Genomic DNA, 48,900 nt, shown 5'->3' on the forward strand with positions numbered 1-48,900 from the left:
AAGAAGTTATTGACTTTGAAAAATCAATTATAGTTGGAATAATAACCCAAAACCAAAGTGAAGATAAACTAAACGAATATCTTGACGAATTGGAGTTCTTAACCTTCACTGCTGGTGGAACGGTGGTGAAACGCTTTTCCCAAAAAATGGATAAGCCCAACCCTAAAACTTTTGTAGGAACTGGAAAACTAGAAGAAATCAAATATTTCATCAAAGACAACGATATAAAAACCGTAATTTTTGATGATGAATTAACCCCTTCACAATCTAAAAATATTACCAAAGAATTAGATTGTAAAGTGCTAGACCGAACGAATCTTATCTTAGATATTTTTGCACAGCGTGCCGAAACTTCATACGCCCGAACACAAGTAGAATTAGCGCAATGCCAATACTTATTGCCGCGTTTAACCGGAATGTGGACGCACTTGGAACGTCAAAAAGGAGGTATCGGGATGCGCGGACCGGGTGAAACCGAAATTGAAACCGACCGCCGTATTGTGCGAGATAGAATTTCGTTGCTAAAAGATAAAATCAAAGTAATCGATAAACAAATGGCTACCCAACGCAGCAACCGCGGGGCCATGGTTCGTGTGGCTTTAGTAGGATATACCAATGTGGGCAAATCAACCTTAATGAATGCCGTAGGAAAAAGCGACGTGTTTGTCGAAAATAAATTATTTGCCACGCTTGACACTACCGTAAGAAAAACCGTAATAAAGAATTTGCCGTTTCTTTTAAGCGACACCGTAGGATTTATTAGAAAATTGCCCACACAATTAGTTGAATCGTTTAAAAGTACTTTAGATGAAGTGAGGGAGGCCGATTTATTGCTTCATGTGGTAGATATTTCACATCCCGATTTTGAAGACCATATTGCTTCGGTAAACCAAATTTTGCAGGATATTAAAAGTGCCGATAAACCCACGATTATGGTGTTCAATAAAATTGACGCATTTCAATCGGTTTATTTTGATGAAAACGATTTAAGTGTGGAGAAAACTACCAAACATTACACCTTGGAAGAGTGGAAAAACACGTGGATGAGCAAATTAGGCGAAAGCAAAACCTTGTTTATTTCGGCTACTGAAAAAGCCAATTTTGAAGAATTTAGAGAAAAGATTTATGAAGCAGTGCGTGAAATTCACATTACACGCTTTCCGTACAATAAATTCTTATATCCCGATTATAAAGACGCGGTTGAGAACGAGTAAAAAAAAGACCTCAATGTTGAGGTCTTTTTTATTTTCGTTTATACAAAGGCACTGCCGAACACGCTTCACCAAACATAACGCTTTTGGCTACTTTTTGTAGTTTTTGTATGGCTACGGTATACACTTGGTTGGGTACAGCTTTTTTAGAACAGCCTTTTAAAATAACAGGTTTGTCAAAATAATCGGTGTAGTCGAGTTTGTTTAAAATGTCTTGATACCAAGCAATAACTGCCATTTCTTTTGTGCCATGAACAACTTGTAAAGCAAAAGGCGCCAAATGAACCGCCACTAACGCAAATGCCCAAGCAGGTAAAATGGCATCGGTAGCACAATATAAAGCCACATATTTGTCATCGTACTTAGACCAATCGGTATCTTTTAATTGGGCTCTAAAATCAGCTTCTTTCAGTAAAAAACCTTCCACTAACCATTGGGAAATATCAACCTCAACCACATGACCATCTGGATAGTAATCTTCTAAATCGAATACCATCAAGGAACTTTGCGCTACTTTATTTACTATTTCGTCCATTTGAGAAGTTTCAAGTTTCAAGTTGAGCAACTTGAAACATTAAACAAATTTTATAACATTCCCAATTCTAACTTAGCTTCTTCGCTCATCAAATCTTTACTCCATGGCGGATCAAATGTAATTTCTACTTCGCATGATTTTACGGTATCAATAGATTTTACTTTTTCCTCCACTTCTTGCGGCAATGTTTCTGCCACAGGACAGTTGGGTGATGTTAAAGTCATGACGATTTTTACATCATTGTCTTCGTTGATCATGACATCGTAGATTAAACCTAATTCATAAATATCTACAGGAATTTCGGGATCAAAAATTCCTTTTAATACTTTGACTACGTCTTCCCCTAAATTGATTGTATCGTTAAATTCTTCCATTTTTTTAATTTTTATTATAACCATATAAGGCATAAAAGAGAATTTAAGTTAATTCTATTTAACTTATATGGCTTATATGTTTAATTTTTTATTGCTTCGCTTGAAAGGCTAAAGCATACATTTTAATTTGTTTAATCATTGAAACCAATCCGTTTGCTCTTGTGGGCGACAAATGTTCTTTTAATCCTATTTCATCAATAAAATCAGTGTTAGCCTCTAAAATTGAACTTGGTGTTTGGTTTGAAAACGCCCGAATTAAAATAGCAATAATACCTTTGGTTAAAATAGCATCGCTATCGGCTGTAAAGACAATTTTTCCATCTTGTTCTTCGCCATGCACCCATACTTTTGATTGGCACCCTTTAATAATGTTTTCGTCTACTTTGTATTGCTCGTCAATTATAGGAAGTGTTTTTCCTAGCTCAATGATGTATTCGTAACGCTGCATCCAGTCGTCAAACATAGAAAACTCATCAACAATTTCGTGTTGTATGTCTTGTATTGTCATGTTATTTTTTTTCAACAATTGCTAGAATTGTAAGCACTAATTTTTGAATATATTTTGGAGGGTATCCCCCATCAAATTCAGGTGTCTTATAGCTTTTGTCTTTTTCTATTATTTCTAAATAAGTAATTGGTGCCGCATCATAAAATCGTTTTTCTGAAGGCGCTTCTAGCGTTGGAATTTTGACAAATTCTATTTTTTCCAATTCCATTTGAATAGTTTTCATTTCATCAGAAGACAATTGGAACTGAGAACCTTTTTCGCCTCTAATTTTGGAAGAAGTAATAGTGCCATTTTCTATGGTAATACTATGAAAAAACCCTCGAGAATTTGATTCAAATACAATTTTTGGTAGTGTAAAACTATGCTGATCTGTGTTTGTTTGTGCTATTGTATTATTTTTTTTACTTACACAACTTAAATTAAATACAAGTAAAATTAAAGTAATTGCTTTCATGCTTTTAGTTTTTAAGACAACATCATTTGTGCTTTTTTAACCGCTTCAACAAAGATATCAATTTCTTCCTTGGTATTGTAAAAAGCAAAACTAGCTCGTATGGTGCCCGGAATGTTGAAAAAATTCATAATCGGTTGTGCACAATGATGACCGGTTCTTACGGCTATTCCCAATTTATCTATAATAGTTCCAATATCATACGGATGAATTCCTTCGATATTGAACGAAATGACCGACGCTTTGTTTTCGCTCGTTCCAAAGATTTTTAACCCTTCGATTTCTTGTAATCTTTTGGTTCCGTAAAGTAATAATTCGTGTTCGTAAGCTGCAATGTTATCAAAACCAATGGCATTCATGTAATCAATAGCGGTTCCTAAAACAATTCCGCCATCGATATTTGGCGTTCCTGCTTCAAATTTATGTGGTAAATCGGCATACGTAGTTTTTTCAAACGTTACTTCAGCAATCATTTCGCCTCCGCCTTGATAGGGTGGCAATTTTCGCAACCATTCCTCTTTTCCGTATAAAATTCCCACGCCTGTTGGGCCACACACTTTATGCCCAGAAAACACATAAAAATCACAATCTAACGCTTGTACATCGGGTTGTAAATGCGGTGTAGCTTGAGCGCCGTCAATTAAAACCGCTGCTCCTACTCCATGTGCTTTTGTAATGATGTCTTCTATTGGGTTAATCGTTCCTAACGCATTTGAAATATGGTTAACTGCTACAATTTTTGTTTTCTCGGAAAGTAATTTATCAAATTCCGAAAGGATTAATTCTCCTTTTTCATTCATTGGAATAACGACCAGCTTTGCGCCCGTTTTTTCGCATAAAAATTGCCAAGGCACAATGTTACTGTGGTGTTCTAAAGCAGAAACCATCACCTCATCACCAGATTTTATTAAACTTGCAAAACCATTCGCCACCAAGTTTATTCCGAAAGTCGTTCCCGAAGTAAAAATGATTTCGTAGTTGTGTTTGGCGTTTAAGTGATTTTGAATGGTATTTCTCGACGCTTCATACGCATCGGTAGCCAATTGACTCAATGTATGTACACCGCGGTGAATATTCGCATTGATTTCGCTGTAATAGTTAGAAATAGCATCGATCACCACTTGCGGTTTTTGTGAAGTAGCCCCATTGTCAAAATACACCAAAGGTTTCCCATTTACTTTTTGCGATAAAATAGGGAAATCAGCTCTTACTTTTTGGATGTCTAACATATTTCTATGGTATATTATTACAAATCAAACCCCATATTTACGCCCAATTTATCAGCGATAATACGAGCAATTTTTGCTTTTAATTCGGGTATTTTTATGCTATTGGTCACTTCACTGGTAAACGCATACATCAACAAGGCTTTGGCTTCTTTTTTAGGAATCCCGCGTTGTTGCATGTAAAACATGGCGCTTTCATCAAGTTGTCCGATGGTACATCCGTGCGAACACTTAATATCATCGGCAAAAATTTCCAATTGTGGCTTGGCGTTGATCGTCGCTTTATCGCCAATTAAAATATTGTTATTTTGTTGGAATGCATCCGTTTTTTGGGCTTCTTTTTCAACGAAAATTTTACCGTTAAAAACACCTGTTGCACTTTCGTTTAGTATCGTTTTATAGTTCTGATGGCTTTCGCAATTGGGTGTCGCATGTTGCACCAACGTATAATGATCTACATGTTGTTTGTCGCCAATAAGAGTTACGCCTTTCAAGGTAGAATCAATACGTTCCCCTTGATGATAAAAATTCAAGTTATTTCTTGTGATGTTTCCACCAAACGAAAACGTATGTACCGCCACTCTACTCTCTTGCTTTTGAGCAATATAGGTGTTGTCGATCAAATTGGCAGTTTGAACATCGTTTTGAATTTTATAATAATCAACGATGGCGCGTTTTTGAGCAAAAATTTCGGTTACCGAATTCGTTAAAACTGGATTGCTATTCAAACTTTGATGACGTTCTACAATTTGAACATGAGCGTTCTCTCCCACAATGACTAAATTTCTAGGTTGTACCATCAAAGCCGCTTCGGTTCCTGTAGAAAAATAAATAATCTCAATAGGCTTTTCTACCACTTTACTTTTTGGAATATTGATGTAAGCCCCCTCTAACGAAAATGCCGTATTTAAAGACGTTAAACTTTCTTCTTTACTCGCAATTTGGTTAAAATAGCTGTCGATTGCCATTTTATATTTCGGTTTGGTCAATGCCGAAGACATCAAACAAACATCTAAACCGTCATGTGTTGTAGACGACAAAAACGAACTGAAAATTCCGTCTATAAAAACAACTTTATAGGTGTCGATTTCGTGTAAAAAATACTTTTTTACATCTTTAAACTCGATTGTATTTTCTTTCTTTGGAAAAACCGAAAAATCATTTTTTAAAATGGCATTTAACGACGTGTATTTCCAAGCTTCCTCTTTTTTAGTGGGGAAACCTTTGTTTTCGAAATTTTTTATGGCGTTACTTCTTACCTCATGAAGTTCTGATTGGATGTCAATCTTTTCTTCAAAAGCCATGAACGAAGCTAACATTTTTTCTTTCAACTCCATATTATGCTTCTTGTTCTTGTTTAATCCAATCGTAACCTTTTTCTTCCAATTCTAAAGCCAAATCGGCTCCACCGGTTTTTACGATTTTTCCATCCATTAACACGTGAACAAAATCGGGAACGATATAATCCAACAAACGTTGGTAGTGTGTAATCACCAACACCGCGTTGTTTTCGTTTTTTAATTTGTTTACCCCATTCGCTACAATTCGCAAGGCGTCGATATCCAAGCCTGAATCGGTTTCGTCCAAAATAGCGATTTTTGGTTCCAACATGGCCATTTGGAAAATTTCATTACGTTTCTTTTCACCACCTGAAAACCCTTCGTTTAAAGAACGCGACAAGAATTTTCTATCCATTTCTAATAATTCTGATTTTTCACGTATTAATTTCAGCATTTCATTCGCAGGCATTTCGTCTTGCTTGTTGGCTTTGCGTTTTTCGTTGATTGCCGTTTTGATAAAATTCGTCACCGAAACCCCTGGAATTTCCACTGGGTATTGAAACGACAAGAAAACCCCTTTGTGCGCTCTTTCTTCGGGTGCTAATTCTGAAATTTCTTCACCATCTAAAAAGATTTCGCCTTCAGAAACTTCGTAGTTTTCATTTCCGGCAATGATGGAAGATAATGTCGATTTTCCAGCACCATTTGGTCCCATAATCGCATGTACTTCCCCTGCTTTAATTTCAAGGTTAATTCCTTTTAATATTTCTTTGTCTTCTACCGAAGCGTGTAAGTTTTTTATCTGTAACATTTTGTAAATGTGTTATTTATTCTAATTTTTTTGATTGATTATCCTACTGAACCTTCTAACGAAATTTCCAACAATTTCTGCGCTTCCACAGCAAATTCCATGGGCAATTTGTTCAATACTTCTTTGCTGAATCCGTTTACGATTAAAGCAATAGCTTTCTCCGTTGGAATACCGCGTTGGTTGCAATAGAATACTTGATCTTCGCCAATTTTTGAGGTCGTAGCCTCATGTTCAATTTTTGCCGAAGCATTTTTACTTTCGATATAAGGAAACGTATGTGCGCCACAATTATTTCCCATTAACAACGAATCACATTGTGAAAAGTTACGGGCATTTTCGGCTCTTGCGCCTATTTGTACTAATCCTCTGTAGCTGTTTTGTGATTTACCTGCTGAAATTCCTTTAGAAATGATCGTCGATTTGGTATTTTTACCCAAGTGAATCATCTTCGTTCCCGTATCGGCTTGCTGATAATTGTTGGTAACAGCAATGGAATAAAATTCGCCAATTGAATTATCACCTTTCAACACAACCGAAGGATATTTCCACGTTACTGCCGAACCTGTTTCTACTTGGGTCCAAGAAATTTTAGCGTTTTTCTCACAGAATCCTCTTTTGGTTACGAAGTTATATACTCCTCCTTTTCCCTCCTTATTTCCAGGATACCAGTTTTGAACGGTTGAATATTTGATTTCGGCATCGTCCATGGCAATTAATTCTACAACAGCGGCGTGCAATTGATTTTCATCACGACTTGGAGCCGTACAACCTTCTAAATACGAAACGTAACTGCCTTCATCGGCAATTAACAAAGTTCTTTCAAACTGACCTGTTCCTCCTTGATTGATTCGGAAATACGTGGATAATTCCATTGGACAACGAACGCCTTTTGGAATGTAGCAGAAACTTCCGTCAGAAAAAACGGCCGAGTTTAAAGCTGCATAAAAATTATCTTTCTGCGGAACAACCGTTCCTAAATGTTTGCGCACCAATTCTGGATGTTCTTTGATGGCTTCCGAAATCGAACAAAAAATAATGCCTTTTTCGTTTAGTGTTTTCTTAAAAGTTGTTGCCACAGAAACCGAGTCTACCACGATATCAATAGCTACATTGTTCATTTTCTTTTGTTCGTCGACTGAAATCCCTAGCTTTTTGTACATCGCCAAAAGTTCAGGATCCACATCTTCTAGCTTTTTATTTGGGTCGGCTTTTTTGGGTGCCGAATAATAAGAAATCGCTTGAAAATCTGGTTTTTCATAATGAACATTAGCCCATTCGGGTTCTATCATTTCTTGCCAAGCACGAAAAGCTTCCAAACGCCAATCGGTCATCCATTCGGGTTCTTCTTTTTTCTTTGAAATGGCACGAACAATGTCTTCATTTAAACCAATTGGAAACGTTTCAGAATCCAATTCAGTATAAAATCCGTATTCGTATTCTTTATTTTCTAATTCAACTTTTAAGTCGTCTTCTGTGTATTTACTCATTTTTTTAATTTATAACGAGAAGCTTTCTCCGCAGCCACACGTTCTTTGTGCATTTGGATTGTTAAAAACAAATCCTTTGCCATTTAAACCTCCTGAAAACTCTAAAACTGTACCGGCCAAATAAAGAAAACTCTTTTTTTCAACTACAATTTTAATGGCATTGTCTTCAAATATTTTGTCGTTCTCTCCCGTTTGTTTGTCAAATTTTAATTCATAAGACAACCCCGAGCAACCACCACTTTTTACGCCTACTCTAACATAATCTTGGGCGGCATCAAAACCATCTTCTTGCATCATGGCAATGATTCTTTTACTTGCTGTGTCAGAAACTTTAATCATAACCTCATTTGTATTTGTTGTTTAATATGCATTAGGGAACGCGCACAGAAAAATTCATTAATAAAATTGCTTTTTTCTGATGCCTATTCCATAGCTTATTTTGATTTTGTCTAAATTAACTGCAAAGATATATCATAATTTACTTTTTACAAGATTTGCTAACATTTTTATAACTTATGTTAACATAGTTTTTGTTTCTGGTATTTTTTGTAATTTGGCTCAAAATAAGAAACGATGAAATTGCATGCTATTGAGGCCGGAAATTTTAAACTAGATGGGGGAGCCATGTTTGGTGTGGTGCCCAAAACAATTTGGAACAAAACCAATCCGGCAGATGAAAACAACCTCATTGATATTGCGGCTCGATGCCTCCTAATTGAAGACGGAAATCGCTTGATTTTAATTGACACCGGAATGGGAAACAAGCAGTCGGATAAGTTTTTTAGTTATTATTCGCTTTGGGGAAATCATTCCTTAGAACTATCCTTAAAATTAGCTGGTTTTCACCGTGATGATATCACAGATGTTTTCATGACCCATCTGCATTTTGATCATTGTGGCGGAAGTGTCAACTGGAACGCGGCCAAAACTGGTTTTGAAGTCGCTTTCAAAAATGCAAATTATTGGACCAATGATAACCATTGGGAGTGGGCTACAAAACCCAACTCAAGAGAAAAAGCTTCTTTTTTACATGAAAACATTATTCCAATGCAAGAAAGCGGTCAATTGCAGTTTATCAAACGTCCAGAAGATGATTTTTTAGCAGAATCTGAATTGGGTTTTGGCGTATTTTTTGCTGATGGACACACCGAAAAACAAATGATCCCACACATTCATTACAATGGAAAAACAATCGTTTTTTGTGGGGATTTGTTGGCAACAGCTGGCCATATTCCAATTCCTTATGTTATGGGCTACGACACAAGACCGCTGTTAACCCTGGATGAAAAAACTAAGTTTATGAATGCCGCCGCCGATCATAATTATTATTTGTTTTTAGAACATGATGCGCACAATCAAATCATTACGGTTGAAAAAACAGAAAAAGGGGTTCGGCTAAAAGAAGTATTGCGATACGATGATCTTTTTTAATTTTTGATAAAACTTACTTAATTGTAACAAATACAACACAAATCAGTCCAATAACTGAAATTATTTACCCCATGAAAAAAATATTTAACCCATTTTATTTGAGCTTAGTTTTTATAGCCATTTTTACAAGTTGTAGATCCCAAAAACCGATTGCTACAGCAGATCTTGATAAATTATCCTTAAAAACAACCTCTGTTGCCGAAAAGGATTTAATGCGTTGGAGTCATTTAGACTTACTCAGAGATACGGTGCCCGGTATGAGTGTTGACAGGGTTTACAATGAAATAATCAAGAATAAAAAAGGGCAAAAAGTAATTGTTGGCATCGTAGATTCTGGAGTGGATATAAACCATGAGGATTTAAAAGCCGCCATTTGGACCAACCCAAACGAAATCGCCGGAAACGGAATTGACGATGACAACAACGGCTATATCGACGATGTGCATGGCTGGAATTTTTTAGGCAATGTCGTTAACGAACAGCTTGAAATGACGCGCATTGTTAAAAAAGGGCCTGGAACACCAGACTATGAAAAAGCAAAAGCAAAGTTGGACGAAGAACTAAAAAACATTAAATTAGAAAAACAACAACTTGATTTTATATTAAATGCCGAAAAATCAATTAAAACACATCTAAATAAAGATGTTTTTACACTAGAAGATGTCAAAGGAATTGTTTCTAATGAAACGAGTGTAAATCAGGCAAAAGCTATATTAATTCAAATTTTAAGCGTTACAACAAAAGAGAAATTTGATGCCGAAATTGAAGAATACAAAGACTATGTCTATGGCAATCTCAATTACAGATTAAATGTAGAATTCGATGGCCGTTCAATTGTTGGGGACAATCCTAACGACCTCAAAGATATTAAATACGGTAACAACAACGTAATTGGACCCGATCCAAAAGCAGCAAAACACGGAACTCATGTCGCTGGAATTGTAGCTCAAATGCGAGGAAACAACAAAGGAGGAGACGGTGTTGCCCAAACGGCAGAAATAATGGTTGTTCGAGCGGTTCCAAACGGCGATGAATACGATAAAGATATTGCGCTTGGGATTCGTTATGCTGCAGACAATGGCGCTAAAGTGATCAATGGTTCTTTTGGAAAATATTTTTCACAAAATAAAGAATGGGTAATCGATGCTATTAAGTATGCGGCCTCAAAAGATGTTTTAGTAGTTATTGCTGCTGGAAACGAATCGTATGATTTGGATGTAACCAATAAATATCCAAACGACACCTATGATGGTAGCTCTGAATATGCAAACAACGTATTAATTGTTGGAGCGCTTTCGCCAAGTTACGATACTAAAATGGTAGCTGATTTTTCAAATTATGGAAAAAATAATGTAGACATATTTGCACCTGGTGCTCAAATTTATGCAACAACACCTTTAAATTCATACGAGTATCTAGAAGGGACTTCAATGGCATCACCAAATGTTGCTGGAGTAGCAGCTTTACTTCGTTCCTACTATCCAACTTTAACTGCGGTGCAAGTAAAACAAATTATTATGGAAAGTGGAATCCCACTGAAAAATACTGTTATGTTAGGAGAAGAAAAGCGCAAAACAAATTTTTCCGAAGCTTCAAAATCGGGTCGCATCATCAATGCTTATAACGCAATGCTTTTAGCGAAAAAAATGGCGAAAAAATAGCACTAAAGCTGTATTAATACATAATATTCTCAAGGTTTCTATACTTTATAGGATTTCTTTTAAATTCAAATATGAAAAAATTTCTTTTTTTAAGCTGTTTCCCCCTCTTTTTGTGGGCACAAAACAATCCAAATCCAGGCTATTGGCAACAACATGTTGACTATAAAATGGATGTGAAAATGGATGTGAAAAAATTTCAATACACCGGCAAACAAGAAATCGTATACACCAACAATTCGGCTGACACGTTGCACAAAGTGTATTATCATTTATTCAACAATGCGTTTCAACCGGGAAGCGAAATGGACGCCAGACTTCAAAGCATTTTAGACCCCGATAAACGCATGGTGAGAACCTTTAAAAAAGAAGGTAAAGAGCAAAAAGAAAGTAAAATCAGCACCTTAAAACCGGATGAAATTGGCTATTTAAATATTGCAAATTTCAAACAAGATGGTGCGGTGGCAATCACTAAAGTTGTAGGCACCGTTTTAGAAGTAACATTAGCCAATCCTATTTTACCCAAACAAAAAACAACCTTTTCATTAGATTTTGAAGGACAAGTGCCGTTGCAAATTCGTCGTTCGGGCAGATTATCTGAAGAAGGCGTGGCCCTTTCCATGACACAGTGGTATCCTAAATTATGTGAATATGATTTCGAAGGCTGGCATGCCAATCCATACATTGCCCGCGAATTTCATGGTGTTTGGGGCAATTTTGATGTTAAAATTACCATTGACAAAGACTACACCATTGGTGGTACTGGTTATTTACAAAACCCAAATGAAATTGGACACGGTTATCAAGATGCCGGCGTTACTGTAATATATCCGAAGAAAACCAAAACCCTTACCTGGCATTTTTATGCACCTAACGTGCATGATTTCGCTTGGGGTGCCGATAATGAATTTGTCCATGATGTACTCGTGGGACCCAATAATATTGCCTTACATTTCTTATACAAAAACAAAAAAGACAATATTGAAAATTGGAAAAAGATGCAGCCTAAAACGGCCGAATTATTAGCGTTTTTTAACGAAAACGTAGGGCTTTATCCCTATAAACAATATTCGGTAATTCAAGGAGGCGATGGCGGAATGGAATATGGCATGTGTACGCTAATCACTGGAAATCGTTCCTTTGGAAGTTTGGTTGGTGTTACAGCACACGAAATGGCCCATTCTTGGTTTCAATTTGTCTTAGCAACGAATGAAAGCAAACACGAATGGATGGACGAAGGCTTTACTTCTTACATTTCCAATAGCGCTATGAATAAAGTATTGCCTCCCAAAAAACCAGAAATTCCGTATGAGGATGCTTATAATAATTACATTTATTTAGCAAAATCCGGAAAAGAACAACCGCTTTCCACACACGCGGATCGGTATGACGTCAATATGGGTTATGGCATTTCTGCCTACAGCAAAGGAGAAGTGTTTTTAGTGCAATTGGGTTATATTATTGGTGAGGAAAACCTCAACAAAACGATCAAAAGATACTACAACGACTATAAGTTTACCCATCCAACTCCTAACGACATCAAACGGGTAGCTGAAAAAATTTCGGGGGCTAATTTGGATTGGTATTTGTTGGATTGGACCTTAACTACAAATACGATTGACTATAGCATTACAGCTGTTTCTGAAATAAATACTTCTACTACAAAAGTAGCTTTAGAAAGAAAAGGAAGAATGCCAATGCCTCTAGATATTATGGTGGAATTTACAGATGGAACGAAAGAGTTTTTCTACATTCCGAATACTTTAATGCGTTGGGAAAAACCAAATCCGTACCCCGAAATCAAAGGAACGGTATTAAAAGGATGGGATTGGGCCTACCCCACTTACTCTTTTGATATCTCAAAAACAAACATCAAATCCATTACTATTGATCCCGAAAATAAAATGGCCGATATCAACAAAGAAGACAATGCTTTTATAAAAAAATAATCCCTAAGAAGCCGACAAACACACGTCGGCTTTTTTTATACCTTTGCATCATGTCATTCACGTATCCCAAAAAAGAAAAATTAAAAAGTAAAACAACTATTGATTTGCTATTTTCGGAAGGAAATTCGGTTTCGAAATTTCCTTTGCGTTTGGTATATATTGAAAATAAAGAAGAAAATGCCGTGCTCTTAAAAATGGGCGTATCGGTTTCAAAAAAATATTTTAAAAAAGCAGTAGACCGCAATTATTTCAAACGTGTTTTGCGCGAAACCTATCGATTAAACAAACATATTTTGCTTGATACTTTGGAAAAACCCTATGCTATAATGTTTTTCTATCAAACAAAAGAACGCCTTTCATTTCAAGAAATTGAAGAAAAAACCATCCAACTTTTTCAAAAATTCAACGAAACCATAAAGTAAATCGAGTATAGCGTGCGCGTTTTGGTGAATATTCGTTACTTTCGTATACTAAATTAATACATTGCCTTGTTCATGAAACATTTTTTCAAGAGAAAAATAATGATTCCCGTTATCGCCTTAATCTTTCTTTGGGTAGGGGTGAGTTTTAAAAATGATTTTTTTGAAATTGCGAAACAAATCGAAATCTTTACCGGCGTTTTTAAAACGGTAAACCAAAATTATGTCGACGAAACCAATGCAGGGGAAATGATGGATATTGCCATCAAAAACATGCTAAAAGAACTGGATCCGTACACTGTTTTTTTTAACGAACAAGATGTCTTAAAGTATAAAATCAACAATACGGGGGAATACACTGGTATTGGGGCCATGGTACAACGAAAAGACGGAAAGGTTTACTTAAAAGAAATATACAAAGGATTTCCGGCCGATAAAGCAGGATTAAAAGCAGGGGATGAATTACTGCAAATTGGTGACGTTACTTTAAAAGAATACCAAGATGATGCTTCTCAGTTGTTGAAAGGGGCCAAAAACACCTCGGTAAACATTATTTACTTAAGACAAGGAACAACGCGCAAGGCGAGCATCGTTTTAAACGAAGTCGAAATAAAAGCCGTACCCTATTATGCATTATTAAAAGACAAAACAGGCTATATCGTATTGTCTAAATTTAACGAAAAAGCAAGTGCCGAAACCAAAGCCGCTTTACTGGATTTAAAACAACAAGGGGCCACAAAAATTATTTTAGATCTTCGAGGAAATCCAGGAGGGTTATTGCATGAAGCAGTAAATATTTGCAATCTTTTTGTGGCTAAAAACGAACTGATAGTAACCACAAAATCAAAAAATGTTAAATACAACTTAGAATACCGCACCAAAAACGAACCCAATGATTTGGTAATTCCATTGGCCGTTATTGTAGATGGAAAAAGTGCCTCTGCTTCTGAAATTGTTGCGGGAGCAATTCAGGATTTAGACCGCGGAGTTGTTCTAGGGAGCAGAAGTTTTGGAAAAGGATTGGTGCAACGTCCATTAGATTTGTCGTATGGCACACAGGTAAAAGTAACCATCTCTAGATATTATACGCCCTCGGGAAGATGCATACAAGCACTTGATTATTCTAAAAAAGACGAGAACGGAAAAGCTACAAAAAAAGCGCAAAAAGAATACAATGCTTTTAAAACAAAAGCAGGTAGAACTGTTTATGATGGCGGTGGCGTATTGCCCGATATTGAAATTGCATCGACCAAATTAGCGCATACCACCGAAACGCTTTTAAAAAATGAAGCTATTTTCAATTTTGCGACCCAGTTGTATTATAAAACCCCAACGGTTTCAGAAGTTCCGTCAGTTACGGATGCCGATTTTTTAGACTTTAAATCATATATAAAACAAGAAAAAATTGTCCTAGACACCGAAACCAGTAAAGCCCTCAAAACTGTTATAGAAAACGCAAAAAAAGAACAAATTGAGGAACAAATTACAGTTGCCTACAAACAATTGGAAACGGCATTAGAAAAAAGTCAAGAAGCGGCGCTTGAAAAAAACAAAGAACAAATCAAAAAACAGCTTCAAGAAGAGTTAATTATTAGATATCAATATCGAGAAGGATTGTATTTATATTATACCAAAAACAATCCCGAAATAGAACAAGCCATCAATTTATTAAACAATACACCACAGTACCAATCGATATTAAAAAAGTAAAATAATAGCGTCTTTATTCCGTTTAAGATGAATCAAGAGCTGTTTTGAACAACTAATTTTCAAGCTATGAAATGGTTATTACTTATAGTGGCATTTTTTTCTCTTGAGGTGGGTTTTGCACAAGAAGAAGAAATTTATTCTATCTTTTTTGAATTTGATAAATTCAATTTAAAAGAGGAACAAACAGAAGGAGTGTTGTCATTTGTCCAAAAAATTGATACGGCCCGTATCGAATCCATCCAAATTTATGGGTATTGCGACGATCGCGGCAAAGACGAATACAACTTTGTGTTGTCTACCAACAGGGCCACAACTGTAAAAAATAAATTGATCGATCGCGGCATTAAAAGTAAAATCATCATTACACTCGAAGGAAAAGGACGCATCATGCTCGATGAAGATTTACAAACTGATATCCCAGAAGCCCGATCAAAAAACCGAAGAGTTGATGTGGTGGTAAACTACAAATCGATTACCATTGAAAATTTAAAAATCCCTGGTGTATACAGCTCCATTCGCAAAGATGCTGTTAAAGGAGACCGCATTTATTTGGAAAAAGTGTTGTTTGAACGGGGCAGCAGCCAACTTACTGTGCTGGCCAAAAAAGAACTCGATAAAATTGCCCTTCAATTGTTCAAATTTAAAAACATTCAATTTGAAATTCAAGGCCATGTCTGTTGCACACCCACCTATCATAGAGAGGCTGTTGATCGCGAAACTAAAAAAAGAGAGTTGTCGGTCAATCGAGCCAAACGAGTATACAACTATTTGTTTAAAAAAGGGATTAGCGATGCACGCATGACCTACAGGGGGTATGGCAATACCCAATCCTTAAAACAAGGCGGGGCACTCGACAGACGGGTAGAATTGTTGATTTTAAAAAATGAGGCTCCTGCGGTAAAAAAATAATTAACGCCGCTTCATCTGAATATGCGGAATATCGTCTTCCAAGTATATATCACTGGTTTGGACAAAACCGTGAGATTCATAAAATTTTTTGAGGTATTCTTGGGCCGAAATGGTAATGGCACTTTGATTGAAATTTTCTTCTATTGCAGCTATCGAAACCCGCATCAATTCATGTCCGAAATTGAATTTTCGGAATTTTTGTCTCACAATAACCCTTCCTATCGATGCTTCTTCAAAATAATTTCCTGCATCAAATAATCTTGAATAGGCCGTTAATTCGTTTTGGTAATACCCTAAAACATGGAGTGCTCTCTGGTCTTTGCCGTCAATGTCTTGATAAACGCAATTTTGCTCCACTACAAACACCTCTGAACGAAGTTGTAACACATCATGGAGTTCGGTAACAGAAAGTTCGTTAAATCGCTTTATTTTGAATGTAATTTCCATACGTTTTCATTAAGGGATGAATACCACCGATTTCATCATGGCTTCGAGTTCAAAAACCAAATCTCTTTTCGCCTTTGACGGATTATAGGTAAATCCATCCAAAATTAAATACCGATTGTTTTTGATGTCTTTGATAGCATAATTGATAAACGGTCCGGCCATAAAATCATTTTTAAGCTGCCAAGTCCCTTTGGTTTCATAGGCTAACTTATTATCAATTTGAGTTTGTAAAAAATAGGGGGAATAAGCTTTTTCAGTAACCATCCAGGTTTTTCCAACCGAGCCATGGATGAATTTTTTACCGATAGAATCCCTAATGTGTAGAATGTTGTTTACAATCGCATTGTTTTTTTCTATATGTGTTATCGGCACTTCATACAGTAACAAACTGTTGTATCCTGTAGCAAGCTCGCGTCGGATCCATAGAAATTTAGGCGCTACTAATTCATACTTATAATTTGTGCGAAGCGCCATTTTTAGCTTAAATTTTTCCTGAATAAGTTGGTCGGAAACGGGTGCTTTTAAGATTCGTTTTTGCTGTTCTACTATCTCAGCAGTTTTAATGGTGTTGCAAATTTCAGCCGATTTTTGCTCCACTAACTTTATCATTTCTTCGGTTGAAGTAGCGGTAATGTAAAACAACTGTTGGGGAGAGGCATACCGATTTCTTTGATGCTTAAACGCGGTTTTTTTTCCTTTTCTCAGGACAATAATGTTCCTGTTTTTTTTGACCATTCCTTCAAAAAGTTTTGTTGGATATTGGTTTAACGTAAAAAGAGGTTCTTCTTGTGGCAGTCCGTCAACAGGAGCTGCCCATTTTTTCCTAAGGGTATCACCTACTTCACTGTTCCATAATTGATCATCGATAACGATAGAAACCGTGTTGATTTCGCCAATTGAACTTCCGGCAGCAACTTCCTCTTTTACACCTGTTCCCACACAGGAAAAGAGAAGGAAAAGAGCTGCAAGTACGAGGCCTATTCGCATCATGTTGTTTGGTTTATCCGTTAATTTTTAACTTCATTCCAGGTTGAATGACTTCGTCACAAAGGGCATTCCATTTTTTCAAGTCTTCCACTGTAACGCCAGGATGTTTTTTAGCAATTAAAAACAACGTATCGCCTTTTTGTACGGTATACCATTCTTCAACTACGGGAGCTGTTAAGACAACAGGTGTTTCTTTTTTCTTGGCATAAATCTTTAAGCGATTACCTGCAAAAAGAGTGGTTGTTTTTAAATCATTCCATTGTTTTAATTCGGCCACCGTCACTCCAAATTTATCAGCTATCTTCTTTAAATGATCCCCTCGTTGTACGGAATAAAAACGTACATTCTCTTCGGAATTTAGTGGCGCCACCACAATATTCTGCGGATTCGAAACCAAGGAATCTTTTACTGTCGGGCGGACTTCGATTTTGATTTTTTCGGTTAAAGCGTCTAAATAATCAATATAGGTGTAAATTTTTTCTTCATTCGACACAAATAAACCCACTTTGTTCTTCGGCAAACGCAAAAAATGGGCTTTATCTTTCTCATACGGAATGACTTTTAACTTGTAAATCGGATTTAAAAATTCCAATTGGTGCACCGGAATATCCAATAACTCTGAAATTTGTTTGAACGATAACTGCTTTTTGATTTGAATGGTATCGGTTTCAAAATAAGTAATCGCCGCTTTTTTAGGTTGTATACCATGCTCTTTTCTAAACTCATAAATGTACATGGTCGCTAAAAAGGCCGGAACATAATTAGCCGTTTCTCGTGGAAGGTTTTTGCGAATGTTCCAATAGTTTTGACTGCCTCCCGATCTTCTAATCGCTTTGGAAACATTGCCCGGACCCGCATTGTAAGAGGCCAACACCAAACTCCAATCGCCAAAAATACCGTATAAATTTGACAAATATTGACAGGCGGCTTCGGTGGCTTTTAAAGGATCGTAGCGTTCGTCTACATAGGAATTGACTTCTAAGTTGTATTGCTTTCCTGTAGGATACATGAACTGCCACAAACCGGATGCACCAACCCTTGATTTTGCGGTAGGATTTAGTGCCGATTCGACTATGGCTAAATATTTCAACTCCATGGGAATGTTGTATTTTGCCAAATATTCTTCAAACATGGGAAAATAGTATTCAGAAATCGCCATTAGACGTTCAAAAGCATTTTTACGATTCTTTAAAAAGGCTTTAATGGTATTTTCTAACGCCGGATTGTATTCGATGTGAAAAGGAGAGCGGGCGTCTAATTTTGCCAAGCGTTTTTTTACAACATCGGAAGATAGGCTATAGGCTACTTCTTCATCTGTATTGATTTTAGAAATATCCGAAAACATATTTTCAGACAATTCAATATTTGCTAATTCGGCAATCCAGCGTTCATCAATACAAGTACTCGTACTGTGGTTGATAAAGGTTGCTTTCAAAGAATCTAGGTAGGAAACTTTGGAAATTTGTAGGTTTAATTCTTTCTCGGCATGCTCTTGCCCAAAACAAAAAAGGGAGAGCAATAGCGAGATATAGAGCAGTGATTTTTTCATTATTGTTTTGTTTTTTGGGGCTTATTAAAAACTAATAACTAGAGGATCAGGGTTTTTATTGTTGTTATTCTAAAATGGCCGCAATTCCGGGTAGTGTTCTGCCTTCTAACATTTCTAACATAGCGCCACCTCCGGTAGAAACATAGCTCATTTTTGGCTCGAGACCAAATTGTTTCACAGCAGCTACACTATCGCCACCACCCACTAATGAAAAGGCTCCGCTTGCGGTTGATTCTGCAATATATTCGCCCAAAGCAATGGTTCCGTTTGCAAATTTTTCCATTTCAAAAACCCCTAATGGGCCGTTCCAAAGTATCGTTTTTGAATCTAAAATAATGCGTCTAAAAATGGCTAACGATTTTGGCCCTGCATCTAGACCTTGCCATCCGTCTGGGATGTGTTTTACATCAACTACTTGCGTGTTTGCCGAATTGGAAAAAGCATCTGCTGCGACCACATCTATTGGAATATGTATTTGAACGCCTTTTTCTTTAGCTTGTTTTAATATTTCGATCGCCAAATCTAACTTGTCGTCTTCACAAATCGAATCGCCAATGTTACCGCCAAGGGCTTTCACAAACGTAAATGTCATTCCGCCACCAATTATCATGTGGTTTACTTTGTCTAATATATTTTCAATTACCGTAATTTTAGAAGAAACTTTGCTGCCTCCTAAAATGGCCACTACTGGTTTCTCTGAGTTTTTTAATACTTTTTCAATGCTTTCGATTTCTTTGGCCAATAAATACCCGAAACATTTAGCACCTTGAAAAAACTGTGCAATAATGGTAGTGGAAGCGTGTGCACGGTGCGCCGTTCCAAAAGCATCGTTGACATAAATATCTCCAAATGCGGCTAATTTTTTTGAAAACTCCACATCGCCTTTTTCTTCTTCAGGATAAAAACGAAGGTTTTCTAATAAAAGAATTTCACCCGGTTGCAAATTTTTAGCGGCTGTTTCGGCAACTTCGCCAATACAATCTGAAGCGAATTGAACCTTTCTTCCTAAAATTTCTTCGGTTGTAGCGATAATATGCTGCAACGAATATTTTGCTTCAATCCCTTTTGGTCGTCCCAAATGACTCATTAATATAACACTCCCTCCGTCGCTCAATATTTTATCAATTGTGGGTTTCGCGGCTTCAATACGGGTAGCGTCGGTTACCTTAAAGTTTTCGTCTAAAGGCACGTTAAAATCTACTCTGATGATGGCTTTTTTGGAATTGAAATTGAAGTCGTTTAGTGTTTTCATTCTGTGTGTTTTTAGTTTCGAAGTATGCAAATATAATTTATTGTATGCTAAATCTTTATACGAAAGCAGATATTTAGTAAAATTTTAAAACGTTCCTCTTTGGTTTTTTTCGCAGGATTCGTTTACAATTCAGGAAAATTTGATTAGGTTTGTTGTATGCTTTTTAAGGATATTTTAGGTCAAGTTCACATAAAAAACCACCTCACTAAAAGTGCTGAGGCCGGTAGGATTCCGCACGCTCAATTGTTTGTGGGCCCAGAAGGCTCCGGAACACTTCCCATGGCTATTGCCTATGCGCAATATTTGTTGTGTGGTAATGTGGGTGGCGAAAATGCAGGTGAAAACACCGCTTGTAACCTAAAATTTGAACATTTTTCGCATCCCGATTTGCATTTTGTGTTTCCTGTTGCCACTACTGATGGGATAAAAAGTCATCCTGTTAGTGATCATTTTATGGTCGAATGGCGCCAATTTTTATCGGAATCGCCGTATGGAAGTTTGTTTGATTGGTTGCGCAATTTGGGCATTCAAAACAAACAAGGGTTAATCAGTGTGGATGAAGCCACCGATATCAATAAAAAATTAGCCTTAAAAGCCTATGAAGGCGGATATAAAGTAATGATCATTTGGATGGCCGATAAAATGAACGGACCCTCCGCTAATAAATTATTAAAATTATTAGAAGAACCTCCTGCGAAGACCGTGTTTATACTCATTACCGAGAATATTGGAGATTTGTTACAAACCATAGTATCGCGTTGCCAAGTAATCGATTTTATGGGTTTAAGCGAAAGCGTTATTGCAGAATCATTGGTTTCACGTGAAAATTGCGACCCCATACAAGCAAAAAAAATTGCGCACCAAAGCGAAGGCAATTACAACAAAGCACTGCATATTTTTCGAAAGGAAAACGATGAATTTCCGTTTGATGAATGGTTTGTAGAGTGGGTTAGAAGTGCCTTTAGGGCCAAAGGAAATGCCGCGGCAATAAACGATTTAATTGCCTGGAGTGAAAAAATAGCTGCCACGGGAAGAGAAACGCAAAAACAATTTTTACACTATTGCATTCATTTTTTCAGGCAAGCTTTGTTGCTTAATTATCAAGCCAACGAATTAGTATTCATGGAAACAAACGTACCCAAATTTGAATTGGAAAAATTTGCTCCGTTTGTAAATGGTGCAAATATTACTGATATTTACAAAGAATTGGAAGAGGCTATTTACCACATTGAACGCAATGGAAATAGTAAAATCATCCTAACCGACTTATCTATAAAACTCACTCGTTTAATTCATAAAAACACTTAATTATGACAGAAGCAGCTCCTATCTTAGTTCTCGCCCTATTGGCAATTACTTTTTTACAATCTGGATACGATAAAATTAAAGATTGGAAAGGTAATGTGGCCTGGTTAACCGATCATTTTGTAGCAACCATATTGGCAAAACAAGTGCCTTTAGCATTGATGATTGTGCTCGTTTTGGAAATCGTTGCTGGTGTATTGTGTGTATCGGGTATTTTACAACTATTTGTACAACAACACGTTACCAATGGTTTGGGGTTTTATGGTGCAATTGTCTCATGTATTACGCTGTTGTTTTTGCTTTTTGGACAACGCTTGGCAAAAGATTACGATGGCGCTCGAACCATAGTAATTTACTTTATTCCTGCGGTTTTAGCTGTTTTCTTGTTGGGTTAACGTCCCAAACTCGCTTTATATAATCGCAATTCGTCCCAAGAGAACTTGTCTCCGTGAATTTCTTTCAATTCGCCCAAACTTTCGCCTTTAAAATCATTGAAAGCGAGTTTTAAATCAGAGATTTTGTCTTCTAGTAACAAATCGGAAAGTTGTACCCTTTCCATTTGAATCAATTTAGCAAAATGATTATAAATGGTTTGCGGTGTCAATTTTCGTTGCTTGGCAATAGCATAGAGGGATAACTTTTGGTTCCACAACAGCAGCGTTTCTTCTATAGTTGATGTCTTGGGTTCCTTCGTTTTTTTATTCTTGGGTTCAGCATAATAGCCCTCCTCTTCTTGGTCAGCCAATGCGGCAAATTGACTTCTAAATCGTTCGGCAACCACAACGAGCTTATTTATTTTATAAGTATTGCTATCGTCTTGTTTGATGCTTTTTTTTGAAATTTCTTTCCCTTCAACAAAACAATCGGTTAATGCTTTAGCTTTTTTAAGTTGCAATATGGCTTTGATTTGAAGTTCTTCCAGTGCTGATAATTCGTCGTATAAGGCCTTAACTTTTTTGAGTCGTTTTACTTCTTCTATTTTTAATAATATGGCTTCTGCGAGTTGATCCAGTGCTTTGAAAAAGTACTGGTATGCCGCGTCGCATCGTTCCTTCACAAATTGGGTGTCTAGTTCGTGTTGGTGAAATATTTTTTGCAATTGCGAAACAAACTTTTCCGAAGGCTGCAATAAAGCGGTCAGCTGTTCGTGCTGGGTTTTAGCCCAATCATAATGTTTGGCTTTAGGCGACTTAGGGGCTTCTGAATTATAACTGTACAAATGATTGCGCCATTCTTGTCCCAATGCTTTAAAATCAAACGAATATGATAATGTGGTGAGCCAATAGGTTTTGGTTTCTTTCACCAGCGCGAGTTGTAGTCCTTCAGTGGTTGCTTTAGTTGCGGCATATTGTAGCACCGTTTCATCACTTGAAATGCCATTCATTTGCAACGGAGACAACAGCACCAGTCCGTTTAACGATCGCAAACGAGATAAAGCCACATACGCTTGACCGGGCGCAAAAACCTGTGAAACATCAATTGCGGCTTTTTCAAAAGTTAATCCTTGACTTTTATGAACGGTGATGGCCCAAGCTAACTTTATGGGATATTGCACAAAAGTTCCGATGACTTCCTCTTCAATTTCTTTGGTGTTTTCGTTGACTTTATATCTAATATTTTGCCATTCATAACGCTCCACTTCAATGGTTTTGTTTTCTTCGGGGAAATGGACAAAAATCTCGTTTTCGGTTAGCGATTTTACCACGCCCATTTTTCCGTTGAAATAGTTTTTTTCAAAACTCAAATCGTTTTTAATAAACATAACTTGCGCCCCAACTTTTACTTGAAGTTTATCGTCTAATGGGAATATTTTTTCGGGAAAATCGGCTGTAATTTCAGGTAAAAAAGTGAAGGTTTTCCCTTTCAAATCTTGAAGCGATTGCGCGTTTATCGCATCAGCTTTTGCGTTGTGAGTCGTCAAAATAATAAACCCCGGATGGTGCTTTAAATCGAAATTGGGCTGTACAAATTGATTTAACGTCTTGATATCGGAAGCCTTAATGGCATTGTATCGCAAATTGTTTAATACCGCAATAAATTCAGGGTCGGATTGCCTAAAAATTTTATCCAACTCAATATACAATGGTGGGTGTTGTTGCAAGATGTGCGAATGAAAAAAAAACATGCCGCGATAATACTTTTTTAATACTTCCCATTCTTCATTTTTTACTACTGGTGGCAGTTGTAGTAAATCGCCAATAAAAAGCGCTTGAACGCCTCCAAAAGGCCTTTCATTTCTTCTTACTTTGCGCAACATAAAATCTATAGCGTCTAAAATATCGGCGCGCAGCATCGACACCTCATCAACAATGAGTAATTCCATGTTTTGAAGGACCGATCGCTTGGTGGCATTCATTTTAAAATGTCTGGCTAACGTGTCGCGATTTTCAAATTTTACAAAATTGGAGAAGTGGGAAAGGGGCAGGTCATTTGGAATAAAAGCTGCAAAAGGCAATTGAAAAAGGGAGTGAATGGTTACTCCGTTTGCATTCAAAGCGGCAATTCCAGTGGGCGCTACAACAACAGTATTCTTGTGTGTCGTAGCAATAATTTCTTTTAAGAGCGTTGTTTTTCCAGTTCCAGCTTTACCTGTAAGAAAAAGAGATCTGTTGGTCTGATTAATAAACTGAAGGGTGTATTGAGCGGCGGCTGATAGTGATTCCATATGGCGTAAAATTATAAAACAAATATAGAGAAAGCTCAAGAAATAAAAAAGTCCTGAAGGATCAGGACTTTTTTATTATTTTTTCTCAACAACTTTTTCTTCTTTTTTATCGGAAGCTTTGTATTTGTCATTCAACTCTTTTAACACTTCTTCTGTGATGTTGAAAGTGTCTTTAGAGTATAAGATAGTGGCGGCATCTCCCGTTCCGTAGATATAATCATATCCCTTCTTTTTTCCGTACTCTTTAATAAATACTTTTACTTCTTTAATAATAGAATCTCTTAACACACTACCTTCCTCTTGTAATTGTTGTAACAAAGCGTTTTGCTCAACACCAAGTTGTTGTTCTCTTTGTGAAAGTTCAGCACCTTTTTGTTGTGCCCATTGTGGCCCTTTAACTTGTGCATTTTGCTGAAAGCTTTGTGCTTCCATTTGGAAAGCTTTTACTTTAGCTTCTAATGGACGTCCCATTTCTTCAGACTTCACCTTGAACTTTTCATCTTCCGCTTTAAATTTCTCGTATTTTTCTAAAATTTCTGCGGTATCAATATATGCTGTTTTTAGACTTGCTGATTTTCCTTCATTTTTATTACAAGCAAATAAACTTGCTAAAAGGGCTACAATTAAAATGACTTTTTTCATTGGTTGTAAATGTTTTTTAAATTTTTGTAAAAGTAATAATAAGTTATCAAGTTGCAAATTTGTAGCTTTTTTATTTTTGTTTTTAAACATAAGCATTTCTTATGGCAATAAAAATGACAATAGTTTTGTGTTATAAAAAACGGTTGCTATAAATGTTTTTTAACACAAAAACTAAAACAAAACAACTCTGTCGTTGCCTTGGTGTTAAAAATCGCTTAAATCGCTTAAAAACGCGTTTTATTTGTTTTTTAAGATGTAAATGTGTGAAGAAAACTCTTTTTTAAATAATCCAACCAGATTTGAAATACATCCAATACTACATCCGCGAATAAAGTTCATTTTACCCGTTTTGTACTTTTCGGATAATAAAGAAACATAAAAGCTATCAAACCACATTGGTTTCACCTCTAACAGATTCATGTTTTGATGATCAAACAATTTTTCAATTGCTGTTTTAGAAAAATGCCACAAATGGCGAGGTACATCATATGCTGCCCAAAACGTCTTATAATAGTTGGCATCAAAAGATTTAAAATTTGGCACTGCAATGATAAGTGTGCCAGAGGGTTTGAGCAAGCGCTTCAATTCGGCTGCTTGATGAGCTACATCAGGCACGTGCTCCAATACATGCCAAAGGGTGATGACATCAAAAGAATTGCTTTCTAGCTTTTCTATGGCATCGGCAAATTCTACGCCTTTACCAACGGCAATGGCTTTGGCTTTTTCATTGGGTTCAATTCCTACAATTTCCCAATTTTGTTTTTTTGCTTCCATTAGAAAATCTCCTGTACCTGCACCAATGTCCAAAAGCTTTCCTTTTAGCGGTTGATACGATCCAATCAATCGCACTTTGTTTTTTATAGCGCTTCGTTTTATAAAATGATATGTTTTTTCAAAAAGGGTTCGTTTTCCGTCGGTGTGGGAAATATAGTCTTCAAACTCATAATACACGCCCAATCGATCTAAAGTAGGCTGGGGGTGTGTTTTTAACAATTGGTATTCTTCGTTGATTAATAATGAAAAGGATTCTCCAGAGACTGAAAAATCTTTAACGGTACTATAATAATGGTCTTCTGAAAATTTCATGTTTTTTTAATCAAATGTCAATTTTAATAGTGTTTAGCATTGTTGTTTCACGTGAAACATGTTAAGATAAAGATTTATGAAGTACCTATTAAGGTATAACGGGTATTCAAACTTACTGCCATCTTATCTTCCCATGTATATCAGCAACACTGAAATATCACTCGGCGAAACACCACTTATGCGTGACGCTTGAGCAATGGTCCTAGGACGAATTTTATTTAATTTTTGTTTGGCTTCTATAGAAATAGATTGAATCTTGTCGAAATTAAAATTATCTGGAATAATCATGTCTTCCAAACGGGTTAATTTATCCGCATTGTTTTTTTCTTTTTCGATATAACCCGAATATTTAACTTGTATTTCGGCTTGCTCCACCACTTCTTGATCCAAATTGTGTTCGTCAATATAAGCCGCAACTTTATTAAACTTTCTAAAGTCTTCCAAATCCAATTGAGGACGAGAAAACACTTTAAACATTTTGTCGGGCTGACTCATTGGAGCAGAACCTTTCGCTTCTAATATGGGATTTGCTTCTTCTGGTTTTATACTGGTCTCTTTAAAAAAATTAACCATTGCCTCCGACTGAGAAAATTTTTGTTCCATTCGAATCAAGCGGTTTTCTTTTGCCAATCCAATTTCAAATGATTTAGGTGTCAATCGATAATCTGCATTGTCTTGACGTAATAACGTGCGGTACTCGGCGCGCGAGGTAAACATTCTGTAAGGCTCTTCAGTTCCTTTTGTAATTAAATCGTCGATCAAAACACCAATATAAGCTTCGTCTCTTTTAAGAATAAAAGGTTCGCGTTGCTGTACTTTTAAAGCAGCATTTATTCCCGCCATTAATCCTTGAGAAGCCGCTTCTTCATATCCAGTAGTGCCGTTTATTTGCCCGGCAAAATACAATCCCTCAACTAATTTCGTCTCTAAGGTGTGATGCAACTGCGTAGGAGGGAAGTAATCGTATTCAATAGCATAACCTGGCCTAAAGAACTTTACATTTTCAAAACCCGCCACCGATCTTAACGCTTTAAACTGAATGTCTTCTGGTAAAGATGTGGAAAATCCGTTAATGTAATATTCACAGGTAGTCCAACCCTCTGGCTCTATAAACAATTGATGACGTTCTTTGTCTGCAAAGCGATTAATTTTGTCTTCGATAGAAGGACAATATCGTGGGCCTAAGCTTTTAATTCTCCCATTAAACATAGGACTTCTGTCAAAACCTTCACGCAAAATATCATGAACCTCTAGAGAGGTATAAGACATCCAACAAGAGCGCTGAGTTTTCAAAGGCGCTGTAAGATTGGTATAAGAAAACTTTTCCGGCATATCATCACCCGGCTGTTCTACCATTTTAGAAAAATCTAAAGATCTGCCATCAACTCTTGGAGGCGTACCCGTTTTCATTCTCCCCGACTCAAATCCTAATTTAACCAAATCTTCCGTAATACCAAAAGAAGCGCTTTCTCCAGCACGACCACCACCAAATTGTTTTTCTCCAATATGAATTAATCCGTTGAGAAAAGTGCCATTGGTTAATACCACTGATTTGGCTTTTATAGAAACCCCTAAAGATGTTTTTACACCGGTAATTTTACCATTATCCGAAAGCAAACCCGCAACCATTTCTTGATAAAAATCAAGGTTTGGAGTGTTCTCAAGCATGGTTCTCCACTCGTCAGAAAAACGCATTCTATCCGATTGTACACGAGGTGACCACATAGCGGGGCCCTTCGATTTGTTTAGCATTTTAAATTGAATGGCTGTTTTATCCGATACAATACCTGAATAACCCCCTAGAGCATCGATTTCTCGGACAATTTGTCCTTTAGCAATACCGCCCATAGCTGGATTGCAAGACATCTGAGCAATATTTTGCAGGTTCATGGTTACCAATAAGGTAGAACAACCCATATTAGCAGCAGCAGCAGCAGCCTCACAACCAGCATGACCCGCACCGACAACAATTACATCATATTCGTTTAAAAACATTTTATCCTAATTTTATGTTCCACGTGAAACAAGCATCACGCGGGATTGTTACTGTTCCACGTGAAACATTTTGATTTTTTCATCCTCTTTATTACGCATGATCGCTTCTTGTTCTGGAGATTTGTCTTTATAGCCGCAATAATGAAGAACCCCGTGCGACAACACCCTCTTTATTTCCTCGTCAAACGAAACCTTAAAATCTTTGGCGTTATCTATTACGCGTTCCACCGAAACGAAAATATCGCCTTGTAATAAATTTCCTACAGTATAATCAAAACTAATGATGTCCGTTAAAGTGTCATGATTCAAATATTCCAAATTGATTTTATGTAAATAGGCATCGTCACAAAAGATATAATTTATCTCTCCCTCCTCAAATCCTTCCGATGCAATAATGCGAGAAATCCAATCTTCAAATGCGGATTCGTTCTCTAAAACAAATTGGGTCTCGTAATTAAAACTGATCATAGCTCTTAAAATAACGTTGTACTTTCTGATTATAATTGGGATGCAAAGGTAAGCTTTGTCTGTTTAATATTTCAACACTATTAATATATTCTTTTAATTCTTTGGAGAGCGGCGGCGCTGAATTAGAATAATTTTGTGCGTTTACTTTTGATTGCCTTTTGGTGTCTTCCCCTTGCTGTTGAATTGCTTTTTCAAGTTTTAAAAGTTCGTGTTTAAGTTGCAACATTTTTTGAAGGATTTCGTTCTTAAAGCCTTTGTTGATCAATTGTTTTTCAAGGTCTTTCATTTGTTGTAAAGCACTCATGCCTTGATTGGTCATGCCTTCTTTCTCAAGAGCCTTCTGAAGGGCCTCGCGCAACTGGCGCTGCTCTTTAAGAATGTCTAAAACCTTACCTGCGTTACCTTCAGATCCATTTTCCCCTTCTTCGCTTTCACCACCAGACTCTCCTTTTCCTTCTTTTCCTTTTTGTTTGCCATCGCCAGGTTTATTGCCGGGCTGATCTCCGGGCTTCATGCCCTCTTTCATTTTTTCTCCGAGTCCTTCCTGTTTTTTAATAATATCTGGCAACTGCATACCCGATCCTTGTCCTTTTCCTGGTTTTGGACTGCCTTTTCCTTGCCCTTGCATATCCATTTTCATTTGGCTTTGAACGTTGCTTAAAAAATCAGCCAAACGATTAGCGGACGTAAGTACATATTGCTGGTAAGACCCTCCTTTAGAAATATTATTATCGGCCAACGATTCTAATGTCTTGTCAAGATTATAATGCACATCGCCTAGTTCTTTTAAAATGATTTCCGTAATGCGTGGATTTCGGGAAGATACCGCAAACAAACTATCATCTACGTGTTTGAATTGTAGTTTCAAATCCTGCTGCTTTTTTAATACTTTATTCAGTTGTAATGATCGGGTTTGTGCTGTATTGGTGGTTGCTATCAATCGTTCTTGATCAAATGAGAAAGCCAGTAAATTATCCAATATTTGTCGTAATAGCTTCGCGTCCTCTTGCATTTGTTCCGATTCACCTGCATTCATAGATTGGGTCATTTTTTGACTCATTTCTTTCATTTTAGCGGCGGCAGCTTTCTGCTTCGGCTGGGCCTTTTTTGGCTGTTGTTTATTTAATTCTTCAGCTGCTTTTTGAAGATCTTTTTTAATGTCTTCTTGTTCGTTTTTTTCGTTAGGAATATCTAGCGGAGCTTTTAATTCCTTATTTTCTTTATCCAGCTCTTGCAACTCTTTTTGAATGTCGTCAAAAGCAGCATTGATATCTTTTTGGGCCTTTTCACTATTATCTTTTGGATCTGCGACCAATTGATCTTGTTTTTCGCCGAGTTGTAGTAATTTATCAGCTATCTGTTCGGCTTTTTTTTCAACATAAAAACGTTTGGTTAATTCCACCAATTGTTCCAGATTTTGTTTCTGATTTTTAGCGTTTTGTTTTAATTTATCCGCTTTATCAAACAAATCCTCTTTTTCTATTTTTTTAGAAAGTTCTTCTAATTCTTTCAGTAATTTTTCGTTTTTTTCGGATTGTTTTTCTGCTTCTTCAAGCCTTCGCAACAATTCTTGTTTTTCTTTATCTTGGGCTTTTGGATTGAATTCTTCTAAATTTTCGGTTAGTTTTTTGGTAAACTCTTTCATCATTTCGTCTTGTTGCTTCTGTCGGTTGATAAAATCGGATACCTTCTTTTGATCTTTAAAGTCCAAAACAGCCTTTTCTTTGTTCATTTTTTGGAGCTTATCTAATTCCGAAAGCTGCTTGTCTTGGTTTTGGAGTGATTTTTCGAGACTGTTGATGTTTTCTTGTTGTTCTTTTAATTGCTGATCTTCTTTTTGGGATTCCGTTAACTCATAATGCTGAAAAACAACCGATTTGGTGCTTTTGAATTGGTTAACTACATCATTATCAAACACCTCAAAATAATACTCATAATTTACCCCTTTTTCTAGCGTAACGCCGACAGGAAAAGAATATACAAATTGATCGACCGCTTGTTTTTGTATGGGTAACGTGGCGATTTTTTTAGCGCTGGGATTTTCTTTAGGATAATAAACAAGTTGCAGCTTTGTCAACCCGTGATCATCAGAAATTTGGCCCAAAAGGACTATTGATTTCAAACGCAACGAATCGGGTGCAGCTTGTATTGAAATACTAGGAAACTGATCTTTTATTACCGAAATTTGATAGGTGAGTTTTTCGAACGATTCCCATTGTTTATTGGAAGTGCTAATTTCATAGTTTAGATTGCCTATTATTTTTCTGGACGTAGAAAAAATGGGAGGACGAACGGCAAAAGGGCTTGGTCTATTATTGAGATGTAATACCACTTTATCCGTAGCAACCGCATGGATGTTCCATGTAATTACGGTACCTTCTGGAACTACCGCATTACCTGTTCCTTGAATGGTTTCCGCTTTCTTGCCCAAATATGCGGGATACTTCAATTGCATTTGAAAATTTGTAATGGTCGGCACATCCATCACGTTTATGTGAAACGTATCAGATTGTATGTCATTAGCTTGCAACGAAAATAGCACGTCTTTGGTTAATTTTGAAAAGGTATACTCAAAAAATCCGGGTCGCACACTTTGTAAATAATAGACTTCTTCTCCAATTTTTATGGCTACATTTTCTGGAATTACCTTACCACGTGTTTTTACTTGTAATGTAAAATCGGAATATTGTTGGGTGGTTAATGAAGGGTTTAATAGTACAAACTCAAAAGGAGCAGGAGGTGTAAAAGTTGTTTTGTAATGCACCACCCGCGTAAAACTGTTTGAAATAATTTCTGAATTTCCTGAAATAAAAAACAAAATCAACAATACAATAGGCGCAAAGGCGTAGGGTAAAAACCTTTTGTTTTGAGTAAAATTAACCGCATTTGAGAACGGAATGGGCTGTAAGGCTGCCGCTTTTTGTTCAATGGAAGCAAGAACCAATTCAGAACTTTGTTTTTGATGTGTTAGCTGAAGAAAATTGAGTAATTTATCTTGAACATCGGAAAAATGATCCCCAATAATTTGTGCCGCCTGTTCGTGATTAATTCCTTTTTGCAACTTAAACAACTTAAATAGCGGAAAAGCAATGAAACGAATTAATAAATAAGATTCAACCGCCACAAACAACCAAAACAAAAGCGTTCTACCTTGAATAGAAAGCCATAAATAATATTCAACCAATAACGTGAAAATAAAATACAACAAGCCAAAGCCGATGAAAAGAAGTGTTCCTTTGATCAGTTCGTTGGTATAGAACTTCTTGATAAAACGTTCTAGTTTGAAGTAAATTATGTTTTTTTCTGACAACTCTATAAACCCTTGGTTAATAACCGCTAAAAATACGATATCTATCTAGATTAGTCAATAGGTTTTTTATGAAACTTAACATTTGAGTTTTGTTTCAAGTTTTCATCGCCCAACTTCAGTCATCCATCAGCCGCAAAATCAAAATTCAAATTGTATCTTTGCCTAAAATTTAATAAAATGTCTGTAAGAGTACGATTTGCACCAAGTCCGACAGGACCTCTTCACATAGGTGGGGTTCGAACCGCTTTATTTAATTATTTATTTGCTAAAAAACATGGAGGTGTATTCTATCTTCGTATTGAAGATACCGATCAAACACGTTTTGTTCCTGGAGCCGAAGCTTATATTTTTGAAGCATTAGAGTGGTTGGGAATAGCGCCAGATGAAACCATTGGAAAGAACGAAAAATTTGGGCCCTATCGTCAAAGCGAACGAAAAGCAATATACCAACAATATGCCGACCAATTGATTGCTTCAGGTTGGGCGTATTATGCATTTGATACTGCTGAAAGTTTAGACGCTATGCGTAAAGATGCAGAGGCCATCGGAAACACCTTTATTTACAATCATACTGTAAGAGAGCAAATGGACAATTCGTTGACAGTTTCACGGGAAAAAGTTGCCGAACGCTTAGAAAATGAAGAACAGTATGTCATTCGTTTTAAAACACCCGTGAATGAAGTTTTAGAACTACAAGACATCATTAGAGGCAATATTAAATTTGACACGAATTTATTAGACGATAAAGTATTGTTCAAATCAGATGGAATGCCAACCTATCATTTAGCGAATATTGTGGATGATCATTTAATGGAAACCACACACGTCATCCGAGGTGAAGAATGGTTACCAAGTTTGCCTTTACACTATTTATTATACAAAGCGTTTGGTTGGAACGCTCCAGAATTTGCACATTTACCTTTGATTTTAAAACCTATTGGAAACGGAAAATTAAGCAAACGCGATGGCGATAAAATGGGATTTCCTGTTTTTCCTTTAGAGTGGACAACTGCAGAAGGAACGTCAAACGGCTATAAAGAAGCTGGATTTTTCCCCGAAGCCGTAATCAACTTTTTAGCGTTATTAGGCTGGAATGATGGCACCGAACAAGAAATTTTTTCTTTGGAAGAATTGGTGGCAAAATTTGATCTAAACCGCATTCACAAAGCCGGAGCAAAATTTGATCCTGAAAAAAACAAATGGTTTAATCATCAGTATTTAATAGGGAAAAGTGATAAAGAACTAGCTAAAAGTTTTTCTGAGGCATTAGAAAAAAGAGGTGTTTCTTCGGTAATGGATTTGGAAAGAGTAGTCTCATTAATTAAAGAAAGAGCGCATTTTGTAAATGAATTATGGGATTTAGCCGATTATTTCTTTGAGGCGCCAACATCTTACGACGACAAAGCCGCAAAAAACTGGAAAGAAGAAACACCAGGATTAATGCAACAAGTGATCTCCGAATTGGAAAAAATAGAAGATTTTACATCCGCTAGCATTGAAACCGAATTAAAAAACTGGATGACAACCCACGAAATTGGAATGGGAAAAGTAATGCAACCGCTCAGACTGAGTTTGGTTGGTGCGCTTAAAGGACCTCATTTATTTGATATTATAGAAATGATTGGTAAAACAGAAACCATCAAACGGATTGAAAAAGCAATCTCAAGTTTATAAAAGCAAAGTCCCTGAAATTCAGGGACTTTTTTATTTCATAAGTGGTGTAACTTTTTAAGAAATGCAGCGTATAATTAAAAATTTTAAAAACTACAAATTATGGATTTTATCATGTTTCCTATTGTTTTCATTGGTTTAGTTATTCTTTTTTCTTCCTTCTTTACGGTAAAACAGCAAACAGCTGTTGTAATCGAGCGATTTGGAAAATTCACAAGCATTAGAAGTTCTGGTTTGCAATTAAAAATTCCTGTAATTGATCGCATTGCTGGAAGAGTAAATCTTAGAATTCAACAATTAGACGTTATTATTGAAACGAAAACTAAAGACAACGTATTTATTAAAATGAAAGTTTCGGTGCAGTTTAACGTTATTCAAAGTAAGGTTTACGAGGCGTTCTACAAATTAGAATACCCACACGATCAAATTACAGCTTATGTTTTTGACGTGGTGCGTGCCGAAGTTCCTAAATTAATTTTAGATGATGTTTTTTTAAGAAAAGACGACATTGCTATTGCGGTAAAACGTGAATTAAACGAATCCATGATGGCGTATGGTTATGACATCATTAACACCTTAGTAACGGATATTGATCCGGATATTCAAGTAAAAAATGCGATGAACCGAATCAATGCTGCAGATCGTGAAAAAACAGCAGCAGAATTTGAATCGGAAGCACAGCGCATTAGAATTGTTGCAAAAGCAAAAGCGGAAGCTGAAAGTAAAAAACTACAGGGACAAGGTATTGCAGACCAACGAAGAGAAATTGCGCGCGGACTTGTAGAGAGTGTTGAAGTGTTAAACAATGTTGGTATAAATTCTCAAGAAGCATCAGCATTAATTGTCGTAACCCAACATTATGATACGCTACAAGCTATTGGAGCCGATACCAATTCAAACTTAATATTGTTGCCTAATTCTCCACAAGCGGGTAGTGATATGTTAAATAATATGGTGGCGAGTTTTACCGCAAGTAATCAAATTGGGGAAACCATGAAAAACCAACCGAAACGTGTCAAGAAAAAAAATGACCATACGGCAACCGATTTTAATCCTTCCGATACCAGCGAAGCATAAAATTATTTTAAAAAATTAAAAACCGTCAATTTTCTATCATTGGCGGTTTTTTTATACTCAAAAATTAAAATCGTGCGATTTTAGCCACCTTTTTTAATAACTATATAAAATCACATTGCTACAAAAAGATTTCTTTATATAACTCACTTATGAAAGCTGTTTTAAAAAGATTTTATTTATTTTGAAGTCAAAGTTAATAGCTTTTACTAATAGTTTTTTTCTTTGGGAAAGTTGTGCAAGTTTCTGTTTTATGAAAATAAAAAAACCTACAAGGAAATACCTAGTAGGTTTGAAATCGTAATTCTTAATACAAAATTCTAAATACTTTTTTATTGTTCTGAAATTTTTGCCCAAGTATCTCTTAGCCCAACTGTTTTATTAAAAACTAATTTTTCTGCGGTTGAATCGCGGTCGACACAAAAATATCCCAAACGTTGGAATTGAAAATGATCCAATTCTTTTGAAGTAACCAAACTTGGTTCTACGTAACCCGTAATAACTTTTAAGGAATTTTGGTTAATAAATGTTTTAAAATCGGCTTCTTTGTCTTTATCTGGACTTTCATGGGTAAACAATCGGTCGTATACTCGCACCTCAGCTTCTTTAGCGTGAGCAGTAGAAACCCAATGAATGGTTCCTTTTACCTTTCTTTGGCTCGCTTCTGTACCGCTTCCTGATTTTGAATCAACGTCATAAGTAGCGTGAATTTCGGTAATATTTCCATTAGCATCTTTTACAACCGATTCACCTTTAATGATATAGGCATTTTTCAATCGAACTTCGGTTCCTAGTGTTAAACGAAAAAATTTCTTATGTGCCTCTTCTTGAAAATCTTCTCTTTCAATGTATAATTCTTTAGAAAAAGGAACTTTTCTATAAGTCATTATTGCTTCTTCTGGGTTGTTCTCAGCTTCTAACCATTCTTCTTGACCTTCTGGATAATTAGTAATTACTAATTTTACAGGGTCTAAAACCGCCATTACACGAGGTGCTATTTTGTTTAAATCTTCACGCACACAAAACTCTAAAAGCGACACGTCAATTAAATTATCCCGTTTTGCAATTCCGATGGTATTGGCAAAATTCCGAATGGAAGTTGGGGTATAGCCACGTCTTCTCATTCCTGAAATCGTACTCATCCGTGGGTCATCCCAACCTGTAACATGATTTTCTTCTACTAATTGTAATAACTTTCTTTTGGAAACCACGGTATGCGATAAATTTCTTCTAGCAAACTCTCTTTGCTTTGGACGCACTTTTGTGGAGTCATAAATTTGATTCAAAAACCAATCATATAATTCTCTATGTGGCAAAAATTCTAGTGTACAAAATGAATGAGAAATTTGCTCTAAATAATCACTTTCGCCATGTGCCCAATCATACATTGGATAAATACACCAATCGTTACCTGTTCTATGATGGTGTGCGTGCATAATACGATAAATAATAGGATCACGCATTAACATGTTATTAGCTCCCATAGAAATTTTAGCGCGCAAAACATGCGTTCCTTTTTCGAATTCTCCGTTCTTCATGCGTGTGAATAAATCCAAATTCTCATCAACAGAACGGTTTCTGTATGGTGAGTCGGTGCCGGGTTGTGTGGGTGTTCCTTTTTGTTGTGCCATTTCTTCTGAAGTTTGACTATCAACATAGGCTTTATTTTTTTTAATTAATTCCACAGCCCAATCATACAATTGTTGGAAATAATCCGAAGCATAACATTCTTTATCCCATTGAAAACCCAACCATTCTACATCGCGTTTGATGGCGTCTACATACTCTTGTTCTTCTTTTGAAGGATTGGTGTCGTCAAAACGAAGGTTTACAGGTGCTTTGTAATTGATGCCTAGACCAAAGTTTAAACAAATGGCGCTCGCATGACCAACATGTAAATATCCGTTCGGTTCAGGTGGAAATCGAAAACGTAATTTATTTTGGTCCAAACCATTTTTTAAATCTTCTTCAATGATTTGTTCTATAAAATTCAATGATTTATCTTCTGTTGACATTATTTTTCTATCTTTTATGCAAAGATAGAAAATGTTTCAAGTTTCAAGTTTAAAAGTTTGAGGTTTTATGTAACTTTGGATAAAGAAAACAACCTAGAACCAATAAAATCTTAAACTTGAAACTAAAAAATCATGGGAACCATTAAATTACAAAACATAAGGACTTTCTCTTATCACGGTTGTTTAGCTGAAGAAGCAAAAATAGGATCGGATTACCGAGTGGATTTAGAAGTAAAAACTGATTTACGTAAATCAGCTGCAACTGATGAATTATTGGATACAGTAGATTATGTGGACCTGCATAAAATTGTAGTGGACGAAATGGCTATTCGGTCTAAGTTGTTAGAGCATGTAGGTCAGCGAATTATTACCCGATGTTTTGCGGAAATCCCTTCCGTATCGCGAATTAAAGTAGCAGTTTCAAAACAAAATCCTCCTATTGGCGGCGATGTAGAAGCAGTTACTGTTGAAATGGAAGCTTTTAGAAATTAAGCGTTTTTTCTTTCTTAATTTCAATCATGCTAGATAATACAAAAGAAAAAAATTTATAACGACAATTACTCTATTTTATACGCTCTTTTTTTGTATAAATTACTCGAAGCTACAATATGAGCCAAGGCATCTTTAGCTAATTCTTCATTTAAGGGTGCTGGAATTAATTCGGTGTCACTTTTTACTTTAAACTGTAATGGTTTGGTATTCGGATTCATAATAATAACATCGTTTTCAACTCGAAACGCATAGGTTTCATGAAACAACATTATGCTTCGTCCTTTAGTTCCTTTGGGTAATTTTATCAAATTACGTCCGGGCATTGGTGATTTTGTTGTGATTCCTGATAAAGCCAAAACCGTAGAAGGAATATCCATTTGACTGGCCAATTGGTCATGGATTGTTCCTTTCTTTATGTTGGGCGCAATAATTAATGCTGGAATATGAAATTTGTTAATAGGTACCAAGCTTTTTCCATAAGTTCTTGTGTTGTGATCGGCAATTACTACAAAAATAGTGTTTTTAAAATAGGTCTCTTTTTTAGCCAACTCAAAGAATTTTCCGATAGAAAAATCGGCATATTTCATAGCATTATTTACGGTATTTTTTGGTTTTTCGTGCAATTTTATTCTGCCGTCAGGAAACTCAAAAGGTTCATGATTAGAGGTGGAAAACATCAGAGAAAAGAACGGCTTACTTCCTAATGATTTGAAATAATCATTGGCTTTTATTGCTAAATCTTCGTCACAATATCCCCAAGTTCCTTTCATAGCATATTTCTTTCCATCGGCGTCAAAATCGGTTTCATCAATAATATTTTTAAATCCGTTTCCATTGAAAAAGGAAGCCATATTATCAAAATTTGCCATGCCACCATATATAAAACTGGTGTCGTAATTTTGTTTTCCAAAAGCTTCGGCTAAAGTGAAAAAGCCTTGTTGTGAACCGCTTAATTTTACAACACTCTCAGAAGGATTAGGTAAAAAGCCAGAGGTAACCTGTTCAATACCCCGAACACTTCTGGTTCCTGTACAATATAGCTTCGTAAACAACAAGCCTTCTTTACTTAATTTATCAAATTCTGGTGTTAATGGTAAACCATTCAAGCAACCTACATATTCAGCACCTAGACTTTCTTGTAAAAAAACAACTACATTATACTTGGGTTGTAAAGTATCTGGAGTTACGGTATGTAAAAAAGGATTACCAATTGAAGTAAATTCAGAAATATCCATGTATTTTTTTACTCTTGAATATGCTTCCAACTCATCCATTTTTCCGTACTTTTTTACATCACCTTCACTTTTTATAGAATAAGCGGCAAAAGCTACGGTATACAATGAATTTAATCCTAAGGAATTGGTCATTTGATCCGAACAAAAAATCGCATTACTTGCATTTATTGGGCGTTTTGATGTTAAACTACCTCTGGCTCCAAAAAACAACAAGAAAGTAATTACAGGGAACCATATTATTTTAGTTTTGTAATTACCTGCCACGGGATAAAATAATTTTTTACCGTAATTAATGGCAAAATAAAGGGTGCTATTTATTAAAATAGCAGAAATAATTAAAGAAGGTAAATAGCTTTTTAATAAGGTTCCTATTACTTCTTTAGGATAAATTAAATAATCTAAAAACAACCTGTTAGGACGTGTATCGTATTGCTTGATAAAATCAAGTGTTGCTAATTCCATCAAAAAAAACAAGAATAAAAAGAAAAGAAAATATAGGTTTATAAATTTTTTGATCTTTTGTAAAATGGTTTCGGGAAGTAATAAAATTAGTAGTGTTGGAATAAATGCGGTATAACTTAATAGAATAATATCAAATCGCAAACCAATAACAAATAATTGGCTAAAATTTTCGTTTTCAACTACCCGTTCTTTAAAAATTAAAAACAAAAGTATTCTACTCAAGGTTGTTATGGTTAATCCAACACTAAAATAACTGATTATCGGTTTTAGAAAACGTAAATTCTTCATAACTAATAGACTAAATTGTGTTGCAAAAGTAAACTTAAAAACGAATTATTTCTACTTAATAAATAGTTATTATTTTTGGAAAAGAGGAAATAAAATGTAAATTTGCAGTCCGTTCAAACAATGGCGTCGTGGCCGAGCGGCTAGGCAGCGGTCTGCAAAACCGTCTACTCCGGTTCGAATCCGGACGATGCCTCAAAACCTTCTAAGAAATTAGGAGGTTTTTTTATTTTTTAAATTAACGGGTTACTTCTATTTCGTGTACAACTTTTTCTTTAAAACCAGGAAATACGCCTTGTAATAAAAAGAACACTCCAAAAATGATTAAAATAAAACTAATCACTCTTTTTATTTTGTAAATATTTACAGGTGTTAGACGGTGTTTTAGTTGTTTGGCTAAGATAATTTTTACCACATCAATAGCTAGATAAAAAAATAAAGTTGCTACAAAAAAGGTGAAAACTCGGGATGGCACCATTTGTAGACGAGGACCTTGTGTGATGATGACCATCATCCAAAAACCTAAAATACCAATATTGATTACATTTAAGAAAAAGCCTTTAAAAAACAACCCTAAATAATTATTGTTGGGAATATCATCTATATCCTTATCTTCTTCAATATCGAATTTTTTCTTCAGTTGAATGTAGGATATCACACCATACACCGACATGATTGATCCACCAATAATATATAAATTAGGATTATCTTTAAATTGTGCTAAAATTTGATTGGAAGCAAAATAAGCAATTAAAATAAAAATGATATCACTAAATATAATACCACAATCTAAGGTAAATGCAGCTTTAAATCCTTTAGTTATACTGGTTTCTAATAATACAAAAAAACCAGGACCAATGGAAATAGCAAGTAAAAAACCCCAAGGAATAGCCGCTAAAATATCTTGTATAATCAAGTGTTTAATATTCAGTTATTAGTATTTAGGATGTTCAATAATATACGAATTTACAAAAAAACTCCCAACTAAAAATTGAACACTTATTTCTATTATTTTACTTGTTTTATTGTTCCTCCAACAACACTTTGTTCAATTACTTTTTTTGGATTTCCATAAATAGTAATTTCTCCTCCAGCTCTTGTTTTTGCATTTACTATATCAGTCGCGTTTACTTCAGCTATTCCACCAGCATTTACAGTAACTGCTGTTTGTTGGGTTTTACAATCTTGACCGTCATATTTTCCGGCTGAATTTGATAAAACATCTTGATTTTTAACGGTACCAATAATCGTCACAATACTTCCTTGTGAAACACGAATTTGTAAACGATCAGCTTGAAGATTAGTGAGTTTAATATCAGATCCTTCTTTACAAATCACATCAAAATTTAAAACAGAAATTGTATCTTTTGAAGTAATTCTACTTCCTTCATTTGCTTCAACAGCTTCAATTTTTTTATAATAAACGGTAGCAGAAACCGAATAACCCGACAACATTTTTGTTAAAGGCATTCTTATTTTTAATTCCCCGTTTTTATTAACTAATTCTACTTCATTTGAATGAGCACCTGTTAATACCACTTTATTTTCTGAAGCAGCAATTAGATTGACATCTATTTTATCAAAAGCGGTTACTTTTGTAAAATCACCTACGTTTTTTTCGGTTTGTGCATACGTTAATGAACTCATTAACAATAAACTATAAATTATTTTTTTCATATTTATTAATTAACTATAAGTTATTTATTTTTTTTAAAATATTACTCTCTTTTCTTTACGTAATGAAAATCCAATTGTTTTTTTACTAAATCAGCGTTTTTTACTGTAACGTAAACTTCATCACCTAATTGTAAAATATTTTTAGAAACTTCACCTACTAAAGCATATTGTTTGTCGTCAAAGGTATAATAATCATCTCTAATTTCACGAATTCTACACATACCTTCACATTTATTTTCTATTATTTCTACATAAATTCCCCATTCAGTTACCCCTGAAATAACCCCTAAAAACTCCTGATCTTTATGATCTTGCATGTATTTTACTTGCATGTATTTTACAGAATCTCTTTCAGCTTGAGCTGCTAATGCTTCCATTTGAGATGAATGCTCACATTTTACTTCATAATCCTCTTCATTTGCACTTTTTCCACCATCGATGTAGTGTTGTAACAAACGGTGTGCCATAACATCTGGATAACGACGAATTGGCGAAGTAAAATGACTGTAATAATCAAATGCTAATCCATAATGACCAATATTTTCAGTAGAATACGCTGCCTTACTCATACTTCTAATAGTAAGTGTATCGACTAAATTTTGTTCTTTTTTACCTTGGACTTCAGTAAGCAAGTTATTCAACGAACTCGAAATGTCTTTTTTAGAACGGAAATTAATTGAATATCCAAACTTAGCAATCACAGTTTGAAGATTTATTAATTTATCTTCATTTGGTTCATCGTGAATTCTATAAATGAATGTTTTCTTTTGTTTTCCAATAAATTCCGCTACTTTTCTATTCGCTAACAACATGAATTCTTCAATCAAATGATTTGCATCTTTACTTTGTTTAAAGTATACACCTACAGGTTCTGCTGCTTCATTTAAATTAAATTTTACTTCTACTTTATCAAATGAAATAGCTCCAGCTGCCATTCTTTTTCTACGCAGTATTTTAGCTAATTCATCCATTATTAAAGTAGCATCAACTATTGGTTTTGGAACGATATATTCACTTCCAGTTAATGAAATTTCAGCTGGAATTACAGCTGACTTCGTCTCTATAATATTTTGTGCTTCTTCGTATGCAAAACGTTGATCGGAATAAATTACCGTTCGACCAAACCACGAATCCACTACTTCTGCTTTATTGTCTAATTGAAAAACAGCTGAAAATGTATATTTTTCTTCATGTGGACGTAACGAACACGCAAAGTTGGATAAAACTTCAGGTAACATAGGTACTACTCTGTCAACTAAATATACAGAAGTTGCTCTGTTATACGCTTCATCATCTAAAATTGTTCCTTCTTGTAAATAATGCGAAACATCGGCAATATGAACGCCTATTTCAAAATTTCCATTATCCAATTCTTGAAACGATAAGGCATCATCAAAATCTTTTGCATCTTTTGGATCGATGGTAAAAGTTAAAACATCACGCATATCGCGACGTTTTTTTATTTCTTCTTCTGTAATTGAAGTATCTATTTTACTAGCATACGCTTCTACTTCAATTGGAAAATCATAGGGTAATCCATATTCGGCTAAAATGGCGTGAATTTCGGTATTGTGTTCACCTGGTTTTCCTAATACTTTTAGTACAGAACCGAAAGGAGAATCAGCTTTTTTAGGCCAATCTTCTAGATGTACTAAAACAACATCTCCATGTTCTGCTTCATTAATTTTATTTTTAGGAATAAAAATATCAGTGTACATTTTAGCGTTGGCAGTTGTAACAAAAGCAAAGTTTTTTTGAATATCAATTACCCCAACAAATTCTGTTTTCTTTCGTTCTAATATTTCTAATACTTCTGCTTCTGGTTTGCGAGAACTTCTTCTATTGTAAATATAAGCTTTCACTTTATCGCCATCTAAAGCATGGTTTAAATTAATAAACGGAACAAAAACATCATCTTCTAAATCATCACAAACAAAATAACCGTTTTTTCGAGAAGTCATGTCTATAATTCCTTCGTAATATTCTGCTTTAGAAATTATTTGGTATTTTCCTATCTCGGTTTCATGAATTTTATCTTGCGCTTTTAGTATTTTTAAATCCCTTATTATTTCATTTCTACTTTTGGTATCAGAAAGTTCTAATATGGCAGCAATTTGTTTGTAGTTATAGGATTTTGAAGGTTCTTTGGAGAGTATTTTATAAAGTTGTGCAGTAAAATCTTTTGGTTTATTTCCTATTTTTTTTGGTTTCTTACTCATTGTATCTTTTCTAATAATTGTTTAAAGTTACGAAGAAGAAATTAGAAATTAGAAATCATAAATCAGAATTAACCAAAAAATAACAAATTTGAATCTATTAAAGTTTTCAACATTTATTAAAAACAACAAAAATAATTTTTAATTAAATTTAAATTTATGATGATGATTATAGGGTGTTAATAGCTAGCATAAGTTTTTTTAAAGGAGGTGTGTTTTAAAGTTATAACTACTTATACAATTTAATTAACAGAAAGTAAAATAGCTAACAAGTTGAATTTTAAGTAAAAAAATAAAAAATAATTTAGATTATCAACAACTGTTTATAATGTTATTTATTCTCTTTTTGTAAATAACTTTTACTTGTTATTTATGTTGATAAACTAGTAATTTCTATTGATAATTTATCCATAAAAAACAACAACTAATCTTGTTTTTAAAATTTCTATTTTGGATTACAAATTATTTTAATACAACCTTAAAAAAGTTCTTATTTTCTATCCAAAGTTGTTAACAGTTGCTGTTAAATCAAGATTATCTGATTATCAACGAATTACAAAATATAATTAACAATCCCTATGATTTACTTAATTTTATTATATAATTCTTTGAAAACAAACACTTTACTTATAAAAGTATCAAAAAACAAACAACCTACGTAAGAACTACTATTAACTTTAGTAATTTTGTAAAAACAAACAACACAAACAGTATGAAAATAGCTATTGGAAACGACCACGCTGGTCCAGATTATAAAAAAGCAATTGTTTACTATTTAGAAGAAAAAGGGCATACGGTTTATAACCACGGAACAGACACTTTTGATAGTGTGGATTATCCCGATTTTGGTCACGCCGTAGCGTATGACGTAGAAAGTAAAAAAGCAGATTTTGGGATTGTTATTTGTGGTTCTGGAAATGGTATTGCTATGACGGTAAACAAACACCAAGATATCCGCGCGGCATTATGTTGGACAAAAGAAATCGCATCACTAGCACGCCAACATAACGACGCAAATATTATAAGTATTCCAGCTCGATATACTTCCATCCAACAAGCAGTTGAAATGGTTGAGACTTTTTTAACCACTCTTTTTGAAGGCGGAAGACACGCTAATCGTGTCCATAAAATCGCTTGTAAATAATTCAATTTATGATCCACGATCCCATTCCTATAGAAAAACACGAAGTAAAAGCTAAAAATTTAGTCTATTCTATCTTATTGAATTTACTTATTACAATAGCACAAATTGTGGGTGGGATTCTTTCGGGTAGTTTGGCTTTAATCTCAGATGCTCTACATAATTTTTCAGATGTGCTTTCTTTGGTGTTTAGTTTAGTTGCCAACAAATTATCTAGAAGAAAAGCTTCCATTGATCAAACCTTCGGATTAAAACGAGCCGAATTAATTGCGGCTTTTGTAAATGCAGCCACTTTAATTATTGTTGCTTTTATTTTAATATATGGTGCTATTGAACGTTTTATCCATCCCCACGATATCAAATCAGATTTAGTAATTTGGTTGGCTACCCTTGGTATTGTAGTCAATGGTTTGTCGGTGATTTTATTAAAAAAAGATGCCGATCATAATTTAAATATGAAATCAGCCTATTTGCATTTACTTACTGATATGATGGCTTCTATAGCGGTTTTGGTAGGCGGATTGTTGATGAAGTTTTATGGCTGGTATTGGGTTGATAGCGTGATGACGATTTTAATTGCTATTTACTTAATTGTTGTGGGTTTTGATTTGATCAGTAAGGCAACTAAAATGTTAATGCTGTTTACACCAGAACATATTGATATTAAAGAAATTGTTAGAGAAGTGCATAAAGTATCCGGTGCTGGAAAGTTACACCATATACACGTGTGGCATTTAAACGAAGAAGAAATTCACCTAGAAGCCCATTTAGATTGCCCGGAAGATTTTTCTTTGACACAATTTGACGAGGTATTGCACCGTATAGAATTGGTCTTGTTCCAAAATTTTGGTATCAACCACATTACCATTCAGCCCGAATTCAAAAAAGAAGATCCTAAAGATTTTATTGTTCAGGACTAAAATTACTCCCACAATATTCTTAGAACAAAACGTAAAAGGACCAACTGAAGAACAGCGACCCCTGTAAATTTTAATATAAAAATTCGTTTGGCTATTTTGTGTCTAAAAATCACTATTCCTAAAATACCGCCTAAAAAACCACCAAAAAAAACAAGCAACAACAAGCGCATTTCTGAAATTCGTTGGCTGTTTTTTTTAGCCATTTGTTTGTCATAACCCCAAATAATTAGCGTGAATAAATTTATTAGCAATAAATACAACAATATTGGTTCCATAGACACATATTTTTATTCAAAGATAGTATTTTAGTAGCCAAATTAATTCCATCATGAACCACATCCAATTCATACAAAACCAAACCAATATTGCTGTAAAAAGCATTGAAGCCACGATTCAATTACTTTCAGAAGATTGTACGATTCCGTTTATTTCGCGGTATCGAAAAGACCAAACCGGCAATTTAGATGAGGTTCAAATCGAAGCAATTTCAAAATTAAACAAGCAATTTGAGGAAATCGTTAAGCGAAAAGAAAGTATTTTAAAAGCGATTGAAGAGCAAAACGCCCTTTCGCCCGAATTGAAATCCAAAATTGAAAACAGTTTTGATTTGCAAGAATTGGAAGATTTGTATTTGCCGTATAAGAAGAAGAAAAAAACAAAAGCCGATGTAGCTCGTGAAAACGGATTAGAGCCTTTAGCAAAAATAATAATGTCTCAAAAAAATGATGATCTTGAGTTTTTGGCATCGAAATACTTGAATGCAAACGTAAAAAACGAAGACGAAGCGTTACAAGGCGCTCGCGATATTATTGCCGAATGGATTAATGAAACTATCTTTATTCGTAAAAATTTACGCCGCTTGTTCCAACGAAAAGCGATGATTTCCACAAAAGTAGTTAAGACGAAAAAAGACGACGAAGCGGCTCAAAAATTCAAGCAATATTTTGATTGGGAAGAATCCCTTTCAAAAGCACCTTCTCACCGATTATTAGCCATGTTGCGTGCCGAAGCAGAAGGTTTCGTGAAATTAAATGTTACCATCGAAAAAGAAGAAGCAATCGATTTCATGATTGAAAACACCATAAAAAACAAACAGTCGGAAGCAACGGCACATCTAGAATTGGCCATAAAAGACAGTTATAAACGCTTGTTAGAACCGGCTATTTCTAACGAAACTATGCAAGAAGCCAAAGCGAAAGCCGACAGCAAAGCGATTGATGTGTTTTCCGAAAATTTACGTCAGTTGTTGTTGGCGCCCCCTTTAGGTGAAAAACGAATTTTAGCCATCGATCCAGGCTATCGAACGGGTTGTAAAGTGGTTTGTTTGGATGAAAAAGGCGATTTATTACACAACGAAACCATTTACCCTCATGCGCCACAAAACGATACGACCATGGCGTTGAAAAAAATTCGTTCTATGGTAAATGCATACAACATTGAAGCCATTTCTATTGGAAACGGAACCGCTTCGCGCGAAACCGAATTTTTTATTAAGAAAATCGCTTTTGATAGGCCCGTTCAAGTTTTTGTAGTTTCTGAGGCCGGAGCTTCTGTATATTCCGCAAGTAAAATTGCTCGGGAAGAATTTTCAAATTATGATGTAACGGTTCGGGGCTCGGTATCTATTGGACGCCGCCTTTCCGACCCCTTAGCCGAATTGGTAAAAATTGACCCAAAATCTATAGGTGTGGGACAATACCAACACGATGTAGACCAAACCAAGTTGCAACAAGCTCTCGATATTACGGTAATGAGCTGTGTAAACTCTGTGGGCATAAACATCAACACCGCCAGTAAATCGTTGTTGAGTTATGTTTCGGGCATTGGAGAAAAAATAGCAGAAAACATTGTTGCCTTTCGTTCAGAAAACGGCCCTTTTGAAGACAGAAAACAATTGAAAAAAGTGCCACGTTTGGGCGAAAAAGCGTACCAACAAGCTGCAGCGTTTATTCGTATTAAAGACGGTAAAAATCCGTTAGATAATTCGGCAGTACATCCAGAAGCGTATGCAATCGTAGAAAAAATAGCTAAAGATTTAGGTATTAAAACGACCGAATTAATTGCCAACAAAGAACAAATAGCCCAAATCCAACCTGAAAATTACAGTACGCCCGAAATAGGAATATTGACATTAAAAGATATTATTAAAGAGTTGGAAAAACCAGGTTTGGACCCTAGAAAGGCGGCTAAAGTTTTTGAATTTGACCCTAATGTTAAAACCATAAAAGATTTAAGAGCAGGCATGCTATTGCCTGGAATTGTAAACAACATCACCGCATTTGGTTGTTTTGTAGATGTAGGAATTAAGGAAAGCGGATTGGTTCATATTTCCCAACTGAAAGAAGGCTATGTTGCCGATGTAAACGAAGTGGTAAAAATGCACCAACACGTTCAAGTTAAAGTTGTTGAGGTGGACGAAGCGAGAAAACGAATTCAGTTGACGATGATCTTTTAATACAAAAAAGTATAACGTAAACCAATTCCAAATGTGGTTTGCGTCTGTTTTTTTGATATTGCAAAAGATTCATCGTCACGACGAAACACTAATTTTTTAGCCGAAGCAAATGAGTAATTTACTCCAACAGACCACTTTTTATGTAAAGAATATTCTAATTGAGCTAAATAGCCAATGTAAATAGCATTAGCGTTAAAAGTTTGCGTTTCATCAAATTGTAGGGGCAAATTTCCACTAGAACCCATAAATTTTGCTTGGTATTTACTGTATGTACCAAAAACACCTACCGAAGGTGTAAACGTATTTATTTTCCAAAAAAACAAAAGCGGCACTTGTAATTGAAAACCATTTGCATTTATGCTTTCAAACAATTTTGGGCTGCCATCATTTGTGAAATAATAACCCGATAAATCTGATTCAGAATTAGCTTTACTTTGTGTTCCAACATCTAATAAAAAAGAAGTTTCAAATCCAGTACCAATCGAAAAATTCGAATTAAATAATTTCTTTTTTACTAACAATCCAAAACTTAAAAAAGGTTGGTTTTTTATTTCAAATTCTTTTAATAAACTAACAGAAGTTATACCAGTGTTAAGTTTTAAACTATAATCTAAATTTGAGAAAATATTATTTTTGAATTGTTTGATTATTAAAGTGTCTGCAGAAACAATTGTTTTTTGTTTATTTTGAATTAGGGTAATGCTTGGTTTGCTTCCTTTTATTCCTTTGTTTAAGATTACTTTATCAACTTTTATTTTAGCTAAAGGTTTTTCAATAAAAACAGTATCTCTAATGATTACTTCTTCATAAATATATACTGTGTCAACCTTTTTGTCTTGAGAAAAGCCAAGTTGAAAAAGAAGTAAAAACCAGAAAAAACAATTATTCCTTTTCCACATAAACCGTATCTTTTTTAACAATTTGTTTTTTAATTACCACTACTTTTGGCGTTTGAGCATTGGCTGTTGAATCCTTTTTTTCAAACGTATTTATATTTAACAACGGCTTATTTTCTTCAATTTCCACCTGCTTTTTTTCCGAAGTTTTCAATTCATTTGATAAATGTATTGAGTCTTTTGTGGTAATAGTATTTATAATTTTATCTTTTTTAGTTTCTTGTATTATTTTAGGTGTTGAGTTATTATATAAGAAAAATATAATCAATGAAACTAAGCCTGTAAAAAGAATGATAAATTTTAATATTTTAGTTCGAAAAACAGACGTATTAACCAAAATTAAGTCTAAGTTATCGCATTTTTTATGCGGATTAAAATCATTTTTTGGTGAAATCTCAAAACCAGAAAAGGTTTTTTTGTAATAATTGGCAAAAAGTTGGTTTCCAAATCCTAAAAATAATAAAAAAGCAATTATTCGTTTTTTCTTTTTCTCTTTTGAATGGAAAGAAAGTTTTTCAAAAAGAAATTCTTGAATATTTTTTCTTGCTCTTGATAAACTTGATTTAGAAGTTCCAACGGATATATTTAATAGTTTGCTAATTTCAAGGTGTGAAAAACCATCAATAATATAAAGGTTAAAAACGGATTTATGATTTTCAGAAAGCGAATCAATCGCCTCTAACAAATCTTTGTGGC

The 48,900-nt window shown here is 35.2% G+C and carries 42 protein-coding genes and 1 tRNA gene; 16 read left to right on the forward strand and 27 right to left on the reverse strand.

The genetic code is table 11. The annotated features are described in order from the left end of the window. Positions 1-1,214, forward strand: a 1,214-nt coding sequence (gene hflX, locus ACIQ6Z_RS00005; RefSeq protein ID WP_396208894.1) for a GTPase HflX, incomplete at its 5' end; no start/stop codon positions are given. A 28-nt stretch (positions 1,215-1,242) separates the two neighbouring features. Here the strand turns inward: hflX and ACIQ6Z_RS00010 are convergent. From ACIQ6Z_RS00010 to ACIQ6Z_RS00050, 9 genes are all read right to left on the reverse strand, one after another. Continuing rightward, on the reverse strand, positions 1,243-1,746 hold the full coding sequence (locus tag ACIQ6Z_RS00010; RefSeq protein WP_396208895.1) for a DUF2480 family protein: 504 nt from the start codon (positions 1,744-1,746) through the stop codon (positions 1,243-1,245). 50 nt (positions 1,747-1,796) lie between these two features. Continuing rightward, a complete protein-coding gene (locus tag ACIQ6Z_RS00015) occupies positions 1,797-2,120 on the reverse strand; it encodes an SUF system Fe-S cluster assembly protein (protein WP_396208896.1) in 324 nt (107 codons plus the stop codon). An 88-nt stretch (positions 2,121-2,208) separates the two neighbouring features. Beyond that, positions 2,209-2,628 carry a SufE family protein gene (locus ACIQ6Z_RS00020; protein ID WP_396208897.1) on the reverse strand — a complete coding sequence of 140 codons (420 nt, stop codon included), beginning with the start codon at positions 2,626-2,628 and terminating at the stop codon, positions 2,209-2,211. 1 nt (position 2,629) lies between these two features. Further along, on the reverse strand, positions 2,630-3,082 hold the full coding sequence (locus tag ACIQ6Z_RS00025) for a hypothetical protein (protein ID WP_396208898.1): 453 nt from the start codon (positions 3,080-3,082) through the stop codon (positions 2,630-2,632). Positions 3,083-3,093: 11 nt separating this feature from the next. Next, on the reverse strand, positions 3,094-4,308 hold the full coding sequence (locus tag ACIQ6Z_RS00030; RefSeq protein ID WP_396208899.1) for an aminotransferase class V-fold PLP-dependent enzyme: 1,215 nt from the start codon (positions 4,306-4,308) through the stop codon (positions 3,094-3,096). A gap of 17 nt (positions 4,309-4,325) precedes the next feature. Continuing rightward, positions 4,326-5,642, reverse strand: coding sequence for a Fe-S cluster assembly protein SufD (gene sufD, locus ACIQ6Z_RS00035; protein ID WP_396208900.1), 1,317 nt, complete (start codon positions 5,640-5,642; stop codon positions 4,326-4,328). 1 nt (position 5,643) lies between these two features. After that, positions 5,644-6,396 (reverse strand): Fe-S cluster assembly ATPase SufC, encoded by a 753-nt coding sequence (gene sufC / locus ACIQ6Z_RS00040; protein WP_396142853.1) that lies wholly within the window; start codon positions 6,394-6,396, stop codon positions 5,644-5,646. 38 nt (positions 6,397-6,434) lie between these two features. Continuing rightward, a complete protein-coding gene (gene sufB, locus ACIQ6Z_RS00045) occupies positions 6,435-7,883 on the reverse strand; it encodes a Fe-S cluster assembly protein SufB (RefSeq protein ID WP_396208901.1) in 1,449 nt (482 codons plus the stop codon). Between the two features lie 9 nt (positions 7,884-7,892). After that, positions 7,893-8,222: a HesB/IscA family protein gene (locus ACIQ6Z_RS00050; RefSeq protein ID WP_396208902.1), complete on the reverse strand. Its 330-nt coding sequence runs from the start codon at positions 8,220-8,222 to the stop codon at positions 7,893-7,895. A 234-nt stretch (positions 8,223-8,456) separates the two neighbouring features. Here ACIQ6Z_RS00050 and ACIQ6Z_RS00055 point away from each other — a divergent pair, with 234 nt between their 5' ends. From ACIQ6Z_RS00055 to ACIQ6Z_RS00080, 6 genes are all read left to right on the forward strand, one after another. Next, positions 8,457-9,314, forward strand: a complete 858-nt coding sequence (locus tag ACIQ6Z_RS00055) for an MBL fold metallo-hydrolase (RefSeq protein WP_396208903.1) — start codon at positions 8,457-8,459, stop codon at positions 9,312-9,314. Positions 9,315-9,385: 71 nt separating this feature from the next. Then, positions 9,386-10,975 carry a S8 family peptidase gene (locus tag ACIQ6Z_RS00060; RefSeq protein ID WP_396208904.1) on the forward strand — a complete coding sequence of 530 codons (1,590 nt, stop codon included), beginning with the start codon at positions 9,386-9,388 and terminating at the stop codon, positions 10,973-10,975. Between the two features lie 71 nt (positions 10,976-11,046). Beyond that, positions 11,047-12,921: a M1 family metallopeptidase gene (locus tag ACIQ6Z_RS00065; protein WP_396208905.1), complete on the forward strand. Its 1,875-nt coding sequence runs from the start codon at positions 11,047-11,049 to the stop codon at positions 12,919-12,921. Positions 12,922-12,971: 50 nt separating this feature from the next. Further along, positions 12,972-13,343: a ribonuclease P protein component gene (rnpA, locus tag ACIQ6Z_RS00070; RefSeq protein WP_396208906.1), complete on the forward strand. Its 372-nt coding sequence runs from the start codon at positions 12,972-12,974 to the stop codon at positions 13,341-13,343. Between the two features lie 72 nt (positions 13,344-13,415). Continuing rightward, entirely contained in the window at positions 13,416-15,050 is a 1,635-nt protein-coding gene (locus tag ACIQ6Z_RS00075; protein WP_396208907.1) for a S41 family peptidase, read from the forward strand. A 66-nt stretch (positions 15,051-15,116) separates the two neighbouring features. Beyond that, the gene (locus ACIQ6Z_RS00080) at positions 15,117-15,959 is read left to right on the forward strand and encodes an OmpA family protein (RefSeq protein WP_396208908.1); all 843 of its coding nucleotides are present in this window, start codon (positions 15,117-15,119) and stop codon (positions 15,957-15,959) included. On the opposite strand, the gene ACIQ6Z_RS00085 is transcribed toward ACIQ6Z_RS00080, so the two are convergent. The 4 genes from ACIQ6Z_RS00085 to ACIQ6Z_RS00100 all read right to left on the reverse strand — a co-directional run bounded on the left by ACIQ6Z_RS00085 (position 15,960) and on the right by ACIQ6Z_RS00100 (position 20,194). After that, positions 15,960-16,406, reverse strand: coding sequence for a GNAT family N-acetyltransferase (locus ACIQ6Z_RS00085; protein ID WP_396208909.1), 447 nt, complete (start codon positions 16,404-16,406; stop codon positions 15,960-15,962). It lies immediately after the preceding gene. Positions 16,407-16,415: 9 nt separating this feature from the next. Continuing rightward, on the reverse strand, positions 16,416-17,396 hold the full coding sequence (locus ACIQ6Z_RS00090; protein WP_396208910.1) for a DUF4837 family protein: 981 nt from the start codon (positions 17,394-17,396) through the stop codon (positions 16,416-16,418). 10 nt (positions 17,397-17,406) lie between these two features. Further along, positions 17,407-18,942, reverse strand: a complete 1,536-nt coding sequence (locus tag ACIQ6Z_RS00095) for a transglycosylase SLT domain-containing protein (protein ID WP_396208911.1) — start codon at positions 18,940-18,942, stop codon at positions 17,407-17,409. 64 nt (positions 18,943-19,006) lie between these two features. Beyond that, positions 19,007-20,194 carry a phosphoglycerate kinase gene (locus ACIQ6Z_RS00100; RefSeq protein WP_396208912.1) on the reverse strand — a complete coding sequence of 396 codons (1,188 nt, stop codon included), beginning with the start codon at positions 20,192-20,194 and terminating at the stop codon, positions 19,007-19,009. 156 nt (positions 20,195-20,350) lie between these two features. Here ACIQ6Z_RS00100 and ACIQ6Z_RS00105 point away from each other — a divergent pair, with 156 nt between their 5' ends. Together ACIQ6Z_RS00105 and ACIQ6Z_RS00110 are read left to right on the forward strand one after the other, a co-directional pair. Further along, entirely contained in the window at positions 20,351-21,502 is a 1,152-nt protein-coding gene (locus ACIQ6Z_RS00105; protein WP_396208913.1) for an ATP-binding protein, read from the forward strand. A gap of 2 nt (positions 21,503-21,504) precedes the next feature. After that, positions 21,505-21,894: a DoxX family membrane protein gene (locus tag ACIQ6Z_RS00110; protein WP_396208914.1), complete on the forward strand. Its 390-nt coding sequence runs from the start codon at positions 21,505-21,507 to the stop codon at positions 21,892-21,894. Here the strand turns inward: ACIQ6Z_RS00110 and ACIQ6Z_RS00115 are convergent. The 6 genes from ACIQ6Z_RS00115 to ACIQ6Z_RS00140 all read right to left on the reverse strand — a co-directional run bounded on the left by ACIQ6Z_RS00115 (position 21,891) and on the right by ACIQ6Z_RS00140 (position 31,665). After that, positions 21,891-24,164 (reverse strand): helix-turn-helix domain-containing protein, encoded by a 2,274-nt coding sequence (locus ACIQ6Z_RS00115; RefSeq protein ID WP_396208915.1) that lies wholly within the window; start codon positions 24,162-24,164, stop codon positions 21,891-21,893. The genes ACIQ6Z_RS00110 and ACIQ6Z_RS00115 overlap by 4 nt on opposite strands. A gap of 75 nt (positions 24,165-24,239) precedes the next feature. Next, positions 24,240-24,896 carry an OmpH family outer membrane protein gene (locus ACIQ6Z_RS00120; RefSeq protein ID WP_396208916.1) on the reverse strand — a complete coding sequence of 219 codons (657 nt, stop codon included), beginning with the start codon at positions 24,894-24,896 and terminating at the stop codon, positions 24,240-24,242. 147 nt (positions 24,897-25,043) lie between these two features. Continuing rightward, complete coding sequence (locus ACIQ6Z_RS00125) at positions 25,044-25,892, reverse strand: class I SAM-dependent methyltransferase (protein ID WP_396208917.1); 849 nt, start codon at positions 25,890-25,892, stop codon at positions 25,044-25,046. 123 nt (positions 25,893-26,015) lie between these two features. Continuing rightward, a complete protein-coding gene (gene mnmG, locus ACIQ6Z_RS00130) occupies positions 26,016-27,887 on the reverse strand; it encodes a tRNA uridine-5-carboxymethylaminomethyl(34) synthesis enzyme MnmG (RefSeq protein WP_396208918.1) in 1,872 nt (623 codons plus the stop codon). Between the two features lie 48 nt (positions 27,888-27,935). After that, positions 27,936-28,355: an rRNA maturation RNase YbeY gene (ybeY, locus tag ACIQ6Z_RS00135; RefSeq protein ID WP_396208919.1), complete on the reverse strand. Its 420-nt coding sequence runs from the start codon at positions 28,353-28,355 to the stop codon at positions 27,936-27,938. Continuing rightward, a complete protein-coding gene (locus ACIQ6Z_RS00140; protein WP_396208920.1) occupies positions 28,342-31,665 on the reverse strand; it encodes a DUF4175 family protein in 3,324 nt (1,107 codons plus the stop codon). The genes ybeY and ACIQ6Z_RS00140 overlap by 14 nt, the downstream gene beginning before the upstream one ends. A 177-nt stretch (positions 31,666-31,842) precedes the next feature. Between ACIQ6Z_RS00140 and gltX the strand changes: the two genes are divergently transcribed. Both gltX and ACIQ6Z_RS00150 read left to right on the forward strand, forming a co-directional pair. Then, positions 31,843-33,339, forward strand: coding sequence for a glutamate--tRNA ligase (gene gltX, locus ACIQ6Z_RS00145; protein WP_396208921.1), 1,497 nt, complete (start codon positions 31,843-31,845; stop codon positions 33,337-33,339). 99 nt (positions 33,340-33,438) lie between these two features. Further along, the gene (locus ACIQ6Z_RS00150) at positions 33,439-34,413 is read left to right on the forward strand and encodes an SPFH domain-containing protein (RefSeq protein ID WP_396208922.1); all 975 of its coding nucleotides are present in this window, start codon (positions 33,439-33,441) and stop codon (positions 34,411-34,413) included. 329 nt (positions 34,414-34,742) lie between these two features. Here ACIQ6Z_RS00150 and ACIQ6Z_RS00155 read toward each other — a convergent pair whose 3' ends face one another. Then, entirely contained in the window at positions 34,743-36,425 is a 1,683-nt protein-coding gene (locus ACIQ6Z_RS00155; RefSeq protein WP_396208923.1) for a glutamine--tRNA ligase/YqeY domain fusion protein, read from the reverse strand. Between the two features lie 132 nt (positions 36,426-36,557). Here ACIQ6Z_RS00155 and folB point away from each other — a divergent pair, with 132 nt between their 5' ends. After that, on the forward strand, positions 36,558-36,917 hold the full coding sequence (gene folB, locus ACIQ6Z_RS00160; protein ID WP_396208924.1) for a dihydroneopterin aldolase: 360 nt from the start codon (positions 36,558-36,560) through the stop codon (positions 36,915-36,917). 65 nt (positions 36,918-36,982) lie between these two features. Here folB and ACIQ6Z_RS00165 read toward each other — a convergent pair whose 3' ends face one another. Further along, positions 36,983-38,902 carry an LTA synthase family protein gene (locus ACIQ6Z_RS00165; RefSeq protein WP_396208925.1) on the reverse strand — a complete coding sequence of 640 codons (1,920 nt, stop codon included), beginning with the start codon at positions 38,900-38,902 and terminating at the stop codon, positions 36,983-36,985. Between the two features lie 122 nt (positions 38,903-39,024). Between ACIQ6Z_RS00165 and ACIQ6Z_RS00170 the strand changes: the two genes are divergently transcribed. Continuing rightward, positions 39,025-39,095 (forward strand) — tRNA-Cys (locus ACIQ6Z_RS00170). A gap of 42 nt (positions 39,096-39,137) precedes the next feature. On the opposite strand, the gene ACIQ6Z_RS00175 is transcribed toward ACIQ6Z_RS00170, so the two are convergent. The 3 genes from ACIQ6Z_RS00175 to rnr all read right to left on the reverse strand — a co-directional run bounded on the left by ACIQ6Z_RS00175 (position 39,138) and on the right by rnr (position 42,795). Continuing rightward, entirely contained in the window at positions 39,138-39,815 is a 678-nt protein-coding gene (locus ACIQ6Z_RS00175; RefSeq protein WP_396208926.1) for a LysE family translocator, read from the reverse strand. A 92-nt stretch (positions 39,816-39,907) separates the two neighbouring features. Next, on the reverse strand, positions 39,908-40,576 hold the full coding sequence (locus ACIQ6Z_RS00180) for a head GIN domain-containing protein (protein WP_396208927.1): 669 nt from the start codon (positions 40,574-40,576) through the stop codon (positions 39,908-39,910). A gap of 41 nt (positions 40,577-40,617) precedes the next feature. Beyond that, complete coding sequence (gene rnr / locus ACIQ6Z_RS00185; RefSeq protein ID WP_396208928.1) at positions 40,618-42,795, reverse strand: ribonuclease R; 2,178 nt, start codon at positions 42,793-42,795, stop codon at positions 40,618-40,620. Positions 42,796-43,504: 709 nt separating this feature from the next. On the opposite strand from rnr, the gene rpiB reads away from it, so the two are divergent. Both rpiB and ACIQ6Z_RS00195 read left to right on the forward strand, forming a co-directional pair. Further along, positions 43,505-43,936: a ribose 5-phosphate isomerase B gene (rpiB, locus tag ACIQ6Z_RS00190; RefSeq protein WP_396208929.1), complete on the forward strand. Its 432-nt coding sequence runs from the start codon at positions 43,505-43,507 to the stop codon at positions 43,934-43,936. A gap of 8 nt (positions 43,937-43,944) precedes the next feature. Next, a complete protein-coding gene (locus tag ACIQ6Z_RS00195) occupies positions 43,945-44,853 on the forward strand; it encodes a cation diffusion facilitator family transporter (RefSeq protein ID WP_396208930.1) in 909 nt (302 codons plus the stop codon). A 2-nt stretch (positions 44,854-44,855) separates the two neighbouring features. Here the strand turns inward: ACIQ6Z_RS00195 and ACIQ6Z_RS00200 are convergent, their stop codons facing one another. Continuing rightward, complete coding sequence (locus tag ACIQ6Z_RS00200) at positions 44,856-45,128, reverse strand: DUF1294 domain-containing protein (RefSeq protein WP_396208931.1); 273 nt, start codon at positions 45,126-45,128, stop codon at positions 44,856-44,858. Positions 45,129-45,181: 53 nt separating this feature from the next. Between ACIQ6Z_RS00200 and ACIQ6Z_RS00205 the strand changes: the two genes are divergently transcribed. Next, positions 45,182-47,308: a Tex family protein gene (locus ACIQ6Z_RS00205; protein ID WP_396208932.1), complete on the forward strand. Its 2,127-nt coding sequence runs from the start codon at positions 45,182-45,184 to the stop codon at positions 47,306-47,308. Here ACIQ6Z_RS00205 and ACIQ6Z_RS00210 read toward each other — a convergent pair. Both ACIQ6Z_RS00210 and ACIQ6Z_RS00215 read right to left on the reverse strand, forming a co-directional pair. Next, complete coding sequence (locus tag ACIQ6Z_RS00210) at positions 47,305-48,207, reverse strand: hypothetical protein (protein WP_396208933.1); 903 nt, start codon at positions 48,205-48,207, stop codon at positions 47,305-47,307. The two genes, ACIQ6Z_RS00205 and ACIQ6Z_RS00210, sit on opposite strands and share 4 nt — an antisense overlap. Next, positions 48,191-48,900, reverse strand: a 710-nt coding sequence (locus ACIQ6Z_RS00215) for an RNA polymerase sigma factor (protein ID WP_396208934.1), incomplete at its 5' end; no start/stop codon positions are given. The genes ACIQ6Z_RS00210 and ACIQ6Z_RS00215, both read right to left, overlap by 17 nt.

The organism is Flavobacterium sp. (assembly GCF_044376915.1).
Lineage (GTDB): Bacteria > Bacteroidota > Bacteroidia > Flavobacteriales > Flavobacteriaceae > Flavobacterium.

Bases quoted from the DNA above. Each gene is read 5' to 3' on its own strand.
- ACIQ6Z_RS00010 (WP_396208895.1), bottom strand. From the start codon at position 1,746: ATGGACGAAATAGTAAATAAAGTAGCGCAAAGTTCCTTGATGGTATTC.
- ACIQ6Z_RS00015 (WP_396208896.1), bottom strand. From the start codon at position 2,120: ATGGAAGAATTTAACGATACAATCAATTTAGGGGAAGACGTAGTCAAA.
- ACIQ6Z_RS00020 (WP_396208897.1), bottom strand. From the start codon at position 2,628: ATGACAATACAAGACATACAACACGAAATTGTTGATGAGTTTTCTATG.
- ACIQ6Z_RS00025 (WP_396208898.1), bottom strand. From the start codon at position 3,082: ATGAAAGCAATTACTTTAATTTTACTTGTATTTAATTTAAGTTGTGTA.
- ACIQ6Z_RS00030 (WP_396208899.1), bottom strand. From the start codon at position 4,308: ATGTTAGACATCCAAAAAGTAAGAGCTGATTTCCCTATTTTATCGCAA.
- sufD (WP_396208900.1), bottom strand. From the start codon at position 5,642: ATGGAGTTGAAAGAAAAAATGTTAGCTTCGTTCATGGCTTTTGAAGAA.
- sufC (WP_396142853.1), bottom strand. From the start codon at position 6,396: ATGTTACAGATAAAAAACTTACACGCTTCGGTAGAAGACAAAGAAATA.
- sufB (WP_396208901.1), bottom strand. From the start codon at position 7,883: ATGAGTAAATACACAGAAGACGACTTAAAAGTTGAATTAGAAAATAAA.
- ACIQ6Z_RS00050 (WP_396208902.1), bottom strand. From the start codon at position 8,222: ATGATTAAAGTTTCTGACACAGCAAGTAAAAGAATCATTGCCATGATG.
- ACIQ6Z_RS00055 (WP_396208903.1), top strand. From the start codon at position 8,457: ATGAAATTGCATGCTATTGAGGCCGGAAATTTTAAACTAGATGGGGGA.
- ACIQ6Z_RS00060 (WP_396208904.1), top strand. From the start codon at position 9,386: ATGAAAAAAATATTTAACCCATTTTATTTGAGCTTAGTTTTTATAGCC.
- ACIQ6Z_RS00065 (WP_396208905.1), top strand. From the start codon at position 11,047: ATGAAAAAATTTCTTTTTTTAAGCTGTTTCCCCCTCTTTTTGTGGGCA.
- rnpA (WP_396208906.1), top strand. From the start codon at position 12,972: ATGTCATTCACGTATCCCAAAAAAGAAAAATTAAAAAGTAAAACAACT.
- ACIQ6Z_RS00075 (WP_396208907.1), top strand. From the start codon at position 13,416: ATGAAACATTTTTTCAAGAGAAAAATAATGATTCCCGTTATCGCCTTA.
- ACIQ6Z_RS00080 (WP_396208908.1), top strand. From the start codon at position 15,117: ATGAAATGGTTATTACTTATAGTGGCATTTTTTTCTCTTGAGGTGGGT.
- ACIQ6Z_RS00085 (WP_396208909.1), bottom strand. From the start codon at position 16,406: ATGGAAATTACATTCAAAATAAAGCGATTTAACGAACTTTCTGTTACC.
- ACIQ6Z_RS00090 (WP_396208910.1), bottom strand. From the start codon at position 17,396: ATGATGCGAATAGGCCTCGTACTTGCAGCTCTTTTCCTTCTCTTTTCC.
- ACIQ6Z_RS00095 (WP_396208911.1), bottom strand. From the start codon at position 18,942: ATGAAAAAATCACTGCTCTATATCTCGCTATTGCTCTCCCTTTTTTGT.
- ACIQ6Z_RS00100 (WP_396208912.1), bottom strand. From the start codon at position 20,194: ATGAAAACACTAAACGACTTCAATTTCAATTCCAAAAAAGCCATCATC.
- ACIQ6Z_RS00105 (WP_396208913.1), top strand. From the start codon at position 20,351: ATGCTTTTTAAGGATATTTTAGGTCAAGTTCACATAAAAAACCACCTC.
- ACIQ6Z_RS00110 (WP_396208914.1), top strand. From the start codon at position 21,505: ATGACAGAAGCAGCTCCTATCTTAGTTCTCGCCCTATTGGCAATTACT.
- ACIQ6Z_RS00115 (WP_396208915.1), bottom strand. From the start codon at position 24,164: ATGGAATCACTATCAGCCGCCGCTCAATACACCCTTCAGTTTATTAAT.
- ACIQ6Z_RS00120 (WP_396208916.1), bottom strand. From the start codon at position 24,896: ATGTTTAAAAACAAAAATAAAAAAGCTACAAATTTGCAACTTGATAAC.
- ACIQ6Z_RS00125 (WP_396208917.1), bottom strand. From the start codon at position 25,892: ATGAAATTTTCAGAAGACCATTATTATAGTACCGTTAAAGATTTTTCA.
- mnmG (WP_396208918.1), bottom strand. From the start codon at position 27,887: ATGTTTTTAAACGAATATGATGTAATTGTTGTCGGTGCGGGTCATGCT.
- ybeY (WP_396208919.1), bottom strand. From the start codon at position 28,355: ATGATCAGTTTTAATTACGAGACCCAATTTGTTTTAGAGAACGAATCC.
- gltX (WP_396208921.1), top strand. From the start codon at position 31,843: ATGTCTGTAAGAGTACGATTTGCACCAAGTCCGACAGGACCTCTTCAC.
- ACIQ6Z_RS00150 (WP_396208922.1), top strand. From the start codon at position 33,439: ATGGATTTTATCATGTTTCCTATTGTTTTCATTGGTTTAGTTATTCTT.
- ACIQ6Z_RS00155 (WP_396208923.1), bottom strand. From the start codon at position 36,425: ATGTCAACAGAAGATAAATCATTGAATTTTATAGAACAAATCATTGAA.
- folB (WP_396208924.1), top strand. From the start codon at position 36,558: ATGGGAACCATTAAATTACAAAACATAAGGACTTTCTCTTATCACGGT.
- ACIQ6Z_RS00165 (WP_396208925.1), bottom strand. From the start codon at position 38,902: ATGAAGAATTTACGTTTTCTAAAACCGATAATCAGTTATTTTAGTGTT.
- ACIQ6Z_RS00180 (WP_396208927.1), bottom strand. From the start codon at position 40,576: ATGAAAAAAATAATTTATAGTTTATTGTTAATGAGTTCATTAACGTAT.
- rnr (WP_396208928.1), bottom strand. From the start codon at position 42,795: ATGAGTAAGAAACCAAAAAAAATAGGAAATAAACCAAAAGATTTTACT.
- rpiB (WP_396208929.1), top strand. From the start codon at position 43,505: ATGAAAATAGCTATTGGAAACGACCACGCTGGTCCAGATTATAAAAAA.
- ACIQ6Z_RS00195 (WP_396208930.1), top strand. From the start codon at position 43,945: ATGATCCACGATCCCATTCCTATAGAAAAACACGAAGTAAAAGCTAAA.
- ACIQ6Z_RS00200 (WP_396208931.1), bottom strand. From the start codon at position 45,128: ATGGAACCAATATTGTTGTATTTATTGCTAATAAATTTATTCACGCTA.
- ACIQ6Z_RS00205 (WP_396208932.1), top strand. From the start codon at position 45,182: ATGAACCACATCCAATTCATACAAAACCAAACCAATATTGCTGTAAAA.
- ACIQ6Z_RS00210 (WP_396208933.1), bottom strand. From the start codon at position 48,207: ATGTGGAAAAGGAATAATTGTTTTTTCTGGTTTTTACTTCTTTTTCAA.